Source organism: Granulicella sp. dw_53 (assembly GCF_018449545.1).
Taxonomy (GTDB): domain Bacteria; phylum Acidobacteriota; class Terriglobia; order Terriglobales; family Acidobacteriaceae; genus Edaphobacter.
Genome location: NZ_JAAVUR010000001.1, coordinates 403,270 through 460,940, shown reverse-complemented (window position 1 = coordinate 460,940; position 57,671 = coordinate 403,270). Strand labels below are relative to the sequence as shown.

51 protein-coding genes, 1 tRNA gene and 1 pseudogene (2 of these 53 only partly in view) are annotated in these 57,671 nt (G+C 54.6%); 24 read left to right on the top strand and 29 right to left on the bottom strand.

The window, feature by feature from the left end; all coding sequences use genetic code 11:
* Nucleotides 1–852: pseudogene (locus HB393_RS02025) on the bottom strand (ISNCY family transposase); it reaches 521 nt to the left of the window's first position.
* Nucleotides 853–1,258: 406 nt separating this feature from the next.
* Between HB393_RS02025 and HB393_RS02020 the strand changes: the two are divergent.
* Nucleotides 1,259–2,803: a carboxypeptidase-like regulatory domain-containing protein gene (locus HB393_RS02020; protein WP_213803463.1), complete on the top strand. Its 1,545-nt coding sequence runs from the start codon at nt 1,259–1,261 to the stop codon at nt 2,801–2,803.
* On the top strand, nt 2,803–4,533 hold the full coding sequence (locus HB393_RS02015) for a carboxypeptidase-like regulatory domain-containing protein (protein ID WP_213803462.1): 1,731 nt from the start codon (nt 2,803–2,805) through the stop codon (nt 4,531–4,533). The genes HB393_RS02020 and HB393_RS02015 overlap by 1 nt, the downstream gene beginning before the upstream one ends.
* A gap of 80 nt (nt 4,534–4,613) precedes the next feature.
* On the opposite strand, the gene HB393_RS02010 is transcribed toward HB393_RS02015, so the two are convergent.
* A tRNA-Ser gene (locus tag HB393_RS02010) sits at nt 4,614–4,701 on the bottom strand.
* A gap of 1,127 nt (nt 4,702–5,828) precedes the next feature.
* Here HB393_RS02010 and HB393_RS02005 point away from each other — a divergent pair.
* The 5 genes from HB393_RS02005 (at nt 5,829) to HB393_RS01985 (ending at nt 10,664) form a co-directional block, all read left to right on the top strand.
* Nucleotides 5,829–6,971, top strand: a complete 1,143-nt coding sequence (locus tag HB393_RS02005; protein WP_213803461.1) for a hypothetical protein — start codon at nt 5,829–5,831, stop codon at nt 6,969–6,971.
* A gap of 86 nt (nt 6,972–7,057) precedes the next feature.
* Nucleotides 7,058–7,471: a hypothetical protein gene (locus HB393_RS02000; RefSeq protein WP_213803460.1), complete on the top strand. Its 414-nt coding sequence runs from the start codon at nt 7,058–7,060 to the stop codon at nt 7,469–7,471.
* A complete protein-coding gene (locus HB393_RS01995) occupies nt 7,471–8,163 on the top strand; it encodes a cysteine peptidase family C39 domain-containing protein (RefSeq protein ID WP_213803459.1) in 693 nt (230 codons plus the stop codon). Before HB393_RS02000 ends, HB393_RS01995 begins: the two co-directional genes overlap by 1 nt.
* 35 nt (nt 8,164–8,198) lie before the next feature.
* Nucleotides 8,199–9,506 (top strand): hypothetical protein, encoded by a 1,308-nt coding sequence (locus tag HB393_RS01990; protein WP_213803458.1) that lies wholly within the window; start codon nt 8,199–8,201, stop codon nt 9,504–9,506.
* Between the two features lie 141 nt (nt 9,507–9,647).
* Nucleotides 9,648–10,664, top strand: a complete 1,017-nt coding sequence (locus HB393_RS01985; protein ID WP_345944981.1) for an NAD(P)-dependent oxidoreductase — start codon at nt 9,648–9,650, stop codon at nt 10,662–10,664.
* 27 nt (nt 10,665–10,691) lie between these two features.
* Here the strand turns inward: HB393_RS01985 and HB393_RS01980 are convergent, their stop codons facing one another.
* Both HB393_RS01980 and HB393_RS01975 read right to left on the bottom strand, forming a co-directional pair.
* Nucleotides 10,692–11,432 carry a WecB/TagA/CpsF family glycosyltransferase gene (locus HB393_RS01980; protein ID WP_213803456.1) on the bottom strand — a complete coding sequence of 247 codons (741 nt, stop codon included), beginning with the start codon at nt 11,430–11,432 and terminating at the stop codon, nt 10,692–10,694.
* A 190-nt stretch (nt 11,433–11,622) separates the two neighbouring features.
* A complete protein-coding gene (locus HB393_RS01975; RefSeq protein ID WP_213803455.1) occupies nt 11,623–13,059 on the bottom strand; it encodes a sugar transferase in 1,437 nt (478 codons plus the stop codon).
* An 850-nt stretch (nt 13,060–13,909) separates the two neighbouring features.
* Between HB393_RS01975 and HB393_RS01970 the strand changes: the two genes are divergently transcribed.
* The 7 genes from HB393_RS01970 (at nt 13,910) to HB393_RS01940 (ending at nt 25,418) form a co-directional block, all read left to right on the top strand.
* Nucleotides 13,910–14,788: a glycosyltransferase family 2 protein gene (locus HB393_RS01970; protein WP_213803454.1), complete on the top strand. Its 879-nt coding sequence runs from the start codon at nt 13,910–13,912 to the stop codon at nt 14,786–14,788.
* Between the two features lie 53 nt (nt 14,789–14,841).
* A complete protein-coding gene (locus tag HB393_RS01965) occupies nt 14,842–17,529 on the top strand; it encodes a glycosyl hydrolase family 28-related protein (RefSeq protein WP_213803453.1) in 2,688 nt (895 codons plus the stop codon).
* 34 nt (nt 17,530–17,563) lie between these two features.
* A complete protein-coding gene (locus HB393_RS01960) occupies nt 17,564–18,901 on the top strand; it encodes a hypothetical protein (RefSeq protein WP_213803452.1) in 1,338 nt (445 codons plus the stop codon).
* A 395-nt stretch (nt 18,902–19,296) separates the two neighbouring features.
* Complete coding sequence (locus HB393_RS01955; protein WP_213803451.1) at nt 19,297–20,481, top strand: glycosyltransferase family 4 protein; 1,185 nt, start codon at nt 19,297–19,299, stop codon at nt 20,479–20,481.
* Nucleotides 20,482–20,598: 117 nt separating this feature from the next.
* Nucleotides 20,599–22,884, top strand: coding sequence for a polysaccharide biosynthesis tyrosine autokinase (locus tag HB393_RS01950; protein WP_213803450.1), 2,286 nt, complete (start codon nt 20,599–20,601; stop codon nt 22,882–22,884).
* Nucleotides 22,877–23,917 carry a polysaccharide biosynthesis/export family protein gene (locus HB393_RS01945; RefSeq protein ID WP_213803449.1) on the top strand — a complete coding sequence of 347 codons (1,041 nt, stop codon included), beginning with the start codon at nt 22,877–22,879 and terminating at the stop codon, nt 23,915–23,917. Before HB393_RS01950 ends, HB393_RS01945 begins: the two co-directional genes overlap by 8 nt.
* Nucleotides 23,918–24,062: 145 nt before the next feature.
* Nucleotides 24,063–25,418: an O-antigen ligase family protein gene (locus HB393_RS01940; protein WP_213803448.1), complete on the top strand. Its 1,356-nt coding sequence runs from the start codon at nt 24,063–24,065 to the stop codon at nt 25,416–25,418.
* Between the two features lie 124 nt (nt 25,419–25,542).
* Here the strand turns inward: HB393_RS01940 and HB393_RS01935 are convergent, their stop codons facing one another.
* Entirely contained in the window at nt 25,543–26,280 is a 738-nt protein-coding gene (locus HB393_RS01935) for a class I SAM-dependent methyltransferase (RefSeq protein ID WP_213803447.1), read from the bottom strand.
* Nucleotides 26,281–26,778: 498 nt separating this feature from the next.
* Here HB393_RS01935 and HB393_RS01930 point away from each other — a divergent pair, with 498 nt between their 5' ends.
* Nucleotides 26,779–27,666 (top strand): glycosyltransferase, encoded by an 888-nt coding sequence (locus tag HB393_RS01930; protein ID WP_213803446.1) that lies wholly within the window; start codon nt 26,779–26,781, stop codon nt 27,664–27,666.
* A 117-nt stretch (nt 27,667–27,783) separates the two neighbouring features.
* Here HB393_RS01930 and HB393_RS01925 read toward each other — a convergent pair whose 3' ends face one another.
* From HB393_RS01925 to HB393_RS01865, 13 genes are all read right to left on the bottom strand, one after another.
* A complete protein-coding gene (locus HB393_RS01925) occupies nt 27,784–28,194 on the bottom strand; it encodes a hypothetical protein (RefSeq protein ID WP_213803445.1) in 411 nt (136 codons plus the stop codon).
* A gap of 40 nt (nt 28,195–28,234) precedes the next feature.
* Complete coding sequence (locus tag HB393_RS01920; RefSeq protein ID WP_213803444.1) at nt 28,235–28,792, bottom strand: hypothetical protein; 558 nt, start codon at nt 28,790–28,792, stop codon at nt 28,235–28,237.
* A 357-nt stretch (nt 28,793–29,149) separates the two neighbouring features.
* Nucleotides 29,150–31,561: a polyribonucleotide nucleotidyltransferase gene (pnp, locus tag HB393_RS01915; protein ID WP_213803443.1), complete on the bottom strand. Its 2,412-nt coding sequence runs from the start codon at nt 31,559–31,561 to the stop codon at nt 29,150–29,152.
* Nucleotides 31,562–31,846: 285 nt separating this feature from the next.
* Nucleotides 31,847–32,113 (bottom strand): 30S ribosomal protein S15, encoded by a 267-nt coding sequence (gene rpsO / locus HB393_RS01910; protein ID WP_213803442.1) that lies wholly within the window; start codon nt 32,111–32,113, stop codon nt 31,847–31,849.
* Between the two features lie 833 nt (nt 32,114–32,946).
* Complete coding sequence (locus HB393_RS01905; RefSeq protein WP_213803441.1) at nt 32,947–33,846, bottom strand: flagellar hook-associated protein 3; 900 nt, start codon at nt 33,844–33,846, stop codon at nt 32,947–32,949.
* Between the two features lie 33 nt (nt 33,847–33,879).
* Nucleotides 33,880–35,283: a flagellar hook-associated protein FlgK gene (flgK, locus tag HB393_RS01900; protein WP_213803440.1), complete on the bottom strand. Its 1,404-nt coding sequence runs from the start codon at nt 35,281–35,283 to the stop codon at nt 33,880–33,882.
* Between the two features lie 168 nt (nt 35,284–35,451).
* Nucleotides 35,452–35,760 (bottom strand): flagellar biosynthesis anti-sigma factor FlgM, encoded by a 309-nt coding sequence (locus HB393_RS01895; protein WP_213803439.1) that lies wholly within the window; start codon nt 35,758–35,760, stop codon nt 35,452–35,454.
* A 61-nt stretch (nt 35,761–35,821) separates the two neighbouring features.
* Nucleotides 35,822–36,127: a hypothetical protein gene (locus tag HB393_RS01890; protein WP_213803438.1), complete on the bottom strand. Its 306-nt coding sequence runs from the start codon at nt 36,125–36,127 to the stop codon at nt 35,822–35,824.
* The gene (locus tag HB393_RS01885; RefSeq protein ID WP_255550710.1) at nt 36,124–37,194 is read right to left on the bottom strand and encodes a flagellar basal body P-ring protein FlgI; all 1,071 of its coding nucleotides are present in this window, start codon (nt 37,192–37,194) and stop codon (nt 36,124–36,126) included. Before HB393_RS01885 ends, HB393_RS01890 begins: the two co-directional genes overlap by 4 nt.
* Nucleotides 37,195–37,303: 109 nt before the next feature.
* Nucleotides 37,304–38,074 (bottom strand): flagellar basal body L-ring protein FlgH, encoded by a 771-nt coding sequence (locus HB393_RS01880; protein ID WP_345944980.1) that lies wholly within the window; start codon nt 38,072–38,074, stop codon nt 37,304–37,306.
* Nucleotides 38,071–38,499 carry a flagella basal body P-ring formation protein FlgA gene (locus HB393_RS01875; protein WP_213803436.1) on the bottom strand — a complete coding sequence of 143 codons (429 nt, stop codon included), beginning with the start codon at nt 38,497–38,499 and terminating at the stop codon, nt 38,071–38,073. The genes HB393_RS01880 and HB393_RS01875 overlap by 4 nt, the downstream gene beginning before the upstream one ends.
* A 126-nt stretch (nt 38,500–38,625) precedes the next feature.
* The gene (flgG, locus tag HB393_RS01870; RefSeq protein ID WP_213803435.1) at nt 38,626–39,414 is read right to left on the bottom strand and encodes a flagellar basal-body rod protein FlgG; all 789 of its coding nucleotides are present in this window, start codon (nt 39,412–39,414) and stop codon (nt 38,626–38,628) included.
* Between the two features lie 43 nt (nt 39,415–39,457).
* Nucleotides 39,458–40,216 carry a flagellar hook basal-body protein gene (locus tag HB393_RS01865; RefSeq protein WP_213803434.1) on the bottom strand — a complete coding sequence of 253 codons (759 nt, stop codon included), beginning with the start codon at nt 40,214–40,216 and terminating at the stop codon, nt 39,458–39,460.
* Between the two features lie 133 nt (nt 40,217–40,349).
* Between HB393_RS01865 and HB393_RS01860 the strand changes: the two genes are divergently transcribed.
* Complete coding sequence (locus HB393_RS01860) at nt 40,350–40,739, top strand: response regulator (protein WP_345944979.1); 390 nt, start codon at nt 40,350–40,352, stop codon at nt 40,737–40,739.
* Nucleotides 40,740–40,784: 45 nt separating this feature from the next.
* Here the strand turns inward: HB393_RS01860 and HB393_RS01855 are convergent, their stop codons facing one another.
* The 8 genes from HB393_RS01855 to HB393_RS01820 all read right to left on the bottom strand — a co-directional run bounded on the left by HB393_RS01855 (nt 40,785) and on the right by HB393_RS01820 (nt 48,560).
* On the bottom strand, nt 40,785–41,744 hold the full coding sequence (locus HB393_RS01855; protein ID WP_213803432.1) for a hypothetical protein: 960 nt from the start codon (nt 41,742–41,744) through the stop codon (nt 40,785–40,787).
* A 116-nt stretch (nt 41,745–41,860) separates the two neighbouring features.
* Nucleotides 41,861–42,817: a glutamate formimidoyltransferase gene (gene ftcD / locus HB393_RS01850; protein WP_213803431.1), complete on the bottom strand. Its 957-nt coding sequence runs from the start codon at nt 42,815–42,817 to the stop codon at nt 41,861–41,863.
* 7 nt (nt 42,818–42,824) lie between these two features.
* Complete coding sequence (locus HB393_RS01845; RefSeq protein ID WP_345944978.1) at nt 42,825–43,583, bottom strand: acyloxyacyl hydrolase; 759 nt, start codon at nt 43,581–43,583, stop codon at nt 42,825–42,827.
* Nucleotides 43,584–44,026: 443 nt separating this feature from the next.
* Nucleotides 44,027–44,773, bottom strand: a complete 747-nt coding sequence (locus HB393_RS01840; protein WP_213803429.1) for a YebC/PmpR family DNA-binding transcriptional regulator — start codon at nt 44,771–44,773, stop codon at nt 44,027–44,029.
* Nucleotides 44,774–44,896: 123 nt separating this feature from the next.
* Nucleotides 44,897–45,322: a DUF4440 domain-containing protein gene (locus HB393_RS01835; RefSeq protein ID WP_213803428.1), complete on the bottom strand. Its 426-nt coding sequence runs from the start codon at nt 45,320–45,322 to the stop codon at nt 44,897–44,899.
* Nucleotides 45,323–45,412: 90 nt separating this feature from the next.
* Nucleotides 45,413–46,813 carry a diaminopimelate decarboxylase gene (gene lysA, locus HB393_RS01830; RefSeq protein WP_213803427.1) on the bottom strand — a complete coding sequence of 467 codons (1,401 nt, stop codon included), beginning with the start codon at nt 46,811–46,813 and terminating at the stop codon, nt 45,413–45,415.
* Between the two features lie 15 nt (nt 46,814–46,828).
* Complete coding sequence (locus HB393_RS01825) at nt 46,829–47,152, bottom strand: PspC domain-containing protein (RefSeq protein ID WP_213803426.1); 324 nt, start codon at nt 47,150–47,152, stop codon at nt 46,829–46,831.
* A 121-nt stretch (nt 47,153–47,273) separates the two neighbouring features.
* A complete protein-coding gene (locus HB393_RS01820; protein WP_255550709.1) occupies nt 47,274–48,560 on the bottom strand; it encodes a TTC39/IML2 family protein in 1,287 nt (428 codons plus the stop codon).
* 139 nt (nt 48,561–48,699) lie between these two features.
* Here HB393_RS01820 and HB393_RS01815 point away from each other — a divergent pair, with 139 nt between their 5' ends.
* From HB393_RS01815 to HB393_RS01805, 3 genes are read left to right on the top strand one after another with little or no spacing between them, the layout of a single operon-like run.
* The gene (locus HB393_RS01815; protein ID WP_213803425.1) at nt 48,700–49,140 is read left to right on the top strand and encodes a hypothetical protein; all 441 of its coding nucleotides are present in this window, start codon (nt 48,700–48,702) and stop codon (nt 49,138–49,140) included.
* A 10-nt stretch (nt 49,141–49,150) separates the two neighbouring features.
* Nucleotides 49,151–49,453 carry a hypothetical protein gene (locus HB393_RS01810; RefSeq protein WP_213803676.1) on the top strand — a complete coding sequence of 101 codons (303 nt, stop codon included), beginning with the start codon at nt 49,151–49,153 and terminating at the stop codon, nt 49,451–49,453.
* Nucleotides 49,454–49,642, top strand: coding sequence for a hypothetical protein (locus HB393_RS01805; RefSeq protein WP_213803675.1), 189 nt, complete (start codon nt 49,454–49,456; stop codon nt 49,640–49,642). It abuts the gene before it with no gap.
* 95 nt (nt 49,643–49,737) lie between these two features.
* On the opposite strand, the gene HB393_RS01800 is transcribed toward HB393_RS01805, so the two are convergent.
* On the bottom strand, nt 49,738–50,535 hold the full coding sequence (locus HB393_RS01800) for a tetratricopeptide repeat protein (RefSeq protein WP_213803424.1): 798 nt from the start codon (nt 50,533–50,535) through the stop codon (nt 49,738–49,740).
* 209 nt (nt 50,536–50,744) lie between these two features.
* Here HB393_RS01800 and HB393_RS01795 point away from each other — a divergent pair, with 209 nt between their 5' ends.
* The 4 genes from HB393_RS01795 (at nt 50,745) to recR (ending at nt 54,339) form a co-directional block, all read left to right on the top strand.
* Entirely contained in the window at nt 50,745–51,227 is a 483-nt protein-coding gene (locus HB393_RS01795) for an SET domain-containing protein-lysine N-methyltransferase (RefSeq protein ID WP_213803423.1), read from the top strand.
* Nucleotides 51,228–51,320: 93 nt separating this feature from the next.
* Nucleotides 51,321–53,339, top strand: coding sequence for a DNA polymerase III subunit gamma/tau (gene dnaX, locus HB393_RS01790; RefSeq protein ID WP_213803422.1), 2,019 nt, complete (start codon nt 51,321–51,323; stop codon nt 53,337–53,339).
* 65 nt (nt 53,340–53,404) lie between these two features.
* On the top strand, nt 53,405–53,737 hold the full coding sequence (locus HB393_RS01785; RefSeq protein ID WP_213803421.1) for a YbaB/EbfC family nucleoid-associated protein: 333 nt from the start codon (nt 53,405–53,407) through the stop codon (nt 53,735–53,737).
* Nucleotides 53,737–54,339, top strand: coding sequence for a recombination mediator RecR (gene recR / locus HB393_RS01780; RefSeq protein WP_213803420.1), 603 nt, complete (start codon nt 53,737–53,739; stop codon nt 54,337–54,339). Before HB393_RS01785 ends, recR begins: the two co-directional genes overlap by 1 nt.
* Nucleotide 54,340: 1 nt before the next feature.
* Here recR and HB393_RS01775 read toward each other — a convergent pair whose 3' ends face one another.
* Together HB393_RS01775 and gpmI are read right to left on the bottom strand one after the other, a co-directional pair.
* Nucleotides 54,341–55,351 (bottom strand): metallophosphoesterase, encoded by a 1,011-nt coding sequence (locus HB393_RS01775; protein ID WP_213803419.1) that lies wholly within the window; start codon nt 55,349–55,351, stop codon nt 54,341–54,343.
* Nucleotides 55,352–55,360: 9 nt separating this feature from the next.
* Entirely contained in the window at nt 55,361–57,001 is a 1,641-nt protein-coding gene (gene gpmI / locus HB393_RS01770) for a 2,3-bisphosphoglycerate-independent phosphoglycerate mutase (protein ID WP_213803418.1), read from the bottom strand.
* Between the two features lie 486 nt (nt 57,002–57,487).
* Here gpmI and HB393_RS01765 point away from each other — a divergent pair, with 486 nt between their 5' ends.
* Nucleotides 57,488–57,671: the start of a nuclear transport factor 2 family protein gene (locus tag HB393_RS01765; protein ID WP_213803417.1), read on the top strand. 317 nt of this gene lie beyond the right edge of the window; only the first 184 of its 501 coding nucleotides appear in the window; it begins with the start codon at nt 57,488–57,490; its stop codon lies off the right edge, out of view.

Below are 57,671 nucleotides of genomic sequence, written 5' to 3'. Positions count from 1 at the left end.
GAAAGCTGGCAAGAACACGTTTCCGGCACTGATGTCGCAGACGTTGGCGAGTCGAAGTTCTTTTACCAGCCTGTCCTGTAGTGTGCGATTCACTCGCTCCACGCGGCCCTTCGCCTGGCTTGAGTTGGCACAGATGATCTCGATATTTAGCTCCGCCAAGGCTCGGCCAAGCTGCGTCATGCCCGCGCCGCCCACGGCGTTCGGCTTGTTCACCCGGAAGACTACGTGCTTGTCAGAATAGAAGGCTACGGGGCAGCCAAAGGCCAGCACGTAGCCGTGGACTGCGGTCAGATAGCTGTCCGTGCTCTCGCTCAGTACGAATCGAAGCTGCATCAGTCGGCTAGTTGCGTCGTCGATGAACACGAGCAAGGTACAGGGCTCGCCACGATCCTCGAACCATCGGTGATCGCTGCCGTCTATCTGGACTAGTTCGCCGAAGCGCTCTCGCCTCAGCCGTGGCTGGTGGAAGGTCTTCCGTTGCTTGCGTGAAAGCCATAGACCGTCTGCCATGAGCCATCGCCGGAGCGTCTCGCGACCAATGGTTATCGAATGCTTCTCCTGAAGAATTTCCGTTGCGAGGGTGGGGCCAAAGTCTGCGTACTTCGTTCGCACCAATTCAACTGCATACTCCCGTATGCCCGCGCTCAACTGGCGATTGGAGGCTCTGCCACGAGCTTGGTGGATTAGCGCGCCAGCGCCACCAGCCTCGTATCGCGATATGAGGCGGAATGTCTGCCGTACCCCCAGGTCTAGCACAGTCGCCGCCGAAACCACCGTCCGCTTACCGGCCCGAACTTCCGCCAAAACCTGGATCCGCTTTACGTCCCGCTCGCTCATAGAAATCCATGCCATCCTTAGAACCTGACAGTTCTAACGAGCTGGACCATGACATTTCTATTGAGCCGCTACACTGTCAATATACATAATATTTGTTATCGGACATAAGAGGTGACTTGGATAATTCTGTGATGTGTGAAACCTTGATGGCCTGTACCTCCCGGGTATGATATTTCGACAGTCTTAACGTCTAATAGTCGTTCCCGTCGAGGTGTTGTAGGTGTATCTGACTCCCCGTCATTACCATTTAAATTTGGGTGAAGTAGCTTTTGGTGTTGGCCGGTGGAGTGCGGGTGTGGTGCTAAAAATCGCCGCGGTCTTTATGTTGGCTTTCTGGGGTTATCAACCTCTGTGCTTGTGGTCCCAAAATCTTCAATCTTCGAGTACGTCAGCGGCCTCGGCGACGCTTCTAGGGCGTGTCGTGAATGCTGCCACTGGTCTTCCTATCCCACGCGTTCTGGTCCGCTTCAACGATCGCGCTTTGCTTACTGACCATGAGGGCAAATTCGAGTTCGACCAGGTTACTGATATCACGGTCAACCTTCAGATCACAAAGCCTGGGTTCTCGACTTCCATTGACCCGTCCGATCCTCCAAACCAATTTTTCCAGTTGAATCAACTCACTGGTCCGATCGAACTTCGCCTCTATCCTGAGGCTCTCGCGACTGGAACTGTGACCGATCCGAACGATATACCGCTTTCTAACATCAGCGTCCAGGCTCTCCGTGGCACCTACGACGAACTTGTGCATCGCTGGATGGTAGTTGCTCAAGCCCAGACCGATCTCCATGGAAATTTTCGTCTTCCTGTGCCGGCTGGCGATTACAAGATCGAAACACGCTACGTCGCACGAAGCTCTGAGGATGGAGAAGCGGTTCTTCCCGCCTCGGCTCTGGGGCCGGCCGCGGGATCTGATTCACAGGTGATTCACCTTCGCAGCGGTGAGGAGCGGCACTTCGACTTGCATCCCGCGGTACGTCGTTCCTACCCGGTACTTCTACGAATGGAGACGGGTTCGGAACATGGCTTTCCCCAGATTACGGCTCGAACGAGCGATGGCATCAGTTTCAATGTAGGTGTTGTCGCGAGCCGTTCTCCTGGCCGAGCCACGATCTATCTCCCTTCCGGGACCTACAAACTTTCGGCTAGAATACAAAACACGGACGCCGTTGAGATTGCGGAGACGAGCGTGACCGTCACTGGGGCTGAGACCGTTCTTGAGGATTCTCCGGAATCGTCCACTACGGCCGGGACGGTTCTGCGCTTCGTTGCAACGCCTTCGATTCCTGTCGAGCTTCATCTTGATTCGTCAGCAACGTCCGATAATAGCCAGAGGCCTTCTTTGGCCGCGAGCGGGGTTTTGACAGATCAGTTCTCTAATCAGGGTTCGCCGACTGCCATGCAATTGGGTCTTACACTCCAGCGGGTTGATCAGGATGAAGGCACGGCTACTGTGAACCTTATGCCTGCTCGCGGTGGTCTTCCCTCGTTTGCAGCTCCGCCTGGAAGGTATCGTCTCCTGGCTCGAGGTTTTAGCCAGTGGTATGTCAAGACTGCAAGCTATGGCAGCTCTGATCTTCTTGGCCAAGATCTTGTTGTAGCAGCCAGCGCCACAGGTACTACGATCCACCTGCTTGTCAGCAATCAGACTGGAACTCTTCAAGGGAACGCCAAGTTGAAGGGACAAGTCTGCAGGGGATGTTGGATTTATCTCATCAGCAGCGCCCCAAGCGCGACTCCAATCTATACACTGCGCAGCAACGGTAATGACGGGAGCTATAGCCGTGCGAACCTTCCTCCTGGCTCCTATCAAGCTATAGCCTTTGAGCATCGCTATTCTGCAGAACTCGCCGATCCTGCCGCACTTGCGTCGTTCTCTACCTACTTGCAATCTGTCACGGTTAGTGCCGGCGCTCAGTCTGCACTCGATTTGAGCGTTGTTCCGCAGGCGGAGATGCAGCCGTAATGCCTGTCGCCAACCGTATCACTTCCCTTTTTACTTTTATATTGGCTGGACTTGTCGCAACGTCGTTCTTAGCCGAGACGCCGCCGACACAGCCATCTCCTTATAGCATCACGGGTACTGTCGTCAGCACTTTGACTGGGCTTCCAGTTCCCCGCTGCCATCTCGTTCCTAGCAAGATTGATCGTGGTTCGGCCAATTTGCGCCGAACGGTTTCCCAGCAGAACGGTGTGGATACCGATGAACACGGCCATTTCACCATGCCACTCTCGTCAGTGGGCAGGTGGTCGCTTGGAGCCAGTGCCAAGGGGTATAGGCCTCAGCTGTACGATCAGCACGGAGACCTCTCTTCCACCATAGTTCTGACAGAAGAAACACCCCGTTTCGATCTTCTTTTTCGCCTCGTCCCAGACTCCGTAATCACTGGCATCATTCTCGATGAGGGCAATGAACCCGTCCGCCAGGCACAGATTTCTGTTTATGCGGTGCCCCGTTCTGGAGTCGAAGGCCAACAGGCCTCTACGAGACGTACTTTCGCAATCACCGATGACCGTGGCCGCTATGAGGTCGCAGCGCTTGCGCCGGGAGATTATCGCGTCTCAGTCTCTGCACGGGCCTGGTATGCGCAATCTTTACAAGTTGGCCGCCCACGTTCCAGCACTTCTCAAATCGATCCCTCACTCGATGTTGTCTACCCGGTCACATGGTTCCCTGGAGTTTCAAGTGTGGACGCCGCAGAGGTTCTCACTCTCCATGACGGTGAGACCCGCCAAGCCGATATGCAGTTGCAACCTATTCCGGCGATCCATTTGCGTATTCCGCTTCCAGCCGCTGACCTGTCTGTCCCTGCCGCGAATCGCCGAATGCCCAGAGCTCCTCAAGTCACAAGTGTCTCTCCCAATGGCGCTATGCCACTCTCAATGTCCATCAACCAGGGTGAGCTAGATGTGGCCGGGCTCGCCCCAGGCCTGTACCGTATACAAGCGCCAGATGAAAATGGGCAGTTGAGCCACTCCACCATTGTTAATATCACCGCGAGCTCTGCCCATAATCTCGACTTGGGAGCCGCTACAACAACTGCATCCGTTTCGCTCATTCTCGATGGAGTACCTGGAACGGAATCTTTGCCTATTACCTTTGTTGATGCCGGCAACGATCATGAGGTCTTCCGGTCGATGCCTACATCTCACCAGTTTCAAAACGGTCAACGATCCTTGAGATCACTTCCAGAGTCACAGGCGTCTTCATCGGATCGCCCTGCACGTATCCTGGACCTTCCACCGGGTCGTTATCTCGTCTATCAAAACGGGAGCATGGACTTCTTTCTTACGGGCTTGACTCAAGGGACGAAAGAGATCCCGGGCCGTATGGTCACGGTTCCAAGTGGCGAATCCTCGCTCACCATTCACATCGCCACAGGTCGCGCCAAGGTTAGTGGAGTGGTCAGTCTAGACAAGAAACCGCTGGCTGGTGCACTGGTGCTACTGGTCCCTATCAGCCTGGATGAAGCCGGCAGCATCGCGGAGACGCGTCGCGATCAGACCAATACGGACGGCAGCTATGACCTCAATTCTGTTATTCCAGGTCAGTACATCCTTGTGGCTATCGAGCATGGGTGGAACGTTAATTGGAACGATCCGTCGACGCTTGCCCGCTACCTGACCCATGGCATTCCACTGGATCTTCGTTCTTCGGCGAATGTTACGCCAGAAGTGGTTGCGCAGCTTCCCTGACCCACGTCTTAGCGAGGCAAGTCTAAGCTGCTTATTTTTATGCGTTTAGGTCGGCTTCTTCAAGGAGTTGTGACGTGAATTGGCGGAGAGACAGGGATTCGAACCCTGGATACCTTGCGGTATACACGCTTTCCAAGCGTGCGCCTTCAGCCACTCGGCCATCTCTCCGCAGTAGAGCGGACTTATTGAATCTAACACAATCGGAATATTTCAGCAGCGCCTTTGGCTGTTTGCGCCGAAGAACGGTATAGCCGAAACATTGTCGCGAAAGGGAGACTCAGTTTTTAGGCTAAACGCTTTCACTAGACGAGACGTATACCTGTTGATCCGGTGTGGCATCACTTCCCTGCTTCCCTCAGGTCTAAACCAACGTCCTGTACGACTCTCGGAGTGGGCGCTGTATCACTCCGCCGGTTGGCGTCTTGTTCCCACCTGTGCGATGGACAGAGACTCGTCGCTTGTGACGACATTGCGTGCGGAGGTGATATTAACCTCCGTGAGTGCGGTGTCGAACTCGGCCACTGCGCCACTGTGTATTTGGCAACTTTTTTCTGTCCCGTCCCTTTTGCTTTATGGAAGGGCCATGATGGTTCGAAGCAGCGTGTTTTTTAGACGGCTTATCTGCAGCAACCCCCAACTCACTTAGACACCTCGAACTCCGCATTATTTACACAGATATCAATTTTATTAATCGTAGTAATGGACCTTTCTAAGATCTCGGCCTGTTAGGAACTCGTAGTCGCTCTATCTTGAAAAGCTGAATATTACAGTGTTCTGCTACGGTAGCCGTATCTGCAAATGTAGCGTCGACGAACCTCTCTCGAGTGTTACAAATTACTGCAATGGATATGGGCCTTCGCACTTACTACGATCCTGTCATCCATAAAATGCTTAGCTTATCTGTGGCAGTTATGATGCGAGCTTCCCCATCGAATTCACCCTATTGAGTTGCCAGTAAATTGCACAGTAAGGACTATGTTCAATTTATTCCCGTCAGTCTATGTCGTTTTAGATTTAGATTTAGATGTAGATGTAGGCTAATGACATCCCGACCTAGCATGGAACCGGAATAAATCTAAATTTTGGTTGTTTTATGTGGCGTGAGGCACCTGAACGCACATCGTGCTTCATGCACTTCTGTGCAATGTGCTCCCGAAATTGCACAGATAAGTGATGCTGGTGTTCCTCGTGCTTGTAAGGGGGAGCTCGAATGCGGCATCGGATTGTCCGCCATGCAATTCCTTTGTGAACTGCGTACACGGATGCGCTTCGTCAACTACTTCTATGGAGAAATTATGAATAAGGTCGTATGCACTCTTGTCACAGCTTCGGTTCTCGTCAGCGGCTCTGCCTTTGCCCAGGATAAAACCAAACACAGCGCGCAGCCACTCCGCGACACCCAGATGGACAACGTCACCGCAGGTAGCGCCATCGCAGTCGATAACGCCTCCGTCACTACCACCAACGCCGGCTCCGTCAACCTGAGCGGGAGCGCTCTCGCTAGCGCGACCGGCGTCAACATCGTAAACTCGTCCGACAGCCTGGTAGGTAGTGGCGTCAACGTCTATGCCAACGACCTGACCACCCAGGCCTCCAACGGCGGAGCGCCGGTGAACCAGGTCAACGCCGTCGTTCAGACCCAGAAGACAGACGCTGCTGTCGTAGTTGCTGCACGACTTGACGATGTCTTGGAGGCGACAGCGGCTGCCAGAGCAACGAACATCGCAGCCGCCGGCGCGTCGGTCGACACCACCAACAATTACAGCGTCAATCTGTCGGGAGCGTCAGAGCAGGACGCGAAAGGAATTAACATCGTAAACGCCGCTGGCGGCACCGTTGCGAACGGCGTGAACATCGCCGCATCTACCAACGTGAACGCCACCCCCACTCTCAACCAGATCAACTTCGTTGCGCAGTCCGGCCTCACCGGCGGAAGCGCGATTGCAATCGATGATGCATCCGTCTCCACCACCAACAGCGGTTCCGTCAATCTGAGCGACAACGCATTGGCTGGTGCATCCGGCCTTAACATCGTCAACTCCGCGAACAGCGCCGTTGCTGACGGCGTCAACCTCTACACCAGCCGCCTCGGCAGCCAGGACAGCAGCAACGAGTCCGAGGTGAACCAGGCCAATGTCTTCGTCCAGAACGAGAAGAGCAACGCTACCGTCACAGTAGCGGCTGCAGTTGCACCGTATGATCTCGCTGCCTTTGCCCATGCCAACGCGACCAACATCGCGGCAGACAGCGCGAGCATCAGCAGCAGCACCACCAACAGCGTCGATCTCGCTGGTGCCGCGGAACAGAACGCCAGCGCAATCAACCTCGTGAACTCGGCTGGCGGAATGGTCGCCAACGGAGTCAACATCGCTCACACTGGAAACATGAACTTCACCCCCGCTCTCAACCAGGTCAACGTCGTCTCTCAAGTTCGCTAAAACTGGCGGTAAGACAGGGTTCCTTCCACTCTATCGTGGCGGAGCCCTGTCTTACGCCTCTGCCTGATTCAGGTTAAGGAGCATGTATGAATCGTCGTCTTTTAGTGATCTCTGGTCTTGCCCTACTCACTCAGGTGGGTATGGCTCAAAGACTGGCTTCGCACAAACTGGAGCCATTGAGTGATTCCCAACTGGATCGTGTCACAGCCGGTGGAGTTTCAGCCTCAATGGGCAACAACGGAGTCATAAACTTTCAGGGTTCGGCAGCCACCTCAAATGGATTGGTTGAGGCTAGCGGAAACATGAGACAGTTGACCTCACCGATCTCAACAACCAACATGGGTTCAATCAATTTGACCGATGGCGCGCAATCAGGTCTGAGCGCTCTGAACAACATCGTCGCAGTCAACTCCGCGGTCCAAGTCCTGGTGAACCTCAACGTCAGTATCGGTTCGACCATCGGAACAATAATCCAGACCAACATGGGTGGAAAGCACTAATGTCTTGGCATAAAAGAACACTTGCTACCGGACTGGCAATTGGGCTGGCAAGTTCTTTTCTTCTTTCTGCTCCCGTCTGTGCTCAGAGCTCCGTAGCAACGACGGGAGTAGCAGGGAGCAAGAATATTCGCAGCCTCATGGAGATTCGCTCCGAGGGCGTAGTCCGTCAGCGTTGGGATATGAGCTGCGGAGCCGCCGCCTTGAGCACCGTGCTCACCTACAACTTCAAGGACGACACCCCTGAGACCTCCATCGTCGTCTGGATTCTGCATCGCGTCGATGCCGTTCGCGTGCGCTCCCGCGGCGGATTCTCGCTCCTCGATCTCAAGCACTTCGCTGAGGCTAGGGGATACCACGCCGAAGGATTCAGCGGCATGTCCATTGAGGATCTCGCCCAGGAGAAGACCTGGGTCATCGTGCCCATTCGCGTGAAGGGCTTCGATCACTTTGTCGTCGTGAAGGGCATCGTTGCGGGCCACATCATCTTAGGCGACCCCGGCTTCGGCAACATGACCATGCGCGTCGACCGCTTTCAAAAGATGTGGAACGCCGGTATCGTCTTCGCGGTTCACCCGCCGGACGAAAGGATGATCCCCGATCAGAAGTTCACCCTCGCGGCGCGGCTCCTGCCCGACGAGACAGTGATCACCCGCAAGATCGGAGTCACTGCTCCAAGCAACTATCTGTACTAACGAAACACAATCCGTTCTAACGAGAGGCAAATCGGATGTCGTGGCGAACTGTGTTGCGAGGCTGCCTCATGCAGGTAGTCCTTGTAGGATCGATGCAAGCTCAGACAACAGCACCGGCAACACCCGCAGTACCGGGAGTCCCAAGACCCCAGACAAGAGACCCCATCGACATCAAGTTGCAGGAGGCCCTGCGCGAGCGAGACGCCATCATTCGCAACCTCCTCCAGCGCGTATCCGACCTGGAGCGCAGACTCAATGGCGAAAGTGCGGCTGCCATACCTAAAGAAGAATCGAAGCCAGTCACTCCGGCTGCTCCTGCTCCGGTCAGCCACACAACTTCGGCAATGGCAGCGGCAGCCGCAGCCACCTCCGTCGTATCGAACTCGACCTACGATGCTGCGGAGCGGAACGCCACCACCGCTCTCGATCAGGCCCTCGTCGTTCGCGGCGGCCTTCTGCTTCCCTCCGGCACCTTGGAGATCGATCACACCGTCTCCTACTTCAGCGCCTCGTCCGACCACCTTTCGGTCAATGGATTCGCCCTCCTGCCCGTACTCGTCGTCGGCGATATAACCTCTCAGCGCGTACGCCAGGACTATCTGCTTCCCACCTTCATCACTCGCCTCGGACTTCCGCATAAATTTCAAATGGACTTCCGTGTCCCCTACGGCTACGAGCTATTCCGATCCGTCGACGCGACCAACACGGAAGCGTCCTCCAGCAGCTTCGGCCTCGGCGATCTAGCCGCATCCGTATCCCGGCAGATCACCACCGAGCATCGGCGCATGCCCGACATCCTCGCAAACGTCCTCTTCAAATCGACGACCGGCAAAGATAGCTTCAATCTCGCCAGCAGCCAGGTCGCACTCGGAACCGGCTTCAACGCATGGCAGGGCAACCTGACGCTGGCCAAGTCCAGCGACCCGATGGTCTTCTTCGGCAACCTCTCCTACACCGCCAACCTCGCGGCAAAACATACGATAAACGCCAACGATCCGCAGAACCCCTCCGCTACCACCGTCGCTCGCATCAAACCCGGCGACGCCGTAGGCTTTCAGATCGGATCGATTCTCGCTTTGAATCCTGAGACCTCGTTCACACTAGGTTGGGATCAGCGTTTTACCCGTGTAACACGAGTCAACGCCACCGACATACCAGCATCGTACTTAGTCGAAGGCACCCTACGACTCGGCACAAGTTACATGTATGCCCCCGGCAAAACCATGGACCTGAGCTTTGGTGTAGGGTTGACACCGGACACTCCTAATCTTCAATTCTCGATAGGTTTTCCGCTCCGGTTGTCACTGTGGGGATCTAAATCCAAGAAGCTGGCCACGAGGTAGCTCTCGCAACGGCTCGGCTGCTTCATCAAAAGAACCATGGGTGGGTCGAGCGCAACTATTTTCGCGATTGCGGAATAACAAGCCATTGACAGCAGCTATGTGGGCAGCGAAAATCTAGACTCCTTGACATAGTAGAGGGGCATGAGTCATATCCTAACGAATATGCAGAGGCGACTCTTAGTTACGGGAGGCAGTGGCTTCATCGGAACGAATTTGATTGAGTGGGCTGCGTCACATCCGCGATACCAAGTTAAGAACCTCGACCAAAATGAGCCGCTGGATCATGCCCAGACACGTTACTTCACACACTGTAACTTATTAGACCGGTCTGCACTCACGGAACAGCTTAGAGGTTTCAAACCGACCGATATCGTGCATCTCGCCGGTCGCACCGATATGTTGGGCGAGTCGCTTGATGACTACGCTTCGAATCATGTGGGGACGGAGAACCTCCTCCACGCAATTCTCGAGGTTGGCACTGTAGAACGTGCAATCTTTACCTCCAGCCAGTTCGTCGTTGGCCCTGGTACTCCACCGCAACATGATCTAGATTTTCGTCCTCACACAATCTATGGCGAAAGCAAGGTTCTATCTGAAAAGGCAGTACGAGCAAACAATCTTCCCTATATATGGACGATCGTAAGACCCACCAATATCTGGGGTAAATGGCATCCTCGCTACCCACGCGAATTCTGGCGAGTGCTTCAGCAAGGGCGCTACCTGCATCCCTCAGGGCGCCCTGTCGTCCGCTGTTATGGCTATGTTGGCAATGTCGTTGAACAGCTCATGACGATTCTCGAAAGGCCAGCCGACGTGGTAAATGGCAAAGTCTTTTATGTCGGCGACGCTCCAATTGAACTTGCCGACTGGGTGAATGCCTTCTCGCTTGAACTTACTGGGAGACAGGTGCGTGAGGTTCCGTGGGGTGTCTTGAGCTTAATCGCGCGATTCGGTGACTTTGTCCTCAGTTGCGGCGGCAAGTTTCCTCTCTTTAGTTCTCGACTCCGAAGCATGACGGAGGATTACGTTACTCCCATGGAGCCGACCTTCGCAGCCCTGGGAAACCCATCCATCACGATGGATGAGGGAGTAAGAACAACCGTCAAGTGGTTGCGTTCCTCTCAGATCAATGGAAAAACTAGAGCTTCCAAAAAGTAGCTATCCTATGGGCAGTAATTTATTTGGTTAGTCTGCGTGCCGGAATCGCTGCCATATAAAATACAGGATGTATCTCGGATTGTGCTTCAGGTAACGGACCATCAAGCGCTTAGGCTCGCACCGTAGCCGAAAAGCCCACTCGAGACCGCTCCGCATCATCCAACGGGGCGCCTGCGGCGTCGTTCCAGCCACGAAGTCGAACGCTGCGCCTACACCGAACATCACCATCGGAACTGTACCGACGTGCTCCATGACCCATCTCTCCTGTTTGGGACAGCCCAGTCCGACAAATAGAAACTGTACTCCGGATCCCACAAGCTCACTCCGAACTATCTCTTTTTCGTCGGAAGTCAGAGCTCGGAATGGTGGAGAAGCCGCGTATGCAATCTGCAGTCGTGGATGACGCTTTTGTACTTCCGCTATCAGAAGCCCCAGAACCTCTGTGCGGCCGCCGTAAAAGCCTACGCGTACCCCTTCCCTCTCCGCTGCATCCAGCAACGCCAATGTAGAGTCCGGTCCATAGACTCGTGACGCCTCTTGTATGCCCATAGAGCGCAGAGCCCATACCAGCGGCATGCCATCGGGACAGTTTAGATCAGCTCGATTCAACGCTGCCCGGAAACCCGGATTATCATAAGCCTCCATGACCATATGCACGTTGGCAAAGAGGACGGCACGCGACTCTCGTCTTTGCGCCCAGATAAGACTCTGTGCGACAAGAACCTCGTAGTTCGTCGTTGCAATGTTTAGGCCCAAAATGTGCGGCATATTTTTCCTTCCTGCTACGACGGTACGATCGGTAATTTCCATGGACTCAACTAAATAGGATCCCCATCTACAAGGTTATGGATATGCTGAAATTCCATTTCGATCATTCGATCTCAACGAACGGATGTGGCAGCGGAGACCATTATTGCCACATCGGCAAAGACAATGCTCTGTCGTTGGCGGAGCGACTCTAAGTCGCACCAGTTCCCTTCAGTACGGCTGGCAACGTCTTGGCTAGAATCTTGACATCAAGCCAAAGTGACCATTCGTCCATGTATTGGAGATCTAGAAGCATCCATTGATCGAATGTAATTCCGCTACGTCCATTTACCTGCCAAAGACAAGTGATACCAGGTTTGACACTGAATCTGCGCCGCTGCCAGTCTTGATCAAAACCTTCATAGTCCCGAACCGGGAGGGGGCGGGGGCCTACCAAACTCATGTCCCCTTTCAACACATTGAACAATTGGGGCAACTCATCAATGCTGTTGCGGCGTAAGAATTTTCCTATAGGTGTAACCCGCGGATCGTCTCGCATTTTGAAGACCGGACCTGCGGCCTCATTGTGTTTTTCCAAATTGACAATGAGTTTCTCTGCGTTTGGAACCATGGTCCGAAATTTGAATATCTTGAAGCGGCGCTTATTTAGTCCAATTCGCTCCTGCAGGAAGAAGACCGGTCCAGGAGAGGAAATTCTAATTGCGATGGATACTAAGACAAAGACAGGGGCGAGCAATAGAAGTGCGGAAATTGCAATCGCGATATCGAGGATTCGCTTTGTGAAGCGAGGCCAGTGCGATCCCGTGCCTGTGTAGGTCGAAATGTAATGGTTCCCACCGAACTCCTCGGTGCGCCACCGCGTAGTCTTTAATCCAAAAATATCGGAGGTCAAACGCATGGTTATTCCATGCTGCTCGCAAAGACTGGCAACTTCGAAGGAGTGTCTGTAAAAAGAAGCGAAAGGGAGATAGATAGCGACTTCATCGACGACATTGCTCCTGAGATAATCTGCCAATCCGGAGTGGTCACTAACAATCTGGTAGCCGCTGTTGCTGAGGTCCGGCATTCCTGGCCAATTATTGTCTACAAAGCCGAGCAGGCTATATCCACTGTGCCTCCGAGCGGATATCTTATCTGCAAATGCAATGGCCCTAGGATTAGTGCCAAGAATAAGAATGTGCCGAAGTTTCTTGCGCCGGATAAGAATGTGGATAAGAAGAAGTCGTCCCACCGCACGTGCGATACACAGAGAGAGTGTGACAGTGGACCAAAAGACAGCCAGAAAAGCGATAGTAACCATGTGAATGGAAAAGAGGGAGCAAATAATCATAAAGCAGGACATGTAAAGAGTCGTTGCCTTGAGAACATCTAAGAGCTCCGCGCCATGATTCAAGCTTCTAATCGCCCCATACATCCCGCAAACTATAAAAACACTGTGGCAGATGAACAATGCCAGCAAGAATATTCCGAAATTAGATACTTTAGTTCTCATTGCAAAGAATTGCATAAGCGAAATTCCATGTTCGGTTTGAGCGGTCGCGATGGTACTCAACGCGAAGGCAAATACCACAAGAATGAGATCACAAATCTTCAGAACGGCTATAGGAAAACGATCCTTATCGTCCACGTTCTCTCTCCACAAGTCGATCTCGTAGTTCAATACCGATGGATCAATTCGTTAGCTTTTGACTATAGGGGCACTCTAGCTAAGGGTGTCGTTATCGAACATAACTTGAGCATGGGGCTATTTCAGCCGCTTCGCAATCTTCCAATAGCTAGAGATTCGCTTATACGCCTTCACGGTAATCTGCCGCTACAGGTTTCTGAAGATTAGTCTGCACTCCCCCTAAAGATTCCCGATGTGGGATACACGCAAAAGTCGGTCATCTTACGATGACATTAGGTATGTCACGCTGCTGCAGAGATAACTGCGAAACTATGTATGTTTGAAATTTAAAAACCATGACATCTGGTAAAGACAAAACTATGTGCACACTCTACTCTGTGATAAAAATGGTCCGTGAACGGCTTTCGACCTATCGCCGATACGAACATCGATGTCACATCAGATTGGATGTTCGGATTGGAATTGATTCAGAAGTCTACATAGGACCATCCTCTTATTTCATGGATGCCTTCTCCACCAGCGATGTGATCGTAGGCCAGAACTTTATTGCATTCGTCCTAAAAACACTCTGATACGAGTGACTAGTGGCAGAGCGAAACTTAGCTATTGACTGATATCTCTTCATTTCATTTGGATAAATGGAGATATAGCTGCGAGAAACCGATTTGGATCTTACAGCGGTAGATGCCTGTTTTTGCACCACTTCGCGCCAGACGGAAAGAACGAGATATCGCCGTTATCTAGAACCTAATAAGGTGAAACGCTATGGCCGACACTTCATGATTCGTTTGTTCGACCCGTGCGATCAGAAAGTGGCAATAGGCAAAGCTAGGTCAAAGTGAGGGGCCAAATGCCTGAAAATAGAGTATGTGCAGTGGTGGTTACATTTCATCCCCGTGCGAATGATATCCAAAATTTGGAAAAGTTGCGATCTCAGGTGGAAGCACTTGTCGTTGTAGACAACGGCTCGTCTGAAGAAGATCTCGGAATACTGCGCGCCACGAGTCAGACGCTCAATATTGTATTTATAGAAAATGGTTCAAATCTTGGAATTGCGGCAGCGCTTAATACAGGCGTTCGATGGGCAGTTGCACACGGGCAGGCGTGGGTACTCTTGCTAGATCAGGACAGCATTGTCACAGATGGATTCATTGTGTCGATGCTCAAGGACTTTGAAGCCTTAGAAAACCGCAGTAATGTAATGCAGATCATCCCGCGCTATCAAGACCGTGAAACTGGCGATGAAGAATCTATCGTCATAGGTCCAGATGGCGGACCATTCATCACGAGAACGTCAGGAAGTCTTTTCCCCATGAAGGCATTTGCGAATTGCGGTTTCTTCACCGAAGAATTATTCATCTACTGTGTTGACGATGATTTTAGCCTCCGTTTGCGATCGATGGGATTCTCCATCGCTCAAAGCAAGAATGCCATTCTGTTCCATAACTCTGGCAAGCCGTCACAAATTAGTTTTCTAGGCAAGACGTTCACAACGAGAAATTATCGCCCTGAAGTGCAGTACTACTGGGCTCGAAACCGAGTCTGGTTGGCCCGTAAGTACGGTCTACGATATCCTCAACTGTTTTTTTCATCGTTACGATCCTTATGTGGTGTCCCTTTAAAGATCGTGATGGGAGAGAAGTCGCCCATCTTGAAGATCCGTATGTTTGCGAAAGGAATTCTCCATGGACTTCTCGGCAAGACCGGCCATAGGGTGAGTATCTCGTGAGCTTCGAAGATTGGATTAGCTACCATTGCGAAAAACGGAGATAGGAGATATAAATGAGGTTCAAGTTGAGGTCGCGACTGCCGAATAGCACACTCTCAGGCTTCGTCCCGACGATCTTGAACGCCGTGATGCTCGTTCTGCCGTTCATTTTGCTGACTGCGTATCCTACCTTCGGGAACACTGTTCACAGAAGCGAATCGCATCAAGCTACCCAAAGCGCGAACTACATTGTAAGCTCACCCCATTTGACGATGCATGTTGGAGATCCGCTTCCACCGCTTATCTTTAAGATATCGCCCTACACTGGCACTTACGCCAGCGTGTTCCGGGGTAAGCCGACTCTGAGTACAACGGCGACCCCTTTCTCCCCTGTCGGTGACTATCCCGTCAAAATTTCCAAAGGATCGATGATTGCAGTAAGTAACGGAGATACTCTGAGCTTTGTGGGAGGCATTCTTTCTGTGCTTCCTAGGGATGACATCGGTGCAAAACTGGTAAATGGTGTCGGCGTCCCAGCAGGTTTTTTTGACGGTCCTGCGTACGCGATGATCAACGTAAAGTCTAATCCCATCGCTAACTTGGCGGGAGATGGAGTCACGGATGACACGGTAGCTCTGCAGACTCTACTAGCTTGGGGGCGCGGATCCCAAAAGGCTATCGTTAATGTCATCGGCACTGCTGTTGAGGCGACAGTTGGAATTTCCTTCGTTGGCCTTACCGGAGCTGTCCAAATCAATGGAATGACCGCCATTATTTCATCGGTAACCGACGCGACTCACCTCAATCTAACGAAACCGCTCGGCACTATGAATGGAGCAGTCCTTCGTCCGGGTGGAAACGTAATTAACACAAGTTCTTCCGGGAATACTGTTATTGCTACCAGTGGGCCGACGTTTACGGGCCTCGCCGCAGGTTCCCCGATTCTTATCAACGGGGTACTTAGCGCGATCTCAACCGTTACTGACGCGACTCACCTAGTAACTCAACAGACCTTAATTGATCAGGTTGGGGTCAAGGCATACGCGGGTGATCCAGCATCTGCGTGGGGACGACAGATGCTTCAATTGTATTTTCCGCCTGGAACTTATCTAGTTAGCAATCAATTGCAGGTCTACGGAAACTATTGGACAATCCAAGGTGACGGACCGCAGACCTCTATCATTCGATTGGCACCAAACGCCCCAGCCTTCAATGGAATCGCCACGGCATATCTCTTATCTACTCCTTCGGTGAATGTAAACCAAAACTTCCGGACTCTAATCGCAAATATGGGCTTTGAGGCGGGGCCTGGCAATCCCCAAGCCGAACTCATCCATTGGGTCAACAACAATATGGGATCGATTCGTAATACCCAGATTTGGTGCGACGATTCCAACTGCCTCTTTGGACTTGGGCTAGAAGGCGCGTATGCCGGTCCTACCTTAGTCAAGGATTTGGCAATCTATGGCGGGAGGTACGGTGTGCAGGCAGTCGGTCAGATTGAGTATCAGGTAACGCTCGAGGGGTTGACCACAGAGGGACAACTCGCAGCTGGTATAAATAACGGTGCACTCAAGCTTCCCATACGTCACTGGCTAAACGACAACTCTGTACCCGCATTCAATAGTTCCGGAGGTCTTGGCCATACGGTGGTTCTGGATTCGATGTTGATCTTTAGCGGTGCTGTTCCAGTTACCGGAATTACGAACGGGCCGGGTGCAGTCTTTTACGGTCGGAATGTGAACTGTATTCGGTACTCTCCATGCGAGAGTGATTCAGGAACGGGGACAGCAGTTGTAAAGACAACCTTGCCAAAGGAATTTTGGACCGGCAGCGCGCAGACACTCTATAACCAAGCCCAAGCCGCTGGATCGCTCAATCTTCCGATAGTCGAGACACCCACTCCGAATAACCTTTGTACAAGAGCCTTTTGCGATTGGCAGCAGCTTGGGCCTGATCCCACTACCTGGTCCAACACGGTTGCGAATGCCACCTCCACGGCGCTGTACCTCCCGCCAGGTTCGTATGCGAGTTCAATAAACCCGACGATCACGGTGCCCGACTCCGTAAATTACATCAATTTCTATAACGCACAGTTCAATCTTGCATCTGGCACAGCGAAATTGTTTCTTAATATAGAGGGATCTTCAAGAACAGCCCTCATCATCGATGGGTGCATGTACACATCGTGCTACATCAATCATACGGGCGGGCGCACACTTGTGATGAGAGACAACGGATTCAAATATCAATCGACTATGGGTGCAGGAAATCTCTTTATTGAAGACGGTCTTCTAACTTCCTATGCTACGGGAACAAACGCTGGGGAAGGTCCCATCTTCTATCCAAGCCAGAATGTATGGGCCAGAGGCCTGAATATCGAGGTTGGGACTCCTTCTGATTTGAGGTACAACAAGTTTGTTTGTCAGGGAGCAAAACTGTGGATCTTCGGTTATAAGACCGAACAAGATTCACCTTCCGTCGTTCTACAGAACAAGTGTCAGGCAGAGATATTCGGCTTCTTCTTTTACCAACTCCATCTCACACCGACACCTGCGGGAGAAGCGCCAATCAACATAACAGATTCGAGCCTATTCGCAACAGGGTTCATATTCGTCAATGCGGCTGGTTATGGAGCAGAGAATTGGATCAATGAAATTCAAAATGGTGTTTCGTTGTCTCTCCCGAGTCGGGGGTATCCAAATAACGGATCCGAAGTACTAGCCATGTACTATTCTTACGGTGCGGCGCAGGCTCACTGAATCTTACTTTTTCGCAAACCCGGAGTACTCATACGTGCAATCCAAGATGGAAGACGCTGCACCATCTCTTGCTGTTCTTCGCCGAGGTTTGGGCCGGTTACGTAATAGTCGTACTCCGGCCGCACTCTTGGATCAGATACTTGTTAGCGGTGCGAACTTCGGCACAAATATCCTGCTCGCCCGTGGATTCAGCCTTCGAGACTATGGAGTATTTGCACTCGCCTGGTTGGCTGTATTGTTTGCAAACAGCCTACAATATGCTTTGATTATCACTCCAATGATGAGCGTTGGGCCCAAGCAGGAGACGCCAGAACGTCCTGCCTACTTCGGTTCTGTGCTTCTTCAGGAATTGATATTTGCTTCGTTGGCGGCCCTGGTGGTACTTATTGCGGTCGCCCTCTCCACCAGATATTTTCCCAGCTGGAATGTTGGCAACATCGCCGGCCCGCTGAGCGCAGCGACGAGCACATATCTGCTCCAAGACTTCATACGGCGTTACTTCTTTTGCATCGGCAAGAGCAGTTGGGCGCTCGGAAGTGATCTGGTAAGTTATGGCTTACAGTTGCCGATCATCTTTTGGCTAAGTCATAGTCATAGAGCGACGATCACTTCGGCGCTGTGGATTGTTGCCGGAACCTCCTTCGGAGGTTTTCTGCCCTTCATGGTGAAGTATGGGCCGACGCGTTTCGACGTTCATTCGATGAGAGAAGTTCTGAAGAGACATTGGAAGATGTCTCGTTGGCTTGCCCCGACTGCCTTTATGCAGTGGGGCGCTACCAACTTATTTTTGATGTCGGCGCCGTTCTACTATGGCGCCGCTGCCTCTGCGGTCCTTCGTGCCTCGCAGAACATCGTCGCAGTGGCTCATATTTGGATACTAGGATTAGACAATATCGTTCCAGCAGAAGCAGCCCGTCAAATGTACCAAAAGGGTTCTGATGGCATGCTGTGTTACCTCAAAAAAGTCTTCCTCCGTTGGGGTGGAGTGTCTCTGGCCTTTACCGCTTTGATTGCATCGTTTCCCCGATTCTGGTTGGAGTTGGCGTACGGCGAAAAGTACTCTTCCAATGGCCACGTACTCCGCCTATATGCATTGCTCTACTTGGTCATATTTGTTGCAGGTCCATTGAGGGCAGGTTTATTGGCACTCGAATATACGCTGCCTATCTTTTGGGCGTATCCCATAATGATCGCTTTTTCGGTTTTGCTAGCCGGTCCCTTCGCCCGGCAACTTGGCCTAGAGGGAGTAATTCTAGGTATGCTTGGCACGCAACTTATTTTTCAGGGAGTGATTGGATTTGCACTTATCTTTAGAGTAAAAAAAATGAGGCGAGAGTCATTGGAACAAGTCGCTCTTGTTTCGGAAGTGTAAGCATATGTTCTACATGCGATCTCATTTTCTCTAAAGTAAGTCGGTCGTCTCAACCTGTCGATACAGGCTTATATCCCCTTAGAGCGTAATTACTCTAGCGTCGCATTGATACTTGTTCCAATTTGGGTCGTCCGCTCCGAAATCTCAAGACAGCACTGCGTTTTCATAGCTATGAGTCTGGTTGCTTGATACACTCACACACTCAACACCAAACAAGACAATCGAGAATCTCTGCACTGTGCCACAACACTATCGCGAGGTGACAAGTGAACCATCCTGGTTTGTTTTCGCGCCGCTACAACCCAATGATGCGCTGCCGAGGACTTTCAAGGCTAAAGCAAGTGTTGTACTTGATATTCCTAACCGCGCCAACATCTCAACTCGGGTAGGTAGCCATGGTCCTCCTTTCAGTGCATAACTCCGCCGATGTCTATGGAGCTAGTCAAAGCCTTCTCAGGTTGGTGCGCAGGTTAGTCGCGGACGATCATAAAGTTCATGTGGTGCTTCCCTGCCCTGGTCCCTTGGCGGACAAACTTCGCGATTCTAAAATCCGGGTACATATTTTCCCTTCGCTCGCGATCATCGATCGTGCTCAGCTGGGTTCCCTGCGCGGGCAACTTAAGTTCGTATCAAATTTTTTCGCATCCGTCCTCTGGCTCGCAAGGGTGATTCGTGAATATCAAATCGACGCAGTTCACACAAATACCTCGGTGATTCCTGCTTCTGCTATGGCAGCCCGACTGACCGGTCGCAGGCATTTCTGGCACATACGAGAGTTCTTCTCGGAATTTCCGTCGTTCTGGAAGACTTATCAGCGATATGTTGCTCTGCTCTCGACGACAATTATTACAAACTCGGAAGCCACCCGACAGCAATTTATTCCTCGTCTTCAACAGAAGTGCAAGGTCATCTACAACGGTCTTGATGCCGAGTCGGGGATGGTTGAAATAAATAATGCACTCCGATTTCGGTCCAATCTTGGCAACCCAAAATTTCTTGTAGGCGTGGTCGGACGGATCAAATGGGTGCGAAAAGGTCAGGAGGTGCTAGTGCAGGCGGCAGCCCTACTCGCGAAAGAATTCCCCGATATCCGCTACGTCATCGTTGGATCTTGTGCTTTGGGAAACGAAGATCATCTCGTCCGTCTTCATCAACTTATTCGAGAGAAGAGACTAGAAGACCGCTTCTTTTTTACGGGGGATCTAGAACGTTTGCGGGATGTCTATGCGGCCTTTGACCTGACTGTTGTTCCCTCCGTTCTGCCCGAGCCTTTTGGATGTGTGGTGGTAGAGTCGATGGCAGCAGGTACGCCCGTTGTAGGAAGTCGATGCGGTGGCATTCCGGAGCAGATTGTCGATGGAGTAACAGGATATCTTGTCACTCCGGGAGATGAGGTGGATCTCTCAATAGCGATAGCAAAGATCATATCCAATAATTCTCTTAGATCGAATATGGCCGATGAAAGTCGCAGACGTTTTCACGACATGTTCAGTCTCGACACCACCTACCATTCTTTTGCCAAGATTATCGGAGTGGAAGCTCAGAAGGAAATGACGCAATACCAAATGATTGGCTCATAATCTCTAACCTCAAAGCCAGAGACTTAATGCGGGTTTTAGAAGAGTCTCCGTTCGGACGGCGACTATAGCAGTGGATATTTGGTGCGGATCGCTTCCTAAAGGATAGAGATACAAGTTATGGATCATCTTGATACAGATTTTTCTCTAAGTCGACGACAATATCCCTCAATTCCGCTCAGCACAGCGCTGTCCGATAGCTCCACGCCTGCTGAAAATCAAACGCTCCCTGGGTTATTTCGGATTCTGCGTCGACGCTGGAGGGTGGTCTCCATTGTGACTTTGGCCACGTTGGTTCTCGGCATACTTGTCTGCCTCTTGTTAACCCCACGGTATAGCTCGTTGGCCTCGATCGAGATTAACAGGGCCGAAAGCGAGGAAAGTACAGCGACTCCGGGAACAGGTCCTCCTCCCACAGCCGATGAGATAAAAATGGATATCAACACAGCTATTACAATCCTTCAGAGCGACGGACTCGCATTAGGAGTCATCCAGGATCTTAACTTAATAAGTAAACCACTCTATCGCAAGGCCGTGGACTCTCTCGAACAAGGCAAGCCTCTCAACCAAGCCCCGAAGACACAGCAAAAGGCAATCAAGATCTTCGAAAATAATCTCAAAGTCGAGTCGCCAGATAACACTCGTCTTATCAATGTCACATTTTCGGACCCTGATGCGAATGTCGCTGCTGATGTAACAAACACTCTATCGCGTCGTTTCATTGAGAACAATCTGGAACGTCGGCAGAAATCAACGATCCAGGTCTCATACTGGCTACAAAAAGAACTCGACGACCTGAAGAAGCAAGTTGAGGACTCTGAGCAGAAACTCGCCAACTACGAGCGAAAGACCGGTCTTGCCGGCATCCAGATCACGGGATCATCAACAGGTGAAGGTGCTAGCAGCGTTACCATTTCTCCAAAAAATACAGTGACGGAGCGGCTCTTCGGTTTGAATCAAGAGCTTACAGCAGCTGAAGCGAACCGCATCTCTACTGAAACCCTCTATCGTCTGGTTCAGACCCAAGACCCTGAGGTTGTTCTTGGTCTTGGATCCATGAGTATATCCAGCGCTGAAGGCGGTGGACCGGGTGCTCTTACTGCGGATGGTGGAATTCAGTTGGTGCGCTCATTGCGCGCTCAGGAAGTAGCACTCATTCAAGGCTACGCAGCAGATGCTGTAAAGTACGGTGCGAACAATCCTCGACTTACACAAACGCAGCAGCAGCTTGAAGCCGTTCGACAACAACTCAAGGCCGAGCTCCAACGGATTAGCAAGCGCGCTGAAAATGCCTACCTTTATGCAAAGAATAACGAAGGTACTATTCGTCAGCAGTTCACTAAACAGCAATCCTCCGCCAATTCTTTAGCGGACGATACTGTGCAGCTCCAGGTTCTGGCACAAGAGGCATACTCAAACCGTGCTCTCTATGAGAGTCTCTTTTCAAAGCTACAGACCGCGAGTTTGGCCTCGGGTGTCCGAGCGACCCGCATTGATCTAGTAGAGCAGGCGCGTCCCGCCGGAATACCAGCCTTTCCTAAGTGGGAGATGGTGCTCCCCGCCCTCGCGGCTGCCAGTTTGCTTTTCGGTATCTCATCTGCATTCCTGCGTGAGAGCCTCGACGAAACAGTGCGAACCTCGAACGATCTAGGGGAAGTAGCGAACCTTACCGCGTTCGCCTATATCCCAAGCATCCAGTTACAAGGACAAGATGAGAGCGATGCCATAGGCAGTAAGCTCATCCATGCTCCAAAGTCCCCATTCTCCGAGGGATTCCGAACACTTCGAACATCGATCACTTTGGAAACAGCCTCGTATAGTCAAAAAATTTTCTTAGTCACTAGTCCCTTGGGAGGCGATGGAAAGACTACAGTCACATTCAATTTGGGTGTAGCGTTTGCGCAACATGGTGCCCGTGTGCTCTTGATCGACGGGGATCTCCGGAACCCGGAACTTCACCGTCTATTCGGATGTGAGATTGCCCCTGGACTGGGGGATTTGCAAACTCCAGTTATAGGACCGGAAGTTAAAGGCATTGTGCAGCATGCTGCATTATCGACGTTGTTCATACTTCCTGCGGGTCAACTGCGAGAGTTCCCAGCGGAGTTCTTTGATTCCGAGGCCTTCGCATCTCTCTTAGCCTCGTGCGCCCGCCATTATGACTATGTTTTGATCGACAGCCCTCCTGTTCTATCTGTGGCGGACGCCTCAATCATTGCGTCAAAAGCTACAGGTACAATCACCGTGCTTCGTTCGAGACGTACCACGCGTCCGATCTTCTCCTCTTCGGTCAATACTTTACGCAAAACCGGTACCCCGACAATCGGCATTATCCTCAATGATGTTCGCAATCCCACTCTGGATGGTTTTCATAACTACGCGTATACACGACAGAAAGGTGCCTAAACCGATGCCCTTGTCTCATCTCTTTCCGCATGTCAGAGTCGGCTTAGCGATTGTAGGTCTGTTTGCGCTCGCTTGCGTGAGTGCCATTGCTCAGCAGGGTTTTGGTGCCCCAAAAGTTGGAGGCACAAGCAGCTTCGATACTGCCCCTATTCTTTCTGGTAACAACGGCACAAGCGGAAGGAGGCCACTCTCTTCGGTATCAGCCGTCCCTGAAGATTTTGCAAATCTGAAACTTTCACCTGGTTTTCTGCTTAATATGGAGGTTTATGATGCCCCAGAGTTCTCGGCCGACTTACGTATCAATGTTGATGGAAATGTGAATGTACCTATGGTCGGGGCAATTCACGTTTCGGGTGAGACCTTGACGGGGGCCGCTTCTTTGATCTCACAGAGGCTGCAAAGCGCCAAGATTCTCAACAACCCACAGGTCAATCTCAATATCACGCAATATGCCGGTATGAGCGTGAGTGTCCTCGGCGAAGTACATAATCCGGGGCGAATGGAACTACTTGCGCCGCACAATCTCGCTGATGTCATCGCCCTCGCGGGTGGTGAGACTCAATATGCCGGCAATACCATCGAAATTAGACATGCAACACCCTCTCTACGACAGGATATCATTCGTTACTCTCGAGACAAGAACGATACGATTCAGACGAATAGTCTCGTCCTTCCAGGAGATACGGTGACGGTGCGGCGTGCGGGAATCGTCTATGTCTTAGGCAGCGTCAATCGACCTGGTGGGTACATTATGCAAGAAGGGGGTGAATTGGACCTGACACAGGCCCTTTCGCTGGCATACGGGACGAGCACACAGGCGGCTGTAGGTTCCATGAAGCTAATTCGCAAGCTTCCTGATGGAAAGGTCAAGGAGATAGATGTCCCTTATCGGAGCATCGTCAAAGGAAAGGTCCCATCCCCTCGCTTGCAAGCTGAGGACGTGATCTATGTTCCCGTAAGCAAGATAAAAAGCATTCTAACTGCGGGATTGGTTGCAACTGCTGCCAATGCTGCCGTTTATCGTGGTTATTGAGCTAGCACTGTCGATACAAGTGAACAGCTGCTGAAAGCTAAATATACAGTCGTTAAGGGTACTTCTGACTCTACTTACTCCAGAACCGTCGAGTTGTTCTCATTCCATAATTTTGCACGATTCCATATGTTCAGAACAGGTCTCAATGGCGAAAGCTCAAGCTACTTTTACTGATCACCAGTATCCTCTTCTCTACTGGCTTACCCTCGCTTATATCGTAAGCATGCCAAACTTCATACACTTCGACATGACGGGGAGAATCTCAAATCCATTTAATTTCACATCCATCGCTATGACCGTCCAGACGTTGGTCAGTGGGTATTTGCTTGTCGTCATGTTATTGCTAGAGCGGCGTCCTCTCATTTATCGCCGGATCAATATCTCGCTCTGGCTTTGGGTAGTATTGTTCTTACAGTTCGCTCTAGCTTCCCTGTTGCAGCCAGAATTTCACCTCGCTCCACCGGCAAGGATAGATTTACTACTTTCGTTTTATTATCTGTGTCAATGGGCAGTGGCATTTCTTCTTGTGGTGGCCTTATACTCGCGCACTTCTCCACAGCAAGCAACAGAACTCATGGTCAGACTGATCGGGCGCGCCTGTTGGATCTGGATTGCCATGGTGTGGATCGTTCTTCCGATTATGCCCGCTCAGGTCTATGGAGGTTCTGACGAGAGCTCTACACCTTTCAGACAACTAGGTGGACAGTTTGTTCATCCTGGAAAACTTGCGATGCTTGCAGGCGTAGGCTTCTTCTATGCGTTATTTTTTTTCAGCAGCCGCCCTCGTAAGTGGCTAGCTTGCCTGCTCGCTCTCATCACAATGGCCTTAACAAGTGCACGTACAGGTGAACTTAGCTTCGTCATTGCGCTTCTTCTTTATGCGTTTGTCTTCTCTGGTAAAACGGTCTTGCGGTGGGGGACTATTTTCATCCTGGTTCCCGTGGCAGTAATTGGTTCGGTCTTTAGCAGCTCACTTATGCAATATGTGGCCCGAGGGCAATCCGCCCAGTCTCTTGCGTCTCTCGACGATAGAACCCGGATATGGGAAGCGAGTTGGGAGGCGATCAAACTGAGACCTCTTCTTGGCTATGGTTACACTGTTGGGGCGAGAAGAGCGCTCCGGGACCATTGGACATTCGTTCACTGGATTCCACCACATGCGCATAATGAATTGATTCAGTCCCAGGTTGACGGCGGAGTAATCGCAGTGGCACTCGTAATCTACATTTATGCGCTCGTTTTGTGGAAGGCAACCCGAAATGCACGGCGCGGTCACAACGAATTGTTTATCTTGATTGTCTATTGGCAGCTTTTGGTAACTACCGTTTCGGGACCTATCCTCAGTTACCGGTATGAGACCTTGGGCGGAATCTTGCTCTTGTGTTTCATTGGGGTGCTTGGCGGTGGCGCATCTACATCTGACCAACGCTCTTTAGATAAAAGAGTAGGCTCGGCAAACGCTGGCCTACATGTCACCGAGCCTCAATTTGAGGCTCGGTGACAGCAACAAGATATAGGCTGCTTTTTATCCTTCGATGAAGAGACTCGCGAAGATCCAGGCCCCACTGCGAACAGATGTAAATCTAAACGCTTTTAGCAGGAGCTTCTAAATAGAAGCACATCATTTAGATGTTGAGATTTGGCCGGGACGCGCAGATCAGCAGATTCATCGTAGGAATCCGTGGCCTGCTTGAATTTTGTGCCAGATAGAATAAAGTGTGCAGGACCCTAAGATAAACTTCCCGCATTCTCCCTAGTGTACTCGCGGCGCTCCATGCTGGTCGGATTTCGACATCGGTCCTCTCGAAGCCCGCGGCCAGAAACAGATCTCCCGCCGATGTCTCAGTAAGTGCAAACTCATGAGTGATATCGCAATATCGCGGCAAAAGCCCAAAGATGCAACCCATATTAGGAGTCTGGAAAACAGCTCGGCCACCAGGCGCAAGTCGTTGTCGTACTTGCTCGAGGAATCCAAGTGCCGCTTGCTTTGGCAGATGCTCCAAAATGTCCATCGCGAAGATACAGTCGTATTGTTCTGGACCTTGGTACTCCGTCAATCGAAGAGCGTCAAACTGCTGCACCTCGTCTAGACCAAGGTGGTGACAAATGCCTACGTTCTCCGGAGAGAGATCAAAACCAGACAAGTTGGTGAAACCATTTTCTTTCAGAAAGATTAGCAAAGAACCTTCGCCACAGGCGATATCTAGAATATTTGCCGAGCGGTCTTTGGGAAGATATAACCCGAGAATCCGTCGCAATGATCGAAAAGCAAGCTTCTTCACTTGCGGATCCTCTAGGGATTGCCGACGGCGGCGGGTGTGATAGTTTTCTATAAATCGTTCTGTGGTCGTTTGTGGGTTCATAGTAGTGGTTTTATCGTTCGACCATCCGACTGAATGGCATGATTTAAATAAGCAGCATACTGGATGAACAACCAATGTTTATCAGGATGCATACCTCTTGTCCAGATGGAATAAGTAATAGGACCTCGATTGTTAGATCTTATTCCCGAGAGATCGAATCATGGAGCGTCATAATCGAAAGAGGATTTCTGCTGCTTCGCGGTCGGTCAAGGATTGCCTTCCGATATCATCGGCGAGCCATCCTTCGACGTACCCGTTCGAGAGATTCGTCGGCAGTTAGTTGCGGCCGAGAGGATAGCTTTCACGATATTCGCATTACCAAAAAAAATTATGACCGTCCGGTACACCATCGTCGATGGTATGTAAAGGCAGCGAGTAATTCTGAATATCACTCAAGTTATGGTGTGATTGCTTTATTCTGCTTGGAGGAAGTATTGCTTTACTTCCGTCGCTTTAGTTTGAAGATATCTATAGATTCCACATTTAGAAAAGGAAAGAATGTCGAAACTATCAGTTGCTATCTTGATGACAAATTACAACACTTGGCAGCTCACCGAACGCTGTGTGCAGCATTGTTATCTGCATGACCAAGGAAACTTCAACACACTCGTCGTATACGACGATTGTTCGAAGACCGAGTTCAGTGGCACCTTCCCAGATACAACCCGACTTTACAAGGGAGCCACGAATTTAGGACTTACCAAGGCACTCAATGTGGCTTTCAGCAAAATCGACGAAGACATTATTATTTTGTTTGACTCTGATGCCTATCCAACGACGTCATTTTGCGATGAAGTTCGCGAGATATTTGAAAACGATCCATCGATAGGGTTGATCGCGTTTCACACGATTGGGAAGAGTGGAAAGCCGACCGAATCCTATACGACTGAACCGAACGTTTGGGGCCTTTTATTGGGTCAAGCGTTGTATGCAAAGACTGAGAAGTGGCTCGCAGATAGATCCGGTCGAATCTCTGTTTTCACATGCGCAATGGCTATGCGCAACAGTGCGTTTCGAGAGGTCGCAGGATTCGACGAGAATTTCGACTGGTTAGATCTCGATCACGACTTTAGTATGAAGATCAATCGATCGAACTGGAAGATTGCGATCGCGCCTAATGCTCGGGTATTCCACGAGGGGGGCGGAACACCCCAACTGACGCGCAACCGAGTACTTCGTTTTTATAAGACCAGATGGTATCTTTTGCGTAAATTCCGGCGCATTCCAATGAAGACGTTGGTTAAGGCACTCATCGTCTTGCGCTTGTACAGTGAATACCTGGTTCTGCTGGTCTTGGGACCAATTCTTATTCGAGACAAGATGGTACGTAGCGATAAACTGCAGGGACGGCGAGAGTTGATCAATTACTGCATTGCAAATTATTGAGTTTTAGAACAGAGATTCTCTGCCTGAACGTCTGAAGCTGCGGAGCGGTGCGGTCTCATGACTCCGTAAGAACGTTCTATTCTCTGCCCTAAATCTACTACTCCAGTCCGCGAATCTTTATCTCCAACTCACCGCGAGATGCCATCTCATGTTCCGAGCTTGAGTCTTCTCCAGCACGACAGCGTACTCGCGAAGCTCTGACACCACCTGAGGGCCTTCTGCGCCCAGCAACTGCGGGTTCTCGTCTAGAGACTCCAGCAGCACTCGCACGGTGGCTAAGCCGTCTGCTGGCGAGTACCACTGTGGTGGAGGCAACTGTCGTATGAGCTCCGGATTTCCCGCTCCTTCTTCAATCAGAAGAGACATCGAGTTTTCATCCGCGGAGAAAAATTCGATTAAGGGACGCACGCCGAGCCGAAGTGCCAGATGTTCCAGAACGTCCTCATGCCGGACCAACGAACGCCCATTCACGAAGATATCGAATCCTGGATCTTCACCCTCAACCACGATGTACATCGAAGCAGCCATTGACGGCAGTGTATCGCTTCGATGCCCTGCCCCGGAAGTCTCAATGGAGTGACAGCGAAGACACCCCATCGGTTCGTCGCGAGAACAACAGGAAGCTGGCCCCAGCCGCCAGAAGTCCGATCCCAAAGCCATTTCGCAGCGTCAAATCCGGGCGCAGCAGAATATATCCTTCCACAATGGCCAGCAGAGGCACCACCAAATACCGCGTTCCAAACCGCAGCGGGTCCATGTTCCGCAACAGGAATACCAAGAGCACCGAAGAACCGCCTGCTATCCCGCCTGAGATCAACCATGCGAGCTCAAAACTTCTCTCTTCTGCGCGCCCCAATAAACTGGTTATTCCCAGGATTAAAGCATTCGCCAGGCAGAAAATTGCAACGGCCTGAACGATCTCAAAACCCTGCAATAACCGGTTCATCTCTACACTGGCAACCGCGACGAGAGCCGCGGTTACCCCAAATAAAACCAACGCGATCCAGCCGATCAGGGACCCGGGAAGACCGACTGGAATCAGGAGGAGGATACCGCCAAATCCAATCACTGCCGGAAGCAGGAAACGCCTCACCTCACTTCCATCCTGAACGCCTCTTTGCGCCACGACAAGCACCAAAATCACTGGAATTAAGCTCGACGCAGCAGTTCCTAAACCCGATCCGCGATGTTGGGACCAGCCTGTAAGTAGTTCGGGAATTCCTAAGAACAGGATCGAAACCAACCCTAACCCCAATACGTCCCCTAGCCGATTCCAAGCCTTCGCTCTATTTAGGACCAAAGAGGCTAAGCCCACTGCCGCTAGTACACTTCCTCGAAACCAGACCGGAGTTGGTGGAAGCAGCCACGCACTCGCCGAGAATAGACAATACACGGTGAACCATACCCAAACTCTTCGCGTCATCTGGTCCCCAAGAACAAAGGGCCGCGCATAAGCGCGGCCCCAGATCGTACATTGCTTCGATTAGCTATTTCCGCCACCTTGAGGAGCTGGGGAACCGGAGCCTGGACGACGCGAACCGCGACGACGCCTTCCACCTCCTGGACGGCGCTGACCGCCTGGCGCCGCGCCTCCGGGGCCACGACCTGCGGTTGCTCCAACGGCAGGAGGAGCAGTTCCTTCGGCACGGTTGAAGTTCGGTTCATCTACTGCTTCGTCGGGATCGTCCTCGAAGTCATCACCATCCTCGAGATCCGGTCCATCCAAATCTTCTGGCTCCGAGTCATTCGCTTGGACACTCTGAGGTGCAGGAGCCTCTGAACCTGGCTCAGGCAGCCCCAGCTTTGCACGCTGCTCCCTCAAAACGGCCTTGCGGGAGAGCTTGATGCGATTGCCTTCGATTGAGAGGACCTTGACCAGAATCTGGTCACCTTCCCTAAGCTCATCCTTCACTTCCTTGACGCGATGTTCCGCGATCTCGGAGACGTGAAGTAGTCCATCTGTTCCTGGGAAGATCTCGACAAAGGCTCCGAACTCTGCGATCCGGACGACTTTGCCTAGATAGATCTTGCCAATCTCCGGAACAGCCGTAATGTCGCTGATCATCTGGATCGCACGAGCCAGCCCATCTGCATCGCTCGAAGCGACGTTGACCCGGCCAGTGTCGTCCACGTCGATCTTTACGCCAGTAGCGTCGATGATTCCGCGGATAACCTTGCCGCCAGGACCGATGAGGTCCCGAATCTTATCCGTGGGAATTTGGATCGTGTGAATACGCGGGGCAAACTGAGACTTCTCTTCGTTCGCGCCAGAGATCGTTGCATCCATCGTGTCCAACAGCCACAAGCGACCGCGTCGTGCCTGCTCCAGGGCCTCGCGCATGATCTGTGGCGTGATGCCCATGATCTTGATATCCATCTGCAGCGCAGTGATACCACTCCGCGTACCGGCTACCTTGAAGTCCATGTCTCCATAGTGATCTTCGGCGCCTGCAATGTCAGAGAGAATGGCGTAGTTATCGCCTTCCTTGACCAAGCCCATCGCCACGCCAGCTACCGCTCCCTTGAGCGGGATACCCGCCTGCATCAGCGCGAGAGAGGCGCCACAGACAGTGGCCATTGACGACGATCCGTTCGACTCGAGGATATCCGAGACGACCCGGAGCGTGTAAGGGGACTCATCCTCGCCAGGGAGGACTGCTTCGATGGCACGCGATGCCAGTGCACCGTGACCGATCTCACGCCTGCCGACACCAGTCATGCGACCAACCTCACCTACAGAGAACGGCGGGAAGTTGTAGTGCAGCATGAAACGACGCTTCTGCTCGCCTTCGTAGCTTTCGAGACGCTGTGCGTCGTCCGTGGTGCCGAGAGTTGCACTCACGAGTGCTTGGGTCTCGCCACGGGTGAAGAGAGCGGAACCATGAACGCGAGGGAGCACGCCAACTTCGACGGTGACCGCTCGGATCTCATCGAACGCGCGGTGGTCGGGACGAATGCGCTCTTTCAGGACCTGATCACGGAAGATGTTTTCGCGCAGGAGCTCATAGTATTTTCCAAACTTCTTCGCTGCCGCCGCATCACCTTCAGGAAGTTCCTTCTTGAGTTCGTCCTTGATCTCCTTCACGAGCGCGTAGCTCTCGAACTTGGGGTGCTTCTGGGTGTCGAGGGCGTCCTTTAGGCGATCTCCAGCCTTGGCGGTGAGTTCGCCAAGATACTGAGTGTCCAGTTCCGGAGCGGTGACGCTGCGCTTCTGTTTGCCAGCGCGGCTAGCCAGATCTTCAATCGCAGCGCAGATCTTTTTGATCTGTTCGTGCGCGAACTCGATTGCATCGACGACGCGACCTTCAGCGATTTCTTTCGCGCCGGATTCAATCATCACGATGCCGTCTTTGGTTCCCACGACCATGATGTTCAACGCGCTCTTGGCTCGCTCGGCGTAGGTGGGGTTCACGACAAACTGATCTTCGATAAGGCCGATTCGAACGGCTCCTACGGGACCATGAAAGGGAATGTCGCTCAGTGCAAGAGCGCAGCTTGCGCCGTTGATGCCGAGAACATCCGGATCATTTTCCTTGTCGGCAGAGTAAACGAACGCAACTACCTGAGTCTCGTTGCGAAAGGCCTCTGGGAAGAGGGGGCGAATCGGACGATCGATCTGACGGCTGGTCAGGATCTCCTTCTCGCTGGGACGGCCTTCGCGCTTGATAAAGCCGCCGGGAATGCGCCCACCGGCGTAGGTAAACTCTCTGTACTCCACGGTGAGGGGAAAGAAATCGATGCCTTCTTTCGGGTCGGGAGAGGCTACCGCGGTCGCTAATACAACGTTATCGCCACTGGACGTAAGGGCCGCGCCTGAGGCCTGCTTTGCCATTCGTCCTGTTTCAAACTTGATCTGCTTGCCGCCGGCAAGCTCAACAATGACATCCTGTTTCATCTCGTCCTCTTCTCTCTTCACTCAAACTTAACTGGGGCACAGATCCAATGCCAAGCGCAGAAAAAACACAGCTTTGGAGGCAGCCCTGTTCAGCTGCCAGCAAAGCTGTGTTTTCTGGATAGTCGCTCGGACGAAGGCCTCGCCGCTAAACGAATGTTGTATTGATTCCGTATCGACGGGAGTACAAAGGGCATAGTCATACCCGAACCTGTACAAAGACCGCAGACTGACCAAAGGTAGCCGGGCATACTCGCATGATTTAGGTTGTGTCTCCGGAATCGAAAACTACTTGCGAATTCCCAGCTTTCCGATGACCTCACGGTAACGATCGGCGTCACACTTCTTCAAGTAGTCCAGCAATCGGCGACGTTTGCTCACAAGCATCAGGAGGCCTCGACGCGAGCCGTGGTCCTTCTTATGTGCTTTGAAGTGTTCCGTCAACTCGCCGATACGTTCACTCAATATCGCGATCTGAACCTCTGGACTCCCTGTATCTGAGTCATGCGTGCGGAACTTCTGAATAATGTCTGTCTTTTTTGCGGATGCCAACACAGCTGTTTCTGCTCCTAATCTCTAGTTCACTCTCTTAGTGTCTACTGTTGAGGATAGCACCCGTTGACAACTGAGGCAATGATCGTTAGCCACGGCGGAATCTATTCCTCAACGATCTATCCCAAGTATTTTCAATGTGGGGCGGCGCTACCGGCCCGGGTGATGGTCCTTGGCACCCGGTGCTCCGGTTGCCCACACCCCCTCCCCCGTGTTTTCGCATAAAGTCCTCATTTAAATTGGCTTACCTTAGGACTTTTCGTGATGCGATTGCCCTTCACGAAAATCCAGGGGCTATGGAATCTTCGTCGAACGATATCAAAGAACTATTCGTGGAGCTCTGTCGCTCGAGCTGAACTCCAGCTTTAATTTCTATTTCTATTTTAAGTGAAGTGGCATAACTAAAGTGCCACTTCGATCTCGCTGATTTTGCGTGGGTTAAGTTGATTTTGGGGCTTGACATGATGTTTTTGCTGCGGATAAGCAGAGGACGCTCTCTAACTATTGAAGGACTTGGATTTAGAGTCCTTTAAAATCACGGAAAATATCCAAAGAACTTACGGATGCATATTGCTTTTCGCGTGCTCTTTGATTTCCCCTGTCCAACGTAAAAACCGAAGGAATTGGGTTTTGTCTTCCATGACTAACCGAAAGAGGTCGCCCGCCCCGATTGTCTCTGCCTTCTTGCCGCTGTACGTCTCCAGTCTCCAACGGAGATAGGGACTGCGCCAAGGCCGCAGGCGGTTTCCCCGCGTGGCATTCCACAGAAATCGGATACTTTCGCCCATTGTGATCTTCCCGATCCAGTATAGCCAAGCCCTGAGCATCTTCCACCTTCACCTGAGATAACTGAAGAGGTTTGTGCTTCCGAGGGTAGCGATCACGCTGAGCAAGGCTTCGTGCTGGGTCTCGGCAGACTTCAATTGGGTTGCGATGGTGGTGGGATCTGAAGAGATGAGCGATGATTGCTGGACCGTCAATTGGACTTTATCGGTTTGCGCGTATTGGCTTGTGCTTTGAAGCTGATTGAGAGAGTTATCGAGGACACTCCGCTGCAGTGAGACTTGATGCATTGCGTCGGTGAGAGCCGAGACATCTGTTGTTGCCGTGCTGCTTGGCGTACCGCTGGAGAAATCGGAGATCAGTTGATTGAGTGCGGCGAAGACACCGCTCCCCGTAGATCCGAAGATGGTGGAGCCCGGTAGATTGAGCTGAATCTTCTGTCCTGTGGGCGTCGCAATTTGCTGAACATTCGTATCTCCCTGGTAAGAGACGGTTGCGGGATTGGTCGAAGTGTCGAGCGAAAATGGTGGCGTAGAGCCTTGGCTTCCTCCGAATAGATTCGACCCGAGATAGCTCGTGTTCGCCAGAGAAAGAACCTGATCACGAATTGAACTTAGCTTCGATGCGATGCCCTGCATATCGGAGGCGCTCAAGGTTCCGCTGTTGCCGCCGACCGCTAATGCTATTGCAGAGGTAAGTTGAGTAACGACCTCTCCCAGAGTGGAGTCTGTGACGTTAAGCATCGATTGCTCATTCGTCGACGCCTGGATATAGCTATCATCTTTCGCCATCGAACTTGCAATACGGCTGCTGATGGCGGCTGCAACTGGATCTACCTCCAGGGAGGTGACACGCAGTCCGCTCGATAGCTCCTCCGCCAGATAGTTCTCCAGAGCGGTTGATTGGGACACGGACGATGCTAGTTGACTAAGATAGTTGGGATTAAATTGCATTCACTCCTCCGTCTGCGGAACTCCGCTTTGGTCCTACGAGACAGCTGCATCCTCACCAAGATTCAGAGCTGTCGCCATCACTGAATCGACGATGGTGAACAGTCTTGATGCGGCTTCGTAGGAGCGTTGATATTGCGTCAAGTTTTCGGCTTCCTCGTCCAGGGACACCGCGGACACCGAATCGCGCATTCCAGTCAGTTGCGTTAGGGCTGTCTGCTGACTCGAGTTGTCCGCAGAGGCGTTGGATACAGTGCTTCCTATCTGAGCTAATAGGGCGGCGTAATAGTCTGAGGCGGTCGCGCCTCCCGCGATGTCTGAGCCGGAGAGCGCAGCCAAGGCTTGGGCGTTGTCGTTGCCGGCGCTGCCCTCACCAGTCGAGGCCGCCGCGATGAGCTGCGGATCGGTGGTGGACACCGTAATAGAACTGGCGGATCCGGCGACGGAAGCCGAGATAGTGAAGAGATTTTGACCCGGGTTTCCATAACCGTCGACGCCTTGCGAGTTCTGTTGATTGACGCTGGTCGCGATGGAGTTGGCGAGAGTATCCAACGAGGCAGCGATGGTGGGAATCGTGTTGTCACGCACGGAGATAATGCCGCCCAGCTGACCGCCAGTGATCTGGCTGGTTATGTCTTGAGCGTTTGCGCCGGCGAGGATGTGGGTGGTCCCATTGACCTGCGTGGTTTGCAATGGATAATTGGTGTTGCCGCTGACCAGAACCTGGCCGTTGCCGGTGGTCAAGGTGATGCCGTTGCTGTCTGTGGTGATCTGATCAGTGCCGATGTACGTGGATAGTTGGGCGATCGCCACTTGCCGCTGATCTTCGAGGACTCCCGCGTCCGCATTGGGGCTGAGATTGGCGATCTTCGAATTCAGGTCCGCGATCGTCGATGTCAAAGTATTGATCTGACCGACGTCTGAGACCGCCTCCTGATTGAGGCCCGATGTAATCTGCGATAACTGAGTTGCAGCTGAATTGAACTGGGATGCCAGAGCGTTGGCCGCGTTCAAGACGCCCTGTCTCGTGGCGGCATCCGATGGATTGCTGGCGAGGGAGGACAAGGAGGTCCAGAAGTTATTGACCGCAGTCCCGAGCGCGGTGGTTGATGCCGAGGAACCGGTGGCACCGAGACTAAAGATGTTTTGCACTTGCTGCAGCGCAGATTCGATGGCGGCACTCTGCGATTGAAGCTGCATCTGTTGCTGGACCCGCTGCTCCAAGACTCGGTCGCGTTGAGATACCGGCCCGCTGACGCTGACGCCATCGGCAGCGGCTCCGCTGAGGGTAACGGTGTCCTGGGACTGCCACTGTACAATCTCCTTCGTATAACCAGGCGTATTCTGATTCGCAATGTTATTCGAAGTCGCGTTGAGTGCAGCCTGATCCGCTTGTAATGCCGATAAGGACAGATGCAGCAGAGACATCAATGTGCTCATGAAACTCTCGCTTTCCTTGGACTTTGCCTAAAGAGTTGAAGCTCAGACCGGCTTACAGAGATACCGTGAGATTCGTCCCTGAGCGCGTGGAAGGTCAGATGTCTCAGACCTTCGCTTTTAGTTGCTGGACGATGCTGCTAAGAGCATTCGTCGTTTCTATCTCTATCTCTATCGAACCATACTTTCGACGACCTTCTCCGCTACCGCGGAGGCTGGGATATTGTAGGTGCCTGCTTCAATCGATTTCTGAATCGAAGCAATACGAGCGCTTGGAACGTCTGAGTCTGCCATGGATTGAACCATCGCAGCCGCAGGGGTTAACGTTGCGGAGTCAGCTCCAAGGAAGCTTGTGGAAGCTCCCTGTACTCGCGCGATGGATTGATTAGATTCGCCGCTTTGCGGAGTGATGTTTAAGGGCTCAGTTCCAAGTGAGTTTACCGAGCTCTGGGTATTTACGATATTGCCTGAGAAGTTCATGCGATCTCCATCTACTTGACAGTATCGGCTTGTTTTGAGAAGCCATTACCACTCTTAGTCGTCAGTTTTTCTGGAATCTGGTGCTCTCTAATTGCACCTGTTGAAGAACTTTTTTACCTATTCCAAGGCCACCAGATTTGGAGATCGCATTCGCGATTGCTTCGGTTCCATATTCACCCAGGACGTCCGCGGGTTTATCGGAATCGTCTCCATCGTCATCCATGCTGTGTTGGGACGATTGAAGCGGTTTCAGCATCTCCTTGAGGAGGATTGCTTCAAACTGTTGCGCGGCGTCCTTCAGTCGAGGATTATTCTGCGCGTTTGTGGACACCTGGTTAGTGCTGAGGGATAGCGAATCAACTTTCATAGAACCTCAATTTCAGCTTCAAGTGCACCTGCTGATTTCATGGCCTGCAGGATGGAGATCACATCTCTGGCGGTGGCTCCAATCGTCTGCAGACTGCGGACCAGATCATCTACCGTCGCTCCTTGTCGAAGCTCAATGCGGTTGGCCGGTTTGTCCTGGGCGTCTACTCTCGTTTGTTGCACTACCTGGGTTGTTCCACTCGATAGTGGGGAGGGTTGAACGACCTCGAAGTGACTTACGACCGTTACAGACAGGCCTCCGTGAAGGATGGAGACCGGTTGCAAGACCACCGTGCCTCCGATGGCTACCGTGCCGGTTCGTTCGTTCACGATGACTTTGGCTCGAGGGAAGACCTTCACTTCGATCGCTTCCACCTTTGCCAGGAGCTCGGGCACATCTTCCCCTCGAGCTACGTCCAGATCCACCCGTCTGCTATCTACAACGTGCGCCGCCTGGCGGCCGAGTTCGTCGTTGATTGCGAGCGCCATAGTCTCTGCTGTCTTGAAGTCAGCCTGATCCAAGAGCAATGAAAATTGTTGTTTGCCAGCAAGTTCGAGAGGCACGCCTCGCTCCACCAATGCGCCAGAAGGAACGCGCGCTGTGTTTGGATGATTCAACTGCTTTACATTTCCATTCACGTTGACGGAATAGCCCCCTACGACAAGCGGTCCTTGAGCTTGTGCGTAGATCTTTCCATCCGCTCCGTAGAGTGCTGTCATGAGTAACAGTCCGCCCTCTAAACTTCTTGCGTCACCCGCAGAAGAGACGATGATATCTAGCTTTGTTCCAGGCCTGGCGAATGGAGGCAGCGTTGCAGAGACAAAGACGGCGGCGAGATTCTGTACCCGGATTGAGGCTGCCGGCACACTTACTCCTAAGCGCAGGAGCGTCGCTACGAGAGTCTGAATGGGAAAGGTCGTTTGCTGACTATCCCCTGTGCCTTGCAGCCCGACCACAATGCCGTATCCGACGAGTTGGTTATCGCGTATACCTTCAATGGATGCCAGATCTTTTATGCGTGCCTGTTTCGTGGAGGAAGTAGCGACCCCATCACCGGCTACATTCATGGCAACCATCTCTTCAGCAGAGGAAGCAAAGATAGCAAGGACGCAAGCTATGCGAATGAGGGACTGGATCGTTTTTTTTGTTCTAATAAGTTTTCGCATTGTTCGCTCGCTAGAAAATGAGTGCTCGCTGCAGTAGTCGTACCAGGGCATTTGGACGGCGTGTGTAGTCCGTGACGATTCCCTTCCCTCGGACCTGTAACTCCAAACTCGAAATGGCGGTGGAGAGAACTTGATTTTGTTGAGAGATATCTTCCGGACGAACTAAGCCGCGTAATACGATCGTCTGCGTCTGTTGGCTAAATTCAACCTCTCGTGCCGCTTCGATTACGAGCATGCCGTTCGGTAGAACCTCTACGACCTGTCCACCTAGAGTGGTACTGAGACTTGAATTTGTAGCACTGGTCCCTTGCGCATTTAGGCCAGAAGCCGAGTTCTGATTCACCAGGTTCTGCAGTGCGTTTCCGGCGTGAAGAGCTCCTAAGAGACTAGAGATCTGAGTGCTTGCATTCGACGCCCTGGAGTTCTTTACAGATCCGTCCGTAGACGCCGCCAGACTCTCGGAGACGACAACTGACACGAGATCATGGGGTCTCATCGCTCGAACGTCGGTCGTTAGTCTTGTAAACCTTCCGCTCTCTATCCATATTGCTCCAGGAGTAGCTTGCTCATGGGAGTTCTCACTCCGGACTCTCTCAAGATAGGAAGCGAGAGATGAGGATGCGCGATTGGAGCTATCTTTTGGAGGGTTCGGTTTGGGTGTCGTCTGACTTTGAAGTTGGGAAGCCCCTGCAAATAAGATTCCTATGAGATAGATTCCGTATCTTAGCGAGATACTCGTAGATGTGGCGACAGTTGGCTTTTGCTGGGGTAATTTGGTCACTCTAGGATCTCCACCGCGCCATGTTCTTGAACAATCCCCAATAAGAAAAAGGCGGAATTCTGGCCCACTGCTGAGTCTTTTTCGGGTCGTATCTTGATTCTTTCGCCCTTCCGCCCGGACTCTTGCGCAAACCCAAATGTCTCAATGCGAACCATGTCATTCTTCTTCCATAGCTTGACTTTTTCACCTGCCCGAACGATCGGTAGGTCTGCGATGGCAGGGTTGCCCTGGAGAGTGTTAGGCATCTGCTTCGTCGACGAAGGACCGTTAGATATCTTGACCATGTGGGCAGGCCACTCCGGATGATCACAGTCCACTACGATCTTCCACTTCGTTCCAAGCACCTGATCTTCGGATATCGCAACGGAATGCCTACCTAAATCAGGTGATTTTGTCTGCCCGCTATTCCTCAAGTAAGGAGGCATATTGCATGGAGTCTCCACTGCTTCCATGGCGAATGCGTTTGCCGAAAGTAGCAAGGCCCCGATGGATAAGAACTTGTAACTCGAAAATAGCACTCGCCGACCTTTCTTATTTGCAGTTAGAGATGCCTACCGAACCAAGCCATTGATTTGCGAGTACATGTCATCTGCTACGTGAACGACCTTTGAGTTACTCTCGTATGCACGCTGCGCCATGATCATCTGTACAAACTCAGAGACGACATCGACGTTCGAGTTTTCCAGATATCCCTGCTGTAAGGTTCCCATTCCGCTGTTTCCGCCTGGGGTATCGGTTATGGCATTTCCTGAGGAGTCTGTCTGCTGGAATAAGTTCCCACCGATGGAACTAAGTCCTCCGGGATTGGTGAAGTTCGCTAACTGCAATACACCTAATTGGGAGGCGGCAGTTTGCCCTGGAGCAACTGCCGAGACGATTCCATAGGGAGAGATTGTGGGTGAGGTTGAATTTGGCGGAATCGTGATCGCTGGCAGCACGATGTCGCCATCGGAGGTGACGATGGTGCCTTGGCTATTCGGGTGAAAGTTGCCAGCACGCGTGTATGCGATGGTTCCATCGGGCCTTGATATTTGGAAGAATCCCTGCCCTTGGATTGCCACATCGAACAAGTTCCCCGTTTGATTCGGATCTCCCTGGAGCATGATCATCTCAGACGAGGCCGAGCGGGTTCCCAGGCCTATTTGCAGGCCAGCCGAGACTGTTTGCTGGCTTTGAGCAGCTCCCGGAGTAATCAAGTTTTGGTAGATCATATCTTCGAACTGCAGCCTTCGTCGTCGAAAGCCTGCGGTTGCGGAGTTAGCAAGGTTATTCGCGACGGTATCGAGATTTGCCTGTTGTGCGCTCATACCACTAGCAGCCGTGTATAGGGCCCTGATCATATTGCCTCCATAAATAAATTGCTAAGACGCGAGTCGAATAACATCAGACTCTCGATAGTTCTTCTGCGGCGGTTTTATCCAGATCATTGCTGAAGACGCTGAGCGCTTTTTGCATCATCTCCGCCTGGCGCTGCACCAGAACCAGTTGCATGGTGCCATGGACCGCATCTTCGTTTGCTTCTTCTAAAGATCCTTGTTGAAGCGCCGCGTTGACGGCTTTGCGCTGATCGATCGAGTCCGCGGATACCCTGCCGCCGCTCTCCGTATGCAACTGTCCTCTATCTGGAAAATCGAAGACGCCAATCTGGCCTACGATGGCGTTGCCCTGAGTTGTAGCCACAGAGATATTTCCGTCGGAGGCGATATGAACCGTTCCTGTTGGTATCGTGATGCTCTTGCCTTGAACGTCAAGGACAGGTTCGCCCTGGGCGGTTTGAAGAACGCCGGTGGATGAGCGAGAGAAGGACCCGTTTCGCGTGTAGAGAGTCTTTGTAGGGGTTTGTATGGCGAAGAAGCCCTGCCCGTGAAGAGCGACGTCCAGCGGGTTCCCTGTTGCGGATAGCTCTCCCTGGCTGAGATTCAGGACGTTTCCACCCAAAACACCGAAGCCATTGACGGTGCCACCTACCTGGGATGAGGGTGGTGAATTCTGCCCACCCCCGTCTACGAGGGCGCCACGAAAGTAGTCACGCTGCGCGCGGAAACCTACGGTTCCAACGTTCGCCAGGTTGTTGGCCGCTGTGTCCAGAGCCTGGGTGCGTGCCATCAAAGCTGTATAGGCTGCATAGAGTCCGCTGTCCATGTACCGGGTCAATGCAAGCGAATGGCCGCGATCGTCAGCGGAGTTCTTAGTGCTTTCTTATGGAAGGGGTACGCTCAAGATGTTGCAGTCTGCGCCGATAGAGTCTGATGTAGGACGAAGGACGGGAGGAACTGTGCGGGCACTGATTGTCGACGATTCAGCGGTGATGCGGAAGGTGATTGAGAGGGCTTTGCGCCAGGCAGGGCTTGATCTCTCTGAGGTGTTACATGCTTCCAACGGAGAAGAGGCGCTAGAGATCTTGAGGACAGAAGCTGGATCTTCCTTACGGCTCGATATCATCTTTAGCGATATCAATATGCCGGTGATGGATGGAATCCAGTTTTTGAAGCAGAGGAAGGCGGAAGGATTGGCGGAGGGAGTGCCAGCAGTGATGATCACTACGGAGGGCAGCAAGGCCTTTGTGATGGATGCCATTGCCGCAGATGCCAAGGGATTCATCTGCAAGCCGTTCACAGGTGACCAGGTGAAGGAACGTGTCTTGCCGTTGTTACGCTCTGCCTAGCAGGTTGCATCTCTGGACTTTCCAGAGATGCAACCTGTAAGTCAATTACCTCACAACCGACTGGAAGAGGGGCGAACTAAGCAGCGTGGCAAACTGGTCGTTAGAAGAGCTATAAGAGACAGTCAGGGTGCCAGCATTGGAGTCGATCGTGGTCTGATCCAAGGCCGACTTTTCGAGTGGGGTACCGGCGGTCTTCTTCATCAGGGAGACGCCCTTCATGAGGGTCGCGGCGGTGGCGGCGGTGATGGTATCTGACATGACGACAGCCATGTCGAATTTCACGCCGTTCCCGAAGTCCATGGTGTACCGGGAACTCTTCATGCGATTCCGAACCGTGTCATAGTCCGCGAGCTGGGCGGCGTCGCCGAGAACGCCCTTCATCATGGTCTGGGTGCCTTTCTGGTCAAGCAGGCTCCAGACGGTCTTTGAGTCGACTACTGCCATCTCGTTGACCATGTCTCCGTTGGCGAGGAAGCTTGGGGTCAGACCGTCGCGTGAATCGAGGGCGGCCTTTACCGCGTCGCGGTCGCCGAAGACGATCGTGGTCTGATTGAGGAACACCACGCTCATACCAGCCGCGCCCATGGGATAGATACTATTGTTGCGAACCACGATGGGCTTCGTCTTCTGCTTGGTGAAGTTGGCGAGCACTTCGCGGGTGTGGAACTGTCCCTGGGCAACTCCTACGATTCTGGTTCCATCTCCACCACTCAGGACGTGGAAGGCCGCGAAGGCCAGCGTGTCGGCGTCTTGATCGACCTTGAGGCCAGAGCTCTTCATCGCTGTCTCCAGGCGTTTCAGTTCGGGAGGAAGAACACGGTCTTTCAGCTCCATCGCGGCAGACGAGTTCTGCATGGCGCGATAGTCGACGACGATGAGTTGCTGTACATCGCGCGGAATGGCCGATTTCCCGTCGCTGCTGAGCTGCGCGGCGAAGGCTGAAGGAGCCATCGTGGCGACGATGGCGAAGGCGAGGGTACTGAATCTTTGAAGAGTAATTTTCATAGTTTGTTTCCTACCTTAGTCAACACTACTCTTCCATGAAGAATATTCAATAACAACTGCGTGGGCGATACAACTTTCGTTCCACTTGAGTCTTCGGAAGATAAGACCTTTGTAACTTACGAGGACTTAGGCCAAGCCATAGGCGAATGAAGCCTTCGTTCTAGTACCTTATCGGCCGGATCGAACCCAGGGATTTGACGTAACCAATCAGAATCCGGCTCATGGGCTGCTTCAGGAATCAGCCCGATTAACTCTCCGTCCGAGACGCGGACACCGTAGCGGCGGGCTAGAGCTGCCACAGCGGCGTGGACCTCGCGCATGGAGGTAAGACGAAAATCGGTGATATTCATACTTACCTGGGCTCGTCCCTGCGCCAGGACACCCATTGCCTTAATCCCCTTCATGCCACCGCTTGAGGCACGTATTTCGCGGGCGATGGAGCGGGCGACCGAGACGTCGGGCAGTCCGTTCTCTGAGAGATTTGTAATCGAATCGGCAGCCAGATAGATGTTATAGGCGATGAGAAAGCTGCGGGCACCTACCGCGCTGGCGCCTGCGGTGGGGTGAAGCTGGGGGCCACCAACGTCGGGACGGCGCGCTGTGTCGCGGAGGGCTGCTTCGCGCAGACCCTCAAACTGGCCGCGGCGGACGTCCTCTAGCTGGACGCGGTCGGGACGGGCGGCAGCGGCTCCGTAGAAGTAGACCGGGACGCCGAAGCGACGCCACATCTGCAGACCGGCCTGACGGGCCAGCATGGCGCATTCCGCGAGGGAGATACCGCTGACGGGGACGAAGGGGACGACGTCGGCGGCTCCGATGCGCGGATGAACTCCGGTCTGGCGGGTGAGGTCGATCAGCTCCGCGGCTTTGCCTACGGCACAGACTGCGGCTTCCACGACCGCAGCGGGACTTCCTGCGATCGTGACGACGGAGCGGTTGTGGGCGGGGTCGAGTGACCAATCCAGGAGATTGACGCCTTCAAGCTGCATGGCGGCGACGATCTTCTGCACCTTGTCTGGATCGGTTCCCTCCGAAAAGTTTGGTACGCACTCGATGATGGCTTCTGGATTCATTCCTGAGTTACTTCCACCAGGTGTAGCCGAGGGAGAACTGAACGCTGGCGTTGACGCCGGGATTTTTGTCGCCCAGGCTGGCGCTGGAGATGTGGACTCCGTTGGCGCTCAGATCGATGGAGCGGCGGGGGCGGATGAAGTAGTGGACGCCTACGCCGCCCTGGGGGGTGAAGTTCCAGACGCTAGCGTCGGTGTTAGGACCATCGTTACCCAGATTGAGGATGGGGGAGCCGAAGGCTGGGTACTTGTGGTTCGTCCAGAGGACGCCGCCCGCGGCCTGTACCCAAGGGGAGAACCGGCGGGTTCCGGCGAAGTTCCAGCGGACGATGATGGGGGTGACGGAGACGCCGGTGAAGGTGCCGCCGACGGTGTAGAGCGGGGTACAGGAGATCGAGGCGGAGTTGGGTACGGCGACGCAGCTGGCGCGCTGGAACTTCGGAGTGTAGGACTGCCAGAAGGGGAAGGCTTCTACAGCGTACTCGAAGTTGCCGTGCAGTAGACCGGGGCCGAAGTTGTTGGTGAGAACTTTGCCGGCGTGGACTCCGGCCATGATGAACTTGAAGTCGTCGCGGTTGTCGGTGAAGCCTTTACCGCCCTGGACGAGGACTCCGAACTCCCACGGTTGGTGGGTCGAGGCGGTCTGAACTGGGGAGAGGCCGAGATTTACTGACTGTTGCGCGGTGAGTACTGTGGGGCAGACTGCTACCAGGGCGAGGCAGAGAGCTCGGAGAGTTGAGGCTCCCTTGCTCCGGATCGATGATGTCACTGACAACTCCTTGTTTCTAAGCTCTAGGTCCAGGGGATCCCTCCCCCCGGGTTTTTGCGTTAAATTACTCATTCTAAGACGATTAGCCTTGGACTGTGGCGCAAGCTCACCGTCCAAGGTAAATCGTTGATTTTTCACGAGATCCCTGGAGGAGGTTTTGTCTCCTCTCATTTCTTCGTTTTAATCTCTTCTTTAATTGTATCTGGATCGAAGGGGGAAAATGCCACTTGCCCGGAAGATTTATTGTCGGCTTAAGTCGCTTTATTTATTTAGTTTACGGAGATTTTCCAAGCGCGAAAGGCGGTTGGAGGGCTTGACAAGATTTTTCCCATTTGGCCGACCCATCGGTTAGATGATCTGTCTCGTCCCTCTGCCGATCCCGAGTTCAAAATGGGCACGCCCCGGCCTTGGGCCAGGGCGTGAACGGGGATGGAACCTCGAGGCTAGTGGCCGGCGGCAGCCATCGCGGCTTCGTCCATGTTGAAGTTGGAGTAGACGTTCTGGGTGTCATCCAGATCTTCGAGCACTTCGAGGAGGCGGATCATCCCGTTCGCCTGGGAGCCTTCCAGCTTGGTGTAGGTCGAGGCGATCATGGTGACTTCGGCGTGTTCCGGCTTGATTCCGGCAGCTTTCAGGGCTTCGGTTACGGCCTCGAACTGCTTGGGGTCGCAGAGGACCTCCCAGTGTTCGCCTTCATCGCTCAGATCGTCGGCGCCCGCTTCGAGGACGACCTCGGTGAGCTTATCTTCGTTGATCGACTTGTCGATGGCGATGACGCCCTTCTTGGTGAACATCCAGGCGACGGCGCCCTCGGCACCGAGGTTTCCGCCGTTCTTAGAGAAGGCGTGACGGACTTCGCTAACGGCGCGATTCTTGTTGTCGGTGAGGACATCTACGATGACGGCTACGCCGCCGGGGCCGTAGCCCTCGTAGGTGATCTCCTCGTAGGAGACGCCTTCGAGCTCGCCAGTACCGCGCTGAATGGCGCGCTTGATGTTATCCGCCGGCATGTTCTCAGCCTTGGCTGCGGCGATGGCTCCGCGTAGACGTGGGTTCCCGTCGGGATCGCCTCCGCCCTGTTTGGCGGCGATGGTGATTTCCTTGATGAGGCGAGTGAAGATCTTGCCACGTTTGGCGTCAAGCGCGCCCTTTTTATGCTTGATTGTGGCCCATTTTGAATGGCCGGACATGGAATACCTCGATTTGATCTGGCAGCGACAGGAGTGAACTCCTGACTCTGCAACCTATGGATTTTAGCACGCAGAGAAGGTCAACTTACAGGAGGGAGTCAGCGGTGAAACGACCAAGATCCGTCAGGAAGGAACGACATCGTCCTCTTCGACAGAGACGGTCGTTCCTTGATGGTAGAGAATAAGCCAGCCCTCTGGAGCACTCTGCCAGATTGTGGCTCGGCGGGTGAGGCGATCTTCCTGCCGGAGGACGTAAGTGATGAGGTAGGTGTCAGGGCCAAGACGGCGTAGGGCGTGGTCCCAGCTCTCCCAACCCAATGACGAGGCAGATGCCGGCGGGGTGCTGTAGAGATCACCAAGAATGAAGTCTCTGCTGTAACGCCTTCCGGATGCGCCGACTTCCCAGTAGTCCGGTGCCAAGGTCTGCTCGAAGTCGGCGGCTGAAGTACCGAACTCTGGCGTGTGAAAGATTGGCTCCCGCTGGCGAAGTTCCTCGAGTGTCGACAGAAGCTCAGGGGCGATACGAGTGAAGACCGGATTGCTTCCCATGGTGCGATTGTAGGGGTAGGTTGGTGGTTTATTCGTAATGATCCAGTGCTAACCCAGCGCATAAACAATAAATTCTTATTGTTTGCGTAATTATCGACTTAGGACCTCTTGTGCGAACAAGTCCTTTAGCGTTTCGCGGCGGCGGATGAGGGTGGCTTTACTTCCCTTCCCGATCGTCTCGATGAGGAGCTCCGGAGGGCGGGTGCGGGTGTTGTAGTTGGAGCTGAGGGAGAGGCCGTAGGCTCCGGCGTCTAGGAGGAGGACGAGGTCTCCGGGCTTGACTGCGGGAAGAGCGCGGTCGCGGGCGAAGAAGTCGCCGGACTCGCAGACCGGGCCGACGAGGTCGGCCGTGATGGAAGGAGCGTCGGCGCGGGGTTGGCGGATGGGGAGGATCTCGTGATGGGCCTGGTAGAGGGCGGGACGGATGAGATCGTTCATGCCGGCGTCGATGATGACGAAGGTCTTGGCGCCGTTCTGCTTGACGTAGAGGACGCGGGTGAGGAGGGCTCCGGCCTGGGCGACGATGAAGCGGCCGGGTTCGATGAGGAGGTGGGCGTCAACGTCGCCCAGAGACTGGGTGAGGGCTGCTGCGTAGTTTTGGACCTGCTGGGCGGGGTCGAAGTCTGAGGCTTCGAGGGTGTCGTTGTAGTCGATGCCGAGGCCGCCGCCGGCGTCGATGTAGCGGATGTTGTGGCCATCTGCTCTGAGGTCTTTGACCAAGCTGACGACCCGGGCGAGGGCTGCGGCGAAGGGATCGACCTTGCGGATCTGGGAGCCGATGTGGACGCTGACTCCGGCGGGGGTGAGCCACTTGAGCTTCGCCGCCTTGCGGTAGATGGCGCGGGCCAAGGTGATATCGATGCCGAACTTGTGTTCGCGGAGTCCGGTGGAGATGTAGGGGTGGGTCTCGGCGAAGACGTCGGGGTTGACGCGGAGGGCGAAGGGAGCGCAGATCTGGAGGGCTTCGGCGCGTTCGGCGAGGAGATACAGCTCAGCCTCGGACTCTACGTTGAAGAGGAGGATGCCGGCTTTAAGGGCGGCGTCGATCTCCCAGATTTGTTTGCCCACGCCGGAGAAGACGACTTTTTTTAGGGCGGGTTTGTGGGCCTTGCGGACGCGCTCGAGTTCGCCGCCGGAGACGATGTCGAAGCCGGCTCCCTGCTGGGCGAGCAGGCGCAGGATGGCGAGCGAGGAGTTAGCCTTCACGGCGTAGCAGATGGTGTGGGGCCGGGTGGCGGGACCGTGGGAGAAGGCGGCTTCGAAGAGCTGGAAGCGCTCGGAGATCTGGCGGGCCGAGTAGACGTACGCTGGGGTGCCGTGTTCGGCGGCAACGTCGGCGAGGGAGATGCCGTCGCAGTGGAGGGTACGGTCGCGATAGGCGAAGGGGCGGGCCGTGGGGGAGTTTGCCGACGAGGAGGGCTTCGCGGTGCGTGGGCTAAGGGTGGACTTTGGAGAGAGCGGCTTCGCGGGGCGTTTCGAGGATTTCGGCAAGATTCAGATGTTCTTTCAGACGGTATTTGGGGGAAGAGCCAAGGGTTCTTCAGGGATGATAACCCAGGCTGCGATGTAGGCCAGAGCTCCAACTCCGGTCAGGACGACGAAGAGAGCGGTGATGACACGGGTGACGGAGATATCCCAGCCGTAGTGAAGGGCCATGCCACCACAGACTCCGGCGATGAGGCGCTGGCTGCGGCTGCGGGTTAGCTGTGGAGCCTGGGGATAGCCTGCCGGGTTGGGAGGGGGAACAGGAGCGGCTGCGCTGACGGCGCCGCAGGAGGGGCAGAAGCGGGCGGTGGGTTCGAGTTTCTGACCGCAGTTGACGCAGAACATAAGGTCTCTCCGGCGTGTCTTGATTTTGACACAGGATCACAATACGGCGGGGACATGGCGAAGGTTCCCTTGCTGCTCTGATTCCCTTACTGAGCTGGTTTCGTCACTGCTCTGGCGAGGACTATTTGTCAGTGTACGGGGATTTTAGATATTTGCGGGCGGCGTCGGCCTGGGATTGGTCTCCTCCGCCGGCTGCGGCTAGCTGGTAGTTCCGGATGGCCAAGGGACGGTCGTGGAGCAGGTCGTACATCTGTCCGGCGTTAAGCTGGGCGCGGCGGCGGAGCCAATCGCTGCACTTCGGCTGATCGGCGGCTACGAGATAGTGCTGCGCGGCGTCACGGATTTGATTTTGGCCGCGCTCGGTATCGGCGAGGCCAAACCAGGCCATCTGGAGGCGGGGGTCGATGAAGTAGCCGGGCTTGCGGGCGTCTGCGAGGACGGCTTTGTAGATCGCGATCGCGGCGGGGCCGTTGCCGGAGTCCTTGGTCAGGTTGGCCTCCTCGAGGCGGAAGAGGTAGTCGCGAGGGTATTCGGAGGCGAGGCCATGCTGGACGACGAGAGCTTCGGCGTAGCGGGCGTCGTGGCGGAGGAAGAGCGAGAGGGTGGTGCGGGACTCGACGGCGGTGATGGTGCCGTGGGCGGCGGCCTCGCGGAGGAGTTGGAGGCCCTTCTCGCGGTTGCCGCTGACGCCGGCGATTCCGACCATGATGCGAAGGAGGCGGGGCAGGCTGGCGACGGCGAACTGCTGGATTCCGATGGCCATCTTGGCGTCGGCGTAGTCGGGGTCGATCTTGAGGGTCTGCTCGCTGTCGTTGCGGGCGGCGAGTCCCTGGCGGGCGGCGGAGACGTAGCTGTGGTCGACGAGGGTGATGAAGGCGGCGTGCATGCCGCGGGCGTATCCGCGGGCGAACCAGGCGTCTTTATCGGCGGGGTTGGCCTTGATGCGCTGATCGCAGAGGGTGGAGACGGTGTTGGTGAGGGATTCGATGCGGTCGCGAGTCGCTTGAGGGACGAGGACGCTGCGTTTGGAGGTGAGGAAGGAGTCGTGCGCGTAGTAGGTGGTGTCGAGGAGATCCTGGTGGTAGAGCTCGCGAAAGACGGTGACCATGAGAACGTAATTGGAGGCCATGGGATCTTGCGGGTGGGCGGCCAGGACGGACTCGAAGCGGGAGAGGGCTCCTTCATAGTCGAGGATGTAGAACTGCTGGTAGCCCTCATGGACGGTCGGGTCCAGATTGAGGGGGGCGGTGTGGAGAGAGTTGGGCGCGGATTGAGGCCGCGATTGGGCCTGCAGGGGTTGCGGCGCGCCGACCGAAGCTATCGCGAGAAGACTGGCGACGACAAAGGCTAAGAGCGGAAAGGAACGAAGGCTAGCAAACTTTTCGAAGTAGAAGTTTCTGCTACTCATCTGTCCTCTGTCGTACCAACGGTGGCAAATGTAGGGCGCAATCCAAGTACACTATACCCTTCGGCTGCAGACGATTACTGCGCTGCAACTCTTCCTTGGACGAAGCTTAGAGAAACAGGTTTGTCTGGACTGGAGTTTTATGACTCGGCTGGAACTGCTGCAACTTCTCATCGCACAGGCTCGCGCGAACGGGTTTGAATTTCGCCGATGGTATATCGGCACGTTGCATTTGCCCTGGGAGAGTGCAAGTGAGGCGGTCAAAGTCCTGGCGGCTGAGCGCAGATACTATGCCCTGCTGTTTTCGCATGAGTTTGCATCGAGCTTCTGGAAGGCGGGGGAACGGATCACGTTCCAGGTGGCACGCCAGACATTTCAGCGGACGCGGCCGGATGGGTCGATTGGCACGGTCCATCGCAAACCCTACACGAGACGAAGCGCACGCGAGGATGCCTGGAAATACCATCTCCGTGAGCTTGCAGTGGCGGAGGAGCCGTTGCGTTATATGCGGCGTTATCTTCGAGTGGAAGACGAACTAGCTCCGGAGGAAGAAGAGACCGGAGCGGCGGCGAAGAAAGACTAGATTCCGCGCTATGACCATGTTCGCGGCGAATCGCGGCGATCTGCTTCGCGTGGTGGCGCGAGTGAAGAAGGTGAAACCTTCGCCATTGCTGCATATTGATGGGACCGAGGACCTCATGCGTGATGGAACGGCGGCGGCCGAAGCTGGCCAGAGCCTCGTCACAGAGGGAGTCCAGGGTATCGAGATGCTGATGCACCAAGGTGACGAGTTGCAGGCCGTCGAGGGGTTCCGAGGAGTCCGGTGGGATGACCGGCGGTGGGGCTTCGCGCTTACGCGGGAAGTATCCGAGGCGGGTGACGCAGAACCGGGCTAGATGCTGCCAGGGGGAGGATCTGGATCGAGTGGGTGTTCCTTTGGCCAGGCGCACTCCTACGACGTGGCAGGTGGAACTGTAAGTGAGGAGCAGGTGCTCCACGATCTGCTGAATACTCCACTTGCCGAGATGCGCGGTGGAGCGAAGCTGCGTCTGCTGGGCGTCGAGGCCGCTGAGGGTGGCGGCTAGAGTGCGCTCCAGCTCTTCGAAGATGGGGTTCATGGCGGCAGAGCCACACTACACGGCGGTAGACGGCCCAGCAACCAGAATTCATTTGCGGCAGGTTATTGGAGGTGGTCGAGGGCTTTGCGGGCGGTCTTGACCTGGTCGTCGGAGGCGTCGAGTTTCAGCAGCGCGCTGTACTCGGCGACGGCTTCGTCGTGCTTATTGAGCTTGTGGGCGGCCTCGGCGAGGAGGAGATGCGCGTCCGGGTCGTCGGGCTTGAGTTTGACGGCGTCTTTGCTGCGTAGATAGGCGGCGTTCCAGTTGCCGGTATTCCGGTAGTAGCGGGCGACGGTGAGGTCTTCGGCCTCACGCTCGTCGTCGCTCTGGAGGTTGCGGACCTTAGGCAGCTTGCGGCGATGCGATTGTTCGACGCTGGCGGCGGGATCGTCCGGGTCGGTGGTTGAGGTGGGGTTATCCGGGTCGGGGGCCGGGTCTGAGCTGGACGAACTGCTGGAGCTGCCCGAGTTCTTTGAGTCTCCCGGATAGGGGAACTGTTTGGCGGGATTGGCATCCGGGTCGGCGGCTTTTGTTTTATCGCCGGGGTAAGGAAACTGCTTTGCCGGGTTTGCGTCCGGCGCGGGGGCTGGAGCGTCGGGGTCGGTGCTCGCGGATGGTGGCTTCGGAGAGGCCTTGGTCTTGTCGCCTGGGTATGGGAATTGCTGGACGGTCGACGGCTGCTTGCTGTCGGCGGGAGCGTCGGGACAGGGGTTGGTGCAAGGGGCCGGAGGGCTCGCCGGGGCGGAGGTTTGAGCCTGTAGGACGGGGGCGAGGAGCAGAGCGGATAACAGGATCCAGGGGCTGGCTGTACCAACTCTGGCGTTGAAGTTTGTGGCGCGGAATTTGGGGTCGGCGGCCATGGTCTCTAGTTTACTCCGCTGTTGCACGAGGATGCGACATTGAGTTTGACGTTAGAAGGAGCGTGTTTGTTATAGTCGGTTCGAGACACCTCGTTTCATCCCCTTCTGTTGCATCAGGTTCGACCTACAGAATGTTCGACAGCTCCAGGCTGAATTCCTGTCTGGACTTTGATTGCGCTGCACCCACTCGCTCTGGAGCTACTTTATTTATGCAAAATGGTCTGGTTATTCGCTCTTCTTCGATTCACGCCGCCGGCTGCTATACGACCAAGGCGATCAAGAAAGGAGCGCGCGTGTGTGAGTATGACGGCCCGCGATTTACGAAGGAGGAGGCGGACGAACGCTATGCGGACCGGTTTGTTACTTACCTGTTCAGTTGCGGGGATTCGGGGATGGTGATCGACGGCTTCGGCAGTGCCATGTTCATCAATCACTGCTGCGAACCAAACTGCGAGACAGAAGAGGTGGATGGGCGGATCTTCGTCTGCGCGGTGAGGGATATCAAGGCAGGGGAAGAGCTGACGTACGAGTATCACCTCTATGACAGCGACGATGCCGAAGGAGACTGCTACTGCGGGGCGGCTAAGTGCCGGGGGACGATGTTCAGCGAGGAAGAGGTAAAGCGGAGGGAGAAGATGGCGAAGAAAGCCGCTGCGGGCAAAGCCGGGAATGGCAAAGCTGCAAAACGGTAAGTTGGGACTGGATTTAGCACAGGAGTGGGTGGACTCAGCCGGGCGGTATGAACGATACAATAGAGGTTCGGCGTTCAGTCGCCCTCTATTTCTATGGCTTATCAGGTTCTAGCAAGAAAATACCGGCCACAGCGCTTCGCGGATGTCGCGGGGCAGGATCATGTGACCGTGACGTTGATGAATGCGTTGACGCAGCAGCGTATCGCGCATGGATATATCTTCAGCGGGCATCGCGGCATCGGGAAGACGACGATTGCACGTATCCTGGCGATGGCGCTGAACTGCCGGAATGTGATCGGCAGCGAGGTTCGCCCCACGGCGGAGCCGTGCGAGGTATGCGAGAGCTGCACGGAGATTCGCGCGGGCAATGCGGTCGATGTGATCGAGATCGACGCCGCAACCAACCGCGGTATCGACGAGATCCGCGAGTTGCGTGACGCGGCCCGGTACAGGCCAGCGCGGGACAAGTACAAGATCTACATCCTGGACGAGGCACACCAGATCACGGATGCTGCCTTCAACGCGCTGCTGAAGACGCTGGAAGAGCCGCCGGATCATATCGTCTTCATGATGGCGACGACGCAACCTGAGGATATTCCCCAGACCGTTCGCTCACGATGCCAGCACTTCAGCTTTCACGCGGTAAAACTGGTGGACATTCTGGGCGAACTGCGAGGGATCGCGACGCGAGAGGGTCTGGATGCAGACGATGCTGCTCTGGGCTTGCTGGCAGAGGCCGGAGACGGTTCGATGCGCGATGCGCTGTCGATCATGGACCAGGCGATCGCGAGCGCTCCGGTGGAAGACGGTCGTCCCCGGCTGGACGCGGCGCAAATTCGCGAACTGATGGGCACAGTGCCGAACGCCGCCTTCGAGTCGATCTTTGAGGCGGTCGATGCGAACCGCAGCGCCGAGGTAATGACGCTTGCAAATCGGCTGCTGGATGCAGGAAACAGTCCGGCGCAGTTGGCTCGCCAGTGCGTACGTTATCTGCGGAACTGCCTGATCGCCAAGATTGCAGGGATTGGGACTGAAGGTGAAGGAGCGGACGGTGCGGCAGGAGAGTTGCTGCAGATCTCTGTAGATGAGCAGAGGCGCGCTGGCCGTACGGCTGCTCTGTTTACCGAGGAGGAGCTGACGCGGTTTCTGCAGATGATGCTGCGGACATTCGATGAACTTGGATATCGGCAGGAGCAGAGGTTCCACTTTGAATTGGGGTTGCTGAAGCTGGTTCATCTGCGCCGGCTGCTTCCAGTGGAGGAGTTGCTGAGTCAGTTCCCTGCTCCCTCTGGCACGCGAACAGCCGGAGGAGACGGAGGCGCTCGCGGTGGCTCCGCTCCTGCAAGGCAGGTCAGCGCTCCTGCGAGTACGCCGGCGAGCTCTTCGGCTTCCGCATCTGCTCCCAGCAGGCCTTCGTTCTCGCCGTTTGAGCAGAGCAAGAAGCGCTTTGACGAGTCGGCTCCTGAGACGGTAGTAAAGGCACCGGTTCCGGTTGCCACGGCGAAGCCTGCTGTCGCTGCACCCATCGAGGTGACGTTACAGGTCGTCGAGGCTCCGAAGCCTATGGCGCCTTCCGTTGCCCCGGTTCGAGAGACCGTGGAAGTGTCTCGGGTGGCGGTGCTGGAGCCTGAGGCTGAAGTTGCTCCGGTTCCAGAGGAGGCGATCCCGCAGCAGGCTGAAGCTGAAGTGGAGCCGATTGCGGTGCAGTCTGGTGCGGATGAAGAGGGCGTGAAGTTCCAGAGAGTCGCAGTGGAGGCTCTGCAGGCCGTGGCCAAGCAGACGACGGCGGCTGAGGCGCTGGACGATGCGGTGTGGACCGTCGCGGGTGGAGAGATTCGAGTGCAGATGGAGGTATCGAAGACGATGCTTCCGATGGTGGTGAATGCCGAGGCCGAAAAGATCGTTCGCGCCGCGTTGCGCGAGGGCGGTGCTGGAGCCTTGAAGCTGGCGTTGCTTCCGGGAACAGGCGCGACTTCAGCGGCCAAGAAGCCTCGGGTGGCGAAGAGCGGTTCGGCTGAGGCATTGGCGGCAAAACATCCGGTGGTGCAGGCGGCGCAGCGGCTCTTCAACGCTGAAATACGGAATGTGATCGATCTAAGGGATTCAGACTAGGGATTCAGATTAGCTAGAGATCCAGACTTGCGTTTGGGATTCAGGTGCTAGAGACAGGAGCAGTTATGAACTTTTCCGATCTTGGAAAGATGAAAGAGATGCTCGGGCAGGCGAAGCAGATGCAGGAGCAGATGGAGCGGAAGCTGGCCGAGACGGTGGTGGAAGCTTCGACCGGCGGCGGAGTGGTGACGGTGCGGATGAATGGGAAGAAGGAGGTGCTGCGGCTGAGGATCGATCCTTCGGCTATTGGAAGCAGCGGCAGCGACCTGGAGCTTCTGGAGGACCTGATTACGGCGGCGGTGAATGAGGCGGGGCGGCGGGCGGATGAGGCGATGAAGTCGAGTATGGCTGGGATGATGGGTGGGATGGGATTGCCGGATCTGCCGGGGTTGACCTAATGGCGAACCGGTTTGCGGAGCCGATGACTCGGCTGATCGACGAGTTGCGCAAGCTGCCGGGAATTGGGACCAAGAGCGCTCAGCGGCTGGCGTTCCATGTACTGCGGTCGAGCGCTGAGGACGCGGAGGCGCTGGCGATTGCGATCCGGGAGCTGAAGGCGCATCTGCGGCTTTGTTCGGTGTGCAACAACATTACCGACGTCGATCCCTGCAGCTACTGCACAAGTCCTTCGCGGAACCAGCGGTTGATCTGCGTGATCGAAGAGCCGACCAACATCGCGACGATCGAAAAGACACGGAGCTATGCGGGGGTGTACCACGTACTGCATGGGACGCTCTCGCCGGTGAACGGGGTCGGTCCGGAGCATCTCCGCATCGGAAACCTGTTGACTCGCCTGGTGGATGCAGACGAGGTGATTCTGGCGACCTCTCCGACGACCGAGGGTGAGGCTACCGCTGGCTATATCGCTCACGAACTGCGCAAGGTCAAGAACGATTTGAAGGTGACTCGAATCGCTACCGGCGTGCCGGCCGGTAGCGATATCGAGTATGCGGATGAGGTTACGATGACCCGGGCTATGGAAGGACGCCGGGAGTTTTAGCCTAGGCTCCGACGGTTATGGTTCCATCGGGCGTCTTCGAGAAGGCGTGAACGAGCTTGCCCTCGGCGTCGATGTGGCGGAGCGTCAGCTTCTCGGGCGTCACTTCGAGGTGGCTGAAGCCATAGACCTTCTGGGCGTAGGGGCCGCGGGCTGACTCGGCGATCTTGAGGGTGTAGAGATCGGCACCGCCTGCGCCGGAGCTGACGAAGGAGGTGGGATGGCCTTCGAACTCCAGGTGCTGTAGATCGTGGTCGTGGCCGGCGAGGTAGAGGTGAACCTTGTGCTTCTGGAGTAGAGGCTCCCATTCCTTAATGAGAACTTGATGATCTCCGTGGGGTCCGTTCGAAAAGACGGGATGGTGGGCGATGACGACGAGGAAGGGCGTGGTGCGGGGCTTTTCTAGCTCCGCAGTAAACCAGGCGAGTTGTTCGGCTTGCTGCGCCGGTGTGAGGGTGAAGTTCACACCGTCGTCTTTATGTCCCATGGGCATATTGCTGTCCAAGGCGATCACGGTCATCAGCGGATTCTTCTTTGGGAACTCGTAGGTGTACCAGAGGGCCGGCTGGGTCCAGCGGGTACCGGGCTTGCGGGCGTAGGCCAGTTCGATGTCGACCTTGCTGTCGGGCATCTTCTGGTAGTCGTGGTTGCCCATGACCGAGTAGGCGGGGCAGTCGAAGGCGCTCTTGGGGTACATGTCCTCGAACTGGACCTTCCAGCGGAGGTCGTCGACGCCGTGAGGCATGGGACCGTACCAGCTATCGCCGAGCATCAACAGAGCCTCGGTCTTGAGGGAGTTGTGTTTGGCGTAGCTGACCATCGACCGGGCTACCCGAGCCTGGGCGGTGACGTCTTCCTCCCAGCCCCAGTCGCCGACCATGAGGATGTGTTTCGCCTTGGGATCAGCGGGCGTCTGGAGGCCGAAGCCGGTGCGGGCGCCCAGCGCTGCCAGGGCGCTGAAGGCGAAGCTCTGGCGCAGGAATGCGCGCCTGCCTGTGTCGATCGTGTATTCCATTGGTGTTGTCTATACCTTTTCGGCTGCGGAGCCGTTTGCGGTGCTGAGATCGGTGCCGGTCATCTCGTTGGGTTTCTGGAGGCCGAGGAGGGTGAGGATGGTGGGCGAGATGTCACGGAGGCTGCCGCCGGGACGAAGGATACGGTGGTTGGGGTTGAGGTCTGCGGAGACGAAGAGGAAGGGTACGGGGTTGGTGGTGTGCGCGGTATGAGGACCGCCGGTGAGGGGATCGATGAGCATCTCGGCGTTGCCATGGTCGGCGGTGATGAGGAGGTTTCCGGATCGTTGTTTGACGGCGTTGTAGATGCGGCCGAGTTGGGTATCGACGGTCTCGACGGCGCGGATGGTGGGTTCGAGTTTGCCGGAGTGACCGACCATGTCGGCGTTGGCAAAGTTGACGATGATGACGTCGAAGGCGGTATCGTTGACGGCCTTGATGACGGCGTCGGCGATGCCAGAGGCGGACATCTCGGGGGCAAGATCGTAGGTTGCGACCTTCTGTGAGGGGACGAGGACGCGGTCTTCACCCGGGAATGGCTTCTCGATGCCGCCGTTGAAGAAGTAGGTTACGTGAGCGTACTTCTCGGTCTCGGCGACGCGTAGGTTGCGGAGGTTGGCGTCGGCGAGGAGGTTGGCGAGGAGGTTGTCCATCGACTCGGCGGGAATGACGATGGGGAGGGCGAAGTTCTTGTCGTATTGGGTCATGCAGACGTAGTGGAGGTCCGCGGGGACGATGGCGAGCGGAATGGCTTCGTCGAGCTCGATGGCTTTGGGCAGGTTATGTCCCTGGCTGCCGACAGGATCGGCAGTCAGGCCGGAGCGGCGGGTGAGGACGCGGGTGACCTGGCGGACGCGATCGGCGCGATAGTTGAAGTTGATGACGACGTCTTCGTCGCGGATGAGGCCGATGGCGTTGCCTTCGAGGTTGGTGCAGGTGAAGGGTGGGATGAACTCGTCGGTTATTCCGCTGTTGTAGAGGTCCTTGATGCGGGCGCTGGGATCGGGATACGCGCCGCCTTCGGGGTGGCCTGTGACCATGGCGTCGAAGGCTTGGAGCTCCTTCTCCCAGCGGAGGTCGCGGTCCATGGCGAAGTAGCGGCCGGAGACGCTGGCGATGTTGCCGATGCCGATCTCGCGCATCTGCTGCTGGAGGGCTTCGAGGTAGCCGAGGCCGCTGTTGGGCATGGTGTCGCGACCGTCCATGAAGGCGTGGACGTAGACCTTGGCGAGCTTCTGTTGTTTGGCGAGGCGGAGGAGAGCGTAGAGGTGACGCTGGTGGGAGTGGACGCCGCCGTCGGAGAGCAGGCCGATGAGGTGGAGCGCTCTTCCCTTCTGCGCGGCGAGCTCGCAGGCTCGGACCAGGGTGGGATCGGTGTAGAGGCTGCCGTCGGCGATGGCGGTGTCGATGCGGGTCATGTCCATGCGGACGATGCGTCCCGCGCCGAGGTTGAGGTGTCCGACCTCGGAGTTGCCCATCTGGCCTTCGGGGAGGCCGACGAAGTGCTCGCTGGCTCGGATGAGCGTGTTGGGGTACTGCGCGAGGAGCGCGTCGTAGGTGGGTTTGCGGGCCAGGGCGATGGCGTTGCCGTGGGTGTTGGGGCTGTAACCCCAGCCGTCGAGGATGGCAAGTACGATAGGTGACTTAGGCATGTCTAGAGGACAGGATACCAAGGCTCGGTGAAGAACAAGTGACTGAAGGGCTGCAGGTTGGGTGGTCAGGGGCTTTCGGGTCGTCTATGGGTTGACGTGATGGGATCCTGAGACCTGGTGGTGTTCCCCTGTGGTGGCGCTGGTAGCGGATTCGTCCTCTCTTTCATGGCGCCCCCTCCCCCCGGCATTTGGGGTCAAAATCTTCTGAGGAAAAGGGTTCGCTTTGGACTTCCGGGCTCATCCTTTTCGGTTAAATGCTGAGACCCGGTTTTTGGCCGGGCCTTGTTTTGATCTCTAGTTCTATTTTACGAGGTGGACCATAACTAACGTGCCACTTTTATGTTGAGGTGGATCAAGGGGTTAGTTGATTTTGGGGGTTGACAGGCGATTTTGCTGGTGTTTTTGAAGGCGGCAGTTTTTGCCGCAGGGGATTGATTGCGTGAAGGCTCTATGGAAGGATTCCGCTGAACTGATATCTTGGCTCGCATGCAGATTCTTTCTGGTTCCTCTTTTCTGGCTGCGCGGCGGCTGCTTGTTCTGTCTTTTCTCTACTCGCCGATTTTTGCTCAGATGATGCCGCCGCTCAGGCGTCAGCCTACCCCGACCAAGGTCGTTGCCGAGCATATGGCGGCTTTTAGTGCCTGCGACTGGACTCGCTTGATGGCGCAGT

Bases quoted from the DNA above. Each gene is read 5' to 3' on its own strand.
- HB393_RS01795 (WP_213803423.1), top strand. From the start codon at position 50,745: ATGCAAAATGGTCTGGTTATTCGCTCTTCTTCGATTCACGCCGCCGGC.
- HB393_RS01775 (WP_213803419.1), bottom strand. From the start codon at position 55,351: ATGGAATACACGATCGACACAGGCAGGCGCGCATTCCTGCGCCAGAGC.
- flgG (WP_213803435.1), bottom strand. From the start codon at position 39,414: ATGATCAGGGCCCTATACACGGCTGCTAGTGGTATGAGCGCACAACAG.
- HB393_RS01990 (WP_213803458.1), top strand. From the start codon at position 8,199: ATGTCGTGGCGAACTGTGTTGCGAGGCTGCCTCATGCAGGTAGTCCTT.
- HB393_RS01985 (WP_345944981.1), top strand. From the start codon at position 9,648: ATGAGTCATATCCTAACGAATATGCAGAGGCGACTCTTAGTTACGGGA.
- flgK (WP_213803440.1), bottom strand. From the start codon at position 35,283: ATGAGCACATTGATGTCTCTGCTGCATCTGTCCTTATCGGCATTACAA.
- HB393_RS01950 (WP_213803450.1), top strand. From the start codon at position 20,599: ATGGATCATCTTGATACAGATTTTTCTCTAAGTCGACGACAATATCCC.
- HB393_RS01800 (WP_213803424.1), bottom strand. From the start codon at position 50,535: ATGGCCGCCGACCCCAAATTCCGCGCCACAAACTTCAACGCCAGAGTT.
- ftcD (WP_213803431.1), bottom strand. From the start codon at position 42,817: ATGAATCCAGAAGCCATCATCGAGTGCGTACCAAACTTTTCGGAGGGA.
- pnp (WP_213803443.1), bottom strand. From the start codon at position 31,561: ATGAAACAGGATGTCATTGTTGAGCTTGCCGGCGGCAAGCAGATCAAG.
- HB393_RS01890 (WP_213803438.1), bottom strand. From the start codon at position 36,127: ATGAAAGTTGATTCGCTATCCCTCAGCACTAACCAGGTGTCCACAAAC.
- HB393_RS01865 (WP_213803434.1), bottom strand. From the start codon at position 40,216: ATGGACAGCGGACTCTATGCAGCCTATACAGCTTTGATGGCACGCACC.
- HB393_RS01875 (WP_213803436.1), bottom strand. From the start codon at position 38,499: ATGCCTCCTTACTTGAGGAATAGCGGGCAGACAAAATCACCTGATTTA.
- HB393_RS01835 (WP_213803428.1), bottom strand. From the start codon at position 45,322: ATGGGAAGCAATCCGGTCTTCACTCGTATCGCCCCTGAGCTTCTGTCG.
- HB393_RS01885 (WP_255550710.1), bottom strand. From the start codon at position 37,194: ATGAATGTAGCCGGTGATGGGGTCGCTACTTCCTCCACGAAACAGGCA.
- gpmI (WP_213803418.1), bottom strand. From the start codon at position 57,001: ATGCCTAAGTCACCTATCGTACTTGCCATCCTCGACGGCTGGGGTTAC.
- HB393_RS01940 (WP_213803448.1), top strand. From the start codon at position 24,063: ATGGCGAAAGCTCAAGCTACTTTTACTGATCACCAGTATCCTCTTCTC.
- HB393_RS01980 (WP_213803456.1), bottom strand. From the start codon at position 11,432: ATGCCGCACATTTTGGGCCTAAACATTGCAACGACGAACTACGAGGTT.
- HB393_RS01810 (WP_213803676.1), top strand. From the start codon at position 49,151: ATGACCATGTTCGCGGCGAATCGCGGCGATCTGCTTCGCGTGGTGGCG.
- HB393_RS01855 (WP_213803432.1), bottom strand. From the start codon at position 41,744: ATGAAAATTACTCTTCAAAGATTCAGTACCCTCGCCTTCGCCATCGTC.
- dnaX (WP_213803422.1), top strand. From the start codon at position 51,321: ATGGCTTATCAGGTTCTAGCAAGAAAATACCGGCCACAGCGCTTCGCG.
- HB393_RS01825 (WP_213803426.1), bottom strand. From the start codon at position 47,152: ATGTTCTGCGTCAACTGCGGTCAGAAACTCGAACCCACCGCCCGCTTC.
- HB393_RS01840 (WP_213803429.1), bottom strand. From the start codon at position 44,773: ATGTCCGGCCATTCAAAATGGGCCACAATCAAGCATAAAAAGGGCGCG.
- HB393_RS01805 (WP_213803675.1), top strand. From the start codon at position 49,454: ATGCTGCCAGGGGGAGGATCTGGATCGAGTGGGTGTTCCTTTGGCCAG.
- HB393_RS01995 (WP_213803459.1), top strand. From the start codon at position 7,471: ATGTCTTGGCATAAAAGAACACTTGCTACCGGACTGGCAATTGGGCTG.
- HB393_RS01955 (WP_213803451.1), top strand. From the start codon at position 19,297: ATGGTCCTCCTTTCAGTGCATAACTCCGCCGATGTCTATGGAGCTAGT.
- HB393_RS01895 (WP_213803439.1), bottom strand. From the start codon at position 35,760: ATGAACTTCTCAGGCAATATCGTAAATACCCAGAGCTCGGTAAACTCA.
- HB393_RS01820 (WP_255550709.1), bottom strand. From the start codon at position 48,560: ATGAGTAGCAGAAACTTCTACTTCGAAAAGTTTGCTAGCCTTCGTTCC.
- recR (WP_213803420.1), top strand. From the start codon at position 53,737: ATGGCGAACCGGTTTGCGGAGCCGATGACTCGGCTGATCGACGAGTTG.
- HB393_RS01905 (WP_213803441.1), bottom strand. From the start codon at position 33,846: ATGCAATTTAATCCCAACTATCTTAGTCAACTAGCATCGTCCGTGTCC.
- HB393_RS01785 (WP_213803421.1), top strand. From the start codon at position 53,405: ATGAACTTTTCCGATCTTGGAAAGATGAAAGAGATGCTCGGGCAGGCG.
- HB393_RS02000 (WP_213803460.1), top strand. From the start codon at position 7,058: ATGAATCGTCGTCTTTTAGTGATCTCTGGTCTTGCCCTACTCACTCAG.
- HB393_RS01815 (WP_213803425.1), top strand. From the start codon at position 48,700: ATGACTCGGCTGGAACTGCTGCAACTTCTCATCGCACAGGCTCGCGCG.
- HB393_RS02015 (WP_213803462.1), top strand. From the start codon at position 2,803: ATGCCTGTCGCCAACCGTATCACTTCCCTTTTTACTTTTATATTGGCT.
- HB393_RS01930 (WP_213803446.1), top strand. From the start codon at position 26,779: ATGTCGAAACTATCAGTTGCTATCTTGATGACAAATTACAACACTTGG.
- HB393_RS02005 (WP_213803461.1), top strand. From the start codon at position 5,829: ATGAATAAGGTCGTATGCACTCTTGTCACAGCTTCGGTTCTCGTCAGC.
- HB393_RS01970 (WP_213803454.1), top strand. From the start codon at position 13,910: ATGCCTGAAAATAGAGTATGTGCAGTGGTGGTTACATTTCATCCCCGT.
- HB393_RS01935 (WP_213803447.1), bottom strand. From the start codon at position 26,280: ATGAACCCACAAACGACCACAGAACGATTTATAGAAAACTATCACACC.
- HB393_RS01965 (WP_213803453.1), top strand. From the start codon at position 14,842: ATGAGGTTCAAGTTGAGGTCGCGACTGCCGAATAGCACACTCTCAGGC.
- HB393_RS01925 (WP_213803445.1), bottom strand. From the start codon at position 28,194: ATGGCTGCTTCGATGTACATCGTGGTTGAGGGTGAAGATCCAGGATTC.